This window comes from Scandinavium sp. M-37, assembly GCF_043558715.1.
Taxonomy (GTDB): Bacteria; Pseudomonadota; Gammaproteobacteria; order Enterobacterales; family Enterobacteriaceae; genus Scandinavium; species Scandinavium vulneris_A.
On the sequence record NZ_JBIGIN010000004.1, the window covers coordinates 1 to 56,790 of the forward strand.

At 55.9% G+C, this 56,790-nt stretch carries 55 protein-coding genes, 4 tRNA genes and 1 pseudogene (1 of these 60 only partly in view); 27 read left to right on the plus strand and 33 right to left on the minus strand.

Translation table 11 applies throughout. The annotated features are described in order from the left end of the window. Positions 1-236 precede the first annotated feature (236 nt). From ACG0Z5_RS04550 to mltB, 13 genes are all read right to left on the minus strand, one after another. Positions 237-313, minus strand: a tRNA-Arg gene (locus tag ACG0Z5_RS04550). A gap of 174 nt (positions 314-487) precedes the next feature. Continuing rightward, positions 488-564: transfer RNA gene (locus tag ACG0Z5_RS04555), tRNA-Arg, on the minus strand. Between the two features lie 196 nt (positions 565-760). Then, positions 761-837, minus strand: a tRNA-Arg gene (locus ACG0Z5_RS04560). Positions 838-840: 3 nt separating this feature from the next. Continuing rightward, a tRNA-Ser gene (locus ACG0Z5_RS04565) sits at positions 841-933 on the minus strand. Between the two features lie 325 nt (positions 934-1,258). Beyond that, positions 1,259-1,444 (minus strand): carbon storage regulator CsrA, encoded by a 186-nt coding sequence (gene csrA, locus ACG0Z5_RS04570; protein WP_000906486.1) that lies wholly within the window; start codon positions 1,442-1,444, stop codon positions 1,259-1,261. Between the two features lie 241 nt (positions 1,445-1,685). Then, complete coding sequence (alaS, locus tag ACG0Z5_RS04575) at positions 1,686-4,313, minus strand: alanine--tRNA ligase (protein WP_394445684.1); 2,628 nt, start codon at positions 4,311-4,313, stop codon at positions 1,686-1,688. A gap of 132 nt (positions 4,314-4,445) precedes the next feature. Then, positions 4,446-4,946, minus strand: a complete 501-nt coding sequence (gene recX / locus ACG0Z5_RS04580; protein WP_394445686.1) for a recombination regulator RecX — start codon at positions 4,944-4,946, stop codon at positions 4,446-4,448. 82 nt (positions 4,947-5,028) lie between these two features. Next, positions 5,029-6,087 carry a recombinase RecA gene (gene recA, locus ACG0Z5_RS04585; RefSeq protein ID WP_319629451.1) on the minus strand — a complete coding sequence of 353 codons (1,059 nt, stop codon included), beginning with the start codon at positions 6,085-6,087 and terminating at the stop codon, positions 5,029-5,031. 73 nt (positions 6,088-6,160) lie between these two features. Next, positions 6,161-6,658, minus strand: a complete 498-nt coding sequence (gene pncC, locus ACG0Z5_RS04590) for a nicotinamide-nucleotide amidase (protein WP_394445943.1) — start codon at positions 6,656-6,658, stop codon at positions 6,161-6,163. Between the two features lie 137 nt (positions 6,659-6,795). Then, complete coding sequence (locus tag ACG0Z5_RS04595; protein ID WP_394445689.1) at positions 6,796-7,674, minus strand: metal ABC transporter substrate-binding protein; 879 nt, start codon at positions 7,672-7,674, stop codon at positions 6,796-6,798. A gap of 14 nt (positions 7,675-7,688) precedes the next feature. Next, entirely contained in the window at positions 7,689-8,549 is an 861-nt protein-coding gene (locus ACG0Z5_RS04600) for a metal ABC transporter permease (RefSeq protein WP_394445691.1), read from the minus strand. Continuing rightward, on the minus strand, positions 8,546-9,256 hold the full coding sequence (locus ACG0Z5_RS04605) for a metal ABC transporter ATP-binding protein (RefSeq protein ID WP_394445693.1): 711 nt from the start codon (positions 9,254-9,256) through the stop codon (positions 8,546-8,548). The genes ACG0Z5_RS04600 and ACG0Z5_RS04605 overlap by 4 nt, the downstream gene beginning before the upstream one ends. 205 nt (positions 9,257-9,461) lie before the next feature. Further along, the gene (gene mltB / locus ACG0Z5_RS04610) at positions 9,462-10,541 is read right to left on the minus strand and encodes a lytic murein transglycosylase B (protein WP_394445695.1); all 1,080 of its coding nucleotides are present in this window, start codon (positions 10,539-10,541) and stop codon (positions 9,462-9,464) included. 234 nt (positions 10,542-10,775) lie between these two features. On the opposite strand from mltB, the gene srlA reads away from it, so the two are divergent. The 7 genes from srlA to gutQ all read left to right on the plus strand — a co-directional run bounded on the left by srlA (position 10,776) and on the right by gutQ (position 15,687). Next, positions 10,776-11,339: a PTS glucitol/sorbitol transporter subunit IIC gene (gene srlA / locus ACG0Z5_RS04615; RefSeq protein ID WP_394445697.1), complete on the plus strand. Its 564-nt coding sequence runs from the start codon at positions 10,776-10,778 to the stop codon at positions 11,337-11,339. Next, complete coding sequence (locus ACG0Z5_RS04620; RefSeq protein ID WP_394445699.1) at positions 11,336-12,292, plus strand: PTS glucitol/sorbitol transporter subunit IIB; 957 nt, start codon at positions 11,336-11,338, stop codon at positions 12,290-12,292. Before srlA ends, ACG0Z5_RS04620 begins: the two co-directional genes overlap by 4 nt. 12 nt (positions 12,293-12,304) lie before the next feature. Next, entirely contained in the window at positions 12,305-12,667 is a 363-nt protein-coding gene (srlB, locus tag ACG0Z5_RS04625; RefSeq protein ID WP_394445701.1) for a PTS glucitol/sorbitol transporter subunit IIA, read from the plus strand. 15 nt (positions 12,668-12,682) lie between these two features. Next, positions 12,683-13,462: a sorbitol-6-phosphate dehydrogenase gene (srlD, locus tag ACG0Z5_RS04630; protein ID WP_319629457.1), complete on the plus strand. Its 780-nt coding sequence runs from the start codon at positions 12,683-12,685 to the stop codon at positions 13,460-13,462. A gap of 70 nt (positions 13,463-13,532) precedes the next feature. Continuing rightward, positions 13,533-13,892, plus strand: coding sequence for a transcriptional regulator GutM (gutM, locus tag ACG0Z5_RS04635; RefSeq protein ID WP_394445703.1), 360 nt, complete (start codon positions 13,533-13,535; stop codon positions 13,890-13,892). 63 nt (positions 13,893-13,955) lie between these two features. Beyond that, positions 13,956-14,729 (plus strand): glucitol operon DNA-binding transcriptional repressor SrlR, encoded by a 774-nt coding sequence (srlR, locus tag ACG0Z5_RS04640; protein WP_394445705.1) that lies wholly within the window; start codon positions 13,956-13,958, stop codon positions 14,727-14,729. Continuing rightward, positions 14,722-15,687 (plus strand): arabinose-5-phosphate isomerase GutQ, encoded by a 966-nt coding sequence (gene gutQ, locus ACG0Z5_RS04645; RefSeq protein WP_394445707.1) that lies wholly within the window; start codon positions 14,722-14,724, stop codon positions 15,685-15,687. Before srlR ends, gutQ begins: the two co-directional genes overlap by 8 nt. Positions 15,688-15,726: 39 nt before the next feature. Here gutQ and ACG0Z5_RS04650 read toward each other — a convergent pair whose 3' ends face one another. From ACG0Z5_RS04650 to ACG0Z5_RS04665, 4 genes are all read right to left on the minus strand, one after another. After that, positions 15,727-16,743, minus strand: a complete 1,017-nt coding sequence (locus tag ACG0Z5_RS04650; protein WP_394445945.1) for a HoxN/HupN/NixA family nickel/cobalt transporter — start codon at positions 16,741-16,743, stop codon at positions 15,727-15,729. Further along, complete coding sequence (hypF, locus tag ACG0Z5_RS04655) at positions 16,743-18,965, minus strand: carbamoyltransferase HypF (RefSeq protein WP_394445947.1); 2,223 nt, start codon at positions 18,963-18,965, stop codon at positions 16,743-16,745. The genes ACG0Z5_RS04650 and hypF overlap by 1 nt, the downstream gene beginning before the upstream one ends. Before the next feature lie 7 nt (positions 18,966-18,972). Further along, positions 18,973-19,500, minus strand: coding sequence for an electron transport protein HydN (hydN, locus tag ACG0Z5_RS04660; protein WP_394445709.1), 528 nt, complete (start codon positions 19,498-19,500; stop codon positions 18,973-18,975). Positions 19,501-19,633: 133 nt separating this feature from the next. Next, a complete protein-coding gene (locus tag ACG0Z5_RS04665; protein WP_394445711.1) occupies positions 19,634-20,647 on the minus strand; it encodes a LacI family DNA-binding transcriptional regulator in 1,014 nt (337 codons plus the stop codon). Positions 20,648-20,973: 326 nt separating this feature from the next. Between ACG0Z5_RS04665 and ACG0Z5_RS04670 the strand changes: the two genes are divergently transcribed. From ACG0Z5_RS04670 to ACG0Z5_RS04700, 7 genes and pseudogenes are all read left to right on the plus strand, one after another. Continuing rightward, positions 20,974-21,453 carry an Hcp family type VI secretion system effector gene (locus ACG0Z5_RS04670; protein WP_394445713.1) on the plus strand — a complete coding sequence of 160 codons (480 nt, stop codon included), beginning with the start codon at positions 20,974-20,976 and terminating at the stop codon, positions 21,451-21,453. 29 nt (positions 21,454-21,482) lie between these two features. Further along, the gene (locus ACG0Z5_RS04675; RefSeq protein WP_394445715.1) at positions 21,483-22,364 is read left to right on the plus strand and encodes a hypothetical protein; all 882 of its coding nucleotides are present in this window, start codon (positions 21,483-21,485) and stop codon (positions 22,362-22,364) included. A 5-nt stretch (positions 22,365-22,369) separates the two neighbouring features. Next, a complete protein-coding gene (locus ACG0Z5_RS04680; protein ID WP_394445717.1) occupies positions 22,370-22,825 on the plus strand; it encodes a hypothetical protein in 456 nt (151 codons plus the stop codon). 528 nt (positions 22,826-23,353) lie between these two features. Continuing rightward, positions 23,354-23,452 (plus strand): annotated as a pseudogene (locus tag ACG0Z5_RS04685) (type VI secretion system tube protein Hcp); the annotation flags it as partial. 29 nt (positions 23,453-23,481) lie between these two features. Beyond that, positions 23,482-24,366 carry a hypothetical protein gene (locus tag ACG0Z5_RS04690; RefSeq protein ID WP_394445719.1) on the plus strand — a complete coding sequence of 295 codons (885 nt, stop codon included), beginning with the start codon at positions 23,482-23,484 and terminating at the stop codon, positions 24,364-24,366. Between the two features lie 685 nt (positions 24,367-25,051). Continuing rightward, a complete protein-coding gene (gene ascF / locus ACG0Z5_RS04695; RefSeq protein WP_394445721.1) occupies positions 25,052-26,521 on the plus strand; it encodes a PTS cellobiose/arbutin/salicin transporter subunit IIBC in 1,470 nt (489 codons plus the stop codon). Positions 26,522-26,524: 3 nt separating this feature from the next. Continuing rightward, entirely contained in the window at positions 26,525-27,943 is a 1,419-nt protein-coding gene (locus ACG0Z5_RS04700) for a 6-phospho-beta-glucosidase (protein ID WP_394445723.1), read from the plus strand. A gap of 55 nt (positions 27,944-27,998) precedes the next feature. Here ACG0Z5_RS04700 and hycI read toward each other — a convergent pair whose 3' ends face one another. After that, entirely contained in the window at positions 27,999-28,454 is a 456-nt protein-coding gene (hycI, locus tag ACG0Z5_RS04705; protein WP_394445725.1) for a hydrogenase maturation peptidase HycI, read from the minus strand. Between the two features lie 250 nt (positions 28,455-28,704). Between hycI and ACG0Z5_RS04710 the strand changes: the two genes are divergently transcribed. Further along, entirely contained in the window at positions 28,705-30,318 is a 1,614-nt protein-coding gene (locus ACG0Z5_RS04710; RefSeq protein WP_394445727.1) for a sigma 54-interacting transcriptional regulator, read from the plus strand. Positions 30,319-30,336: 18 nt separating this feature from the next. Here the strand turns inward: ACG0Z5_RS04710 and ACG0Z5_RS04715 are convergent, their stop codons facing one another. From ACG0Z5_RS04715 to ACG0Z5_RS04760, 10 genes are read right to left on the minus strand one after another with little or no spacing between them, the layout of a single operon-like run. After that, complete coding sequence (locus ACG0Z5_RS04715) at positions 30,337-30,750, minus strand: formate hydrogenlyase maturation HycH family protein (protein WP_394445729.1); 414 nt, start codon at positions 30,748-30,750, stop codon at positions 30,337-30,339. After that, on the minus strand, positions 30,747-31,514 hold the full coding sequence (locus tag ACG0Z5_RS04720; RefSeq protein ID WP_394445731.1) for an NADH-quinone oxidoreductase subunit B family protein: 768 nt from the start codon (positions 31,512-31,514) through the stop codon (positions 30,747-30,749). Before ACG0Z5_RS04720 ends, ACG0Z5_RS04715 begins: the two co-directional genes overlap by 4 nt. Next, complete coding sequence (gene hyfH / locus ACG0Z5_RS04725) at positions 31,501-32,061, minus strand: hydrogenase 4 subunit H (RefSeq protein ID WP_394445733.1); 561 nt, start codon at positions 32,059-32,061, stop codon at positions 31,501-31,503. The genes ACG0Z5_RS04720 and hyfH overlap by 14 nt, the downstream gene beginning before the upstream one ends. Positions 32,062-32,071: 10 nt before the next feature. Next, positions 32,072-33,787 (minus strand): NADH-quinone oxidoreductase subunit C, encoded by a 1,716-nt coding sequence (locus tag ACG0Z5_RS04730; RefSeq protein WP_394445949.1) that lies wholly within the window; start codon positions 33,785-33,787, stop codon positions 32,072-32,074. Positions 33,788-33,801: 14 nt separating this feature from the next. After that, the gene (locus tag ACG0Z5_RS04735) at positions 33,802-35,391 is read right to left on the minus strand and encodes a hydrogenase 4 subunit F (protein ID WP_394445735.1); all 1,590 of its coding nucleotides are present in this window, start codon (positions 35,389-35,391) and stop codon (positions 33,802-33,804) included. Positions 35,392-35,395: 4 nt separating this feature from the next. Further along, entirely contained in the window at positions 35,396-36,046 is a 651-nt protein-coding gene (gene hyfE / locus ACG0Z5_RS04740; RefSeq protein WP_394445737.1) for a hydrogenase 4 membrane subunit, read from the minus strand. A 10-nt stretch (positions 36,047-36,056) separates the two neighbouring features. Beyond that, positions 36,057-37,496 carry a hydrogenase 4 subunit D gene (locus ACG0Z5_RS04745; RefSeq protein ID WP_394445950.1) on the minus strand — a complete coding sequence of 480 codons (1,440 nt, stop codon included), beginning with the start codon at positions 37,494-37,496 and terminating at the stop codon, positions 36,057-36,059. A gap of 16 nt (positions 37,497-37,512) precedes the next feature. Next, positions 37,513-38,463: a respiratory chain complex I subunit 1 family protein gene (locus tag ACG0Z5_RS04750; RefSeq protein WP_394445739.1), complete on the minus strand. Its 951-nt coding sequence runs from the start codon at positions 38,461-38,463 to the stop codon at positions 37,513-37,515. 10 nt (positions 38,464-38,473) lie between these two features. Next, a complete protein-coding gene (gene hyfB, locus ACG0Z5_RS04755; protein ID WP_394445741.1) occupies positions 38,474-40,489 on the minus strand; it encodes a hydrogenase 4 subunit B in 2,016 nt (671 codons plus the stop codon). After that, positions 40,489-41,106 (minus strand): 4Fe-4S dicluster domain-containing protein, encoded by a 618-nt coding sequence (locus tag ACG0Z5_RS04760; RefSeq protein WP_394445743.1) that lies wholly within the window; start codon positions 41,104-41,106, stop codon positions 40,489-40,491. The genes hyfB and ACG0Z5_RS04760 overlap by 1 nt, the downstream gene beginning before the upstream one ends. A gap of 309 nt (positions 41,107-41,415) precedes the next feature. Here ACG0Z5_RS04760 and hypA point away from each other — a divergent pair, with 309 nt between their 5' ends. Genes hypA through flhA form a run of 6 tightly spaced genes read left to right on the plus strand, consistent with a single transcriptional unit; the run spans position 41,416 to position 47,135 of the window. After that, complete coding sequence (gene hypA / locus ACG0Z5_RS04765) at positions 41,416-41,766, plus strand: hydrogenase maturation nickel metallochaperone HypA (protein ID WP_394445745.1); 351 nt, start codon at positions 41,416-41,418, stop codon at positions 41,764-41,766. A 3-nt stretch (positions 41,767-41,769) separates the two neighbouring features. Next, positions 41,770-42,639, plus strand: a complete 870-nt coding sequence (hypB, locus tag ACG0Z5_RS04770) for a hydrogenase nickel incorporation protein HypB (RefSeq protein ID WP_394445747.1) — start codon at positions 41,770-41,772, stop codon at positions 42,637-42,639. Then, the gene (locus ACG0Z5_RS04775) at positions 42,630-42,902 is read left to right on the plus strand and encodes a HypC/HybG/HupF family hydrogenase formation chaperone (protein WP_394445749.1); all 273 of its coding nucleotides are present in this window, start codon (positions 42,630-42,632) and stop codon (positions 42,900-42,902) included. The genes hypB and ACG0Z5_RS04775 overlap by 10 nt, the downstream gene beginning before the upstream one ends. Beyond that, complete coding sequence (gene hypD, locus ACG0Z5_RS04780) at positions 42,902-44,023, plus strand: hydrogenase formation protein HypD (protein ID WP_394445751.1); 1,122 nt, start codon at positions 42,902-42,904, stop codon at positions 44,021-44,023. The genes ACG0Z5_RS04775 and hypD overlap by 1 nt, the downstream gene beginning before the upstream one ends. Further along, positions 44,020-45,030: a hydrogenase expression/formation protein HypE gene (gene hypE, locus ACG0Z5_RS04785; RefSeq protein ID WP_394445753.1), complete on the plus strand. Its 1,011-nt coding sequence runs from the start codon at positions 44,020-44,022 to the stop codon at positions 45,028-45,030. The genes hypD and hypE overlap by 4 nt, the downstream gene beginning before the upstream one ends. 38 nt (positions 45,031-45,068) lie before the next feature. Beyond that, positions 45,069-47,135, plus strand: coding sequence for a formate hydrogenlyase transcriptional activator FlhA (gene flhA / locus ACG0Z5_RS04790; protein WP_394445755.1), 2,067 nt, complete (start codon positions 45,069-45,071; stop codon positions 47,133-47,135). Between the two features lie 6 nt (positions 47,136-47,141). Here the strand turns inward: flhA and ACG0Z5_RS04795 are convergent, their stop codons facing one another. Then, positions 47,142-47,486, minus strand: coding sequence for a nitrous oxide-stimulated promoter family protein (locus ACG0Z5_RS04795; protein ID WP_394445757.1), 345 nt, complete (start codon positions 47,484-47,486; stop codon positions 47,142-47,144). Between the two features lie 204 nt (positions 47,487-47,690). Between ACG0Z5_RS04795 and ACG0Z5_RS04800 the strand changes: the two genes are divergently transcribed. The 3 genes from ACG0Z5_RS04800 to mutS all read left to right on the plus strand — a co-directional run bounded on the left by ACG0Z5_RS04800 (position 47,691) and on the right by mutS (position 51,391). Next, on the plus strand, positions 47,691-48,212 hold the full coding sequence (locus ACG0Z5_RS04800; RefSeq protein WP_394445758.1) for a C40 family peptidase: 522 nt from the start codon (positions 47,691-47,693) through the stop codon (positions 48,210-48,212). Positions 48,213-48,415: 203 nt separating this feature from the next. After that, positions 48,416-48,670 carry a SymE family type I addiction module toxin gene (locus ACG0Z5_RS04805; RefSeq protein WP_394445759.1) on the plus strand — a complete coding sequence of 85 codons (255 nt, stop codon included), beginning with the start codon at positions 48,416-48,418 and terminating at the stop codon, positions 48,668-48,670. Positions 48,671-48,829: 159 nt separating this feature from the next. Then, positions 48,830-51,391 (plus strand): DNA mismatch repair protein MutS, encoded by a 2,562-nt coding sequence (gene mutS / locus ACG0Z5_RS04810; protein ID WP_394445760.1) that lies wholly within the window; start codon positions 48,830-48,832, stop codon positions 51,389-51,391. Between the two features lie 45 nt (positions 51,392-51,436). On the opposite strand, the gene ACG0Z5_RS04815 is transcribed toward mutS, so the two are convergent. After that, positions 51,437-52,327, minus strand: coding sequence for a LysR family transcriptional regulator (locus tag ACG0Z5_RS04815; protein ID WP_394445762.1), 891 nt, complete (start codon positions 52,325-52,327; stop codon positions 51,437-51,439). A 107-nt stretch (positions 52,328-52,434) separates the two neighbouring features. Between ACG0Z5_RS04815 and ACG0Z5_RS04820 the strand changes: the two genes are divergently transcribed. Beyond that, positions 52,435-53,643, plus strand: coding sequence for an MFS transporter (locus tag ACG0Z5_RS04820; protein WP_394445763.1), 1,209 nt, complete (start codon positions 52,435-52,437; stop codon positions 53,641-53,643). Beyond that, positions 53,640-54,017: a DUF4440 domain-containing protein gene (locus tag ACG0Z5_RS04825; RefSeq protein WP_394445764.1), complete on the plus strand. Its 378-nt coding sequence runs from the start codon at positions 53,640-53,642 to the stop codon at positions 54,015-54,017. Before ACG0Z5_RS04820 ends, ACG0Z5_RS04825 begins: the two co-directional genes overlap by 4 nt. A 77-nt stretch (positions 54,018-54,094) precedes the next feature. On the opposite strand, the gene rpoS is transcribed toward ACG0Z5_RS04825, so the two are convergent. Together rpoS and nlpD are read right to left on the minus strand one after the other, a co-directional pair. Then, complete coding sequence (rpoS, locus tag ACG0Z5_RS04830; protein WP_394445766.1) at positions 54,095-55,087, minus strand: RNA polymerase sigma factor RpoS; 993 nt, start codon at positions 55,085-55,087, stop codon at positions 54,095-54,097. A gap of 58 nt (positions 55,088-55,145) precedes the next feature. Continuing rightward, a complete protein-coding gene (nlpD, locus tag ACG0Z5_RS04835) occupies positions 55,146-56,258 on the minus strand; it encodes a murein hydrolase activator NlpD (protein WP_394445951.1) in 1,113 nt (370 codons plus the stop codon). Here nlpD and ACG0Z5_RS04840 point away from each other — a divergent pair. Further along, complete coding sequence (locus ACG0Z5_RS04840; RefSeq protein ID WP_394445953.1) at positions 56,200-56,331, plus strand: peptidase; 132 nt, start codon at positions 56,200-56,202, stop codon at positions 56,329-56,331. The two genes, nlpD and ACG0Z5_RS04840, sit on opposite strands and share 59 nt — an antisense overlap. A 104-nt stretch (positions 56,332-56,435) precedes the next feature. On the opposite strand, the gene pcm is transcribed toward ACG0Z5_RS04840, so the two are convergent. Then, positions 56,436-56,790 carry the 3' portion of a protein-L-isoaspartate O-methyltransferase gene (gene pcm, locus ACG0Z5_RS04845; RefSeq protein ID WP_394445767.1) on the minus strand. It continues 272 nt past the right edge of the window, so the window shows 355 of its 627 coding nt (coding positions 273-627); its start codon lies off the right edge, out of view; its stop codon occupies positions 56,436-56,438.

Genomic DNA, 56,790 nt, shown 5'->3' on the forward strand with positions numbered 1-56,790 from the left:
GGATTCGAACCTCCGACCGCTCGGTTCGTAGCCGAGTACTCTATCCAGCTGAGCTACGGATGCATCGGGACTGCTGATTTACTGCTAATAACTCGGAGAAGATGGTGCATCCGGGAGGATGACTCGCCGAAGGCTCGCCCTAAAGGGCCGTTGCTGAAGCAACGTTATCTTCCCTTGTGCTTGCTGAGAGGATTTCTCTCTTTAGCACATTATCATCACTGATAACTCGGAGAAGATGGTGCATCCGGGAGGATTCGAACCTCCGACCGCTCGGTTCGTAGCCGAGTACTCTATCCAGCTGAGCTACGGATGCATCGGGACTGCTGATTTACTGCTAATAATTCGGAGAATATGGTGCATCCGGGAGGATGACTCGCCGAAGGCTCGCCCTAAAGGGCCGTTGCTGAAGCAACGTTATCCTCCCTTGTGCTTATGAGAGTATTTCTCTCTCTCTGGCACATTATCATCGCTGATAACTCGGAGAATATGGTGCATCCGGGAGGATTCGAACCTCCGACCGCTCGGTTCGTAGCCGAGTACTCTATCCAGCTGAGCTACGGATGCATCGGAATTACTAGGGTACTACTGACTCAATGTCACTCATCATGCCGCAACACTGATGAAGATGGTGCTTCCGGCAGAGTTACTCACCGAAGGCTTGCCCTAAAGGGCCGTTGCTTAAGCAACGTTATCTTCTCTGGCACTTACTGAGAATGAGAGTTTCTCAGGCGCTCTATCATTGCTGATAGCAAGGAGAAGATGGTGCATCCGGGAGGATTCGAACCTCCGACCGCTCGGTTCGTAGCCGAGTACTCTATCCAGCTGAGCTACGGATGCAAATGGCGGTGAGGCGGGGATTCGAACCCCGGATGCAGCTTTTGACCGCATACTCCCTTAGCAGGGGAGCGCCTTCAGCCTCTCGGCCACCTCACCATACGCCTCTTGCGAGTGCTTCGAATTACTCGTTAGAGCTCATCGTCGCTGCGTGGCGCACATATTACTTTCTGGGACTTATAAGTCAAACAATTTTTCCAGACCTTTTATCGTTTGCACACTTCACGCTCAATTAGCCTGTAAAAACGGCAAAAAGAGCGATTTATCAACACAAAGCGCCAGAGATAAATACGTAAACAGTGAGAGGTCAGAAAGGGAAACCAGCAATAAAGCACGAGATATTCAGAGCAGATATGACAACAGAAGGGGGAAAAACGTAGAAAGCGAGAGCTTGCGTCTCACCGGGCAGTGAGACGCAGGAAACTTAGTAACTGGACTGCTGGGATTTTTCAGCCTGGATACGCTGGTAGATCTCTTCACGATGGACAGAGACTTCTTTAGGGGCGTTTACGCCGATGCGTACCTGGTTGCCCTTCACCCCTAAAACTGTCACGGTGACCTCATCGCCAATCATGAGGGTTTCACCAACTCGACGAGTCAGAATCAGCATTCTTTGCTCCTTGAAAGATTAAAAGAGTCGGGTCTCTTGTATCCCGGCATTATCCATCATATAACGCCAAAAAGTAAGCGATGACAAACACGTAAACGTGTAAGCAGTCACGGCATTACATTCTGTTAAACGTAAGTTTAGCCGATTTACACAATTTCAACCTGACTTTATCGTTGTCAGTCTTGCTTATACAGGACGCCTCAACCCTATGGATAAAGGCGTCCCCTGCGTTTTATAGTTATTACAGTTTTGCGCTGACCCACGCTTTTACGCTAGCCAGTGCGGCCGGGAGAGCCGCTGCATCCGTACCACCGGCTTGCGCCATATCAGGACGACCGCCCCCTTTACCACCCACCTGCTGGGCGACCATACCAATCAATTCCCCTGCTTTAACACGGTCCGTCACATCCTTAGAGACGCCCGCAATCAGAGAAACCTTATCATCCGCGACCGTAGCCAACACCACAATCGTGGAACCCAACTGGTTCTTCAGATCGTCGACCATAGTACGCAGCATCTTCGGCTCAACGCCAGTGAGTTCGCTCACCAGCAGTTTTACGCCATTGATTTCTTCGGCTTTGCTGGAGAGATTCGCACTCTCCTGCGCGGCAGCCTGCTCTTTCAGCTGCTGTAGCTCTTTTTCCAGCTGACGAGTACGTTCCAGGACTGAACGGACTTTGTCTGTCAGGTTGTGACTATCGCCTTTCAGCAGATGCGCCACATCGCTCAGCACATCGCTCTGCGTATGCAGGCTGGCGATAGCCCCTTCACCGGTCACCGCTTCGATACGACGCACACCTGCCGCCGTTCCGGATTCGGACGTGATGCGGAACAGGCCGATATCACCGGTGCGAGAGGCGTGAGTACCGCCACACAGTTCGGTAGAGAAATCGCCCATGCTCAGAACGCGAACGCGGTCGTCATATTTCTCGCCAAACAGCGCCATGGCACCTTTAGCTTTCGCGTCTTCCAGTTCCATCACGTGGGTTTCGATTGGCAGGTTACGACGGATCTGAGCATTGACCAGATCTTCTACTGCACGAATCTCTTCCGGCTTCATCGCTTCATTATGGGAGAAGTCAAAGCGCAGCGCTTTGTCATTCACCAGGGATCCTTTCTGCGCAACGTGGGTGCCAAGCACCTGGCGCAGCGCCGCGTGCATCAAATGCGTCGCAGAGTGGTTCAGCAGAATACGGGCACGACGCGCTTCGTCGACGTCTGCCTGCACAGCGTCACCCACTTTAAGGGAACCGTTGCTCAGCGTACCGAGATGACCAATCGCCTGACCGTACTTCTGCGTGTCGTTGACGTCGAACGCAAAACCGGCACCTTTCAGCTGACCTTTATCGCCAACCTGGCCGCCAGATTCGGCATAGAACGGAGTCTGATCCAGCACAACCACGGCGCTTTGGCCTGCGGCAATGCTGTCAACGGCTTTACCTTCCACGAACAGTGCGGTGACTTTCGCGTTCAGTTCCAGATGGTCATAGCCTTTAAATTCGGAGGCGCTATCCACGCGGATCATCGCGTTGTAATCAGCACCAAAACCGCTGGATTCACGCGCACGACGACGCTGTTCTTCCATTGCGGCTTCGAAGCCAGCTTCGTCCACTTTAAGATTACGCTCACGGCAAACGTCCGCCGTCAGGTCAACCGGGAAGCCGTAGGTGTCATACAAACGGAAGGCTGTTTCGCCATCCAGCGTATCGCCTTTCAGCTTCGACAGTTCGTCATCCAGCAGCGCCAGACCACGCTCGAGCGTACGGGCAAACTGCTCTTCTTCGGTTTTCAGAACCTGCTCAACCTGCGCCTGCTGACGTTTCAGTTCGTCGCCAGCGGAACCCATCACTTCAATCAACGGGCCGACCAGTTTCCAGAAGAAACTCTCTTTCGCGCCGAGCATATTTCCATGACGAACGGCACGACGAATGATACGACGCAGCACGTAGCCGCGGTTTTCATTCGACGGAATAACGCCATCAGCAATCAGGAACGCACAGGAACGAATGTGGTCGGCGATCACCCGCAGCGATTTGTTGCTGAGATCGGTCGCACCGGTCTCTTTTGCCACGGCCTGAATCAGGGTACGGAACAGGTCGATGTCATAGTTCGAGTTCACGTGCTGCAATACAGCCGCGATACGCTCCAGGCCCATACCGGTATCCACGGACGGCTTCGGCAGCGGTTCCATGGTGCCGTCAGCCTGACGGTTGAACTGCATGAAGACGATGTTCCAGATCTCGATGTAACGGTCGCCGTCTTCTTCCGGGCTACCCGGAGGGCCACCCCAGATGTGATCGCCATGATCGAAGAAGATTTCGGTACACGGACCGCACGGACCGGTATCGCCCATCTGCCAGAAGTTATCAGACGCATACGGCGCGCCTTTGTTGTCGCCGATGCGGATTATGCGCTCACGTGGAACACCAACGTCGTTGGCCCAGATTTCAAACGCTTCGTCATCGGTTTCGTACACGGTGACCCACAGACGCTCTTTAGGCAGTGCAAACCAGTTTTCACCGGTCAGCAATTCCCATGCGTACTGGATAGCATCGTGTTTGAAGTAGTCGCCGAAGCTGAAGTTGCCCAGCATTTCGAAGAAAGTGTGGTGACGCGCGGTGTAACCGACGTTTTCCAGATCGTTGTGCTTACCGCCCGCACGCACGCAGCGCTGCGAGGTGGTCGCGCGGGAATAATTACGCTTGTCGAGACCAAGGAACACATCCTTGAACTGGTTCATCCCGGCGTTGGTAAACAGCAGAGTCGGGTCGTTGTTTGGCACCAGGGAGCTGCTGGCAACTACCTGATGTCCCTTACTATGGAAAAAGTCGAGAAACGCCTGACGGATCTCAGCGGTGCTCTTGCTCATAATTATCCTGGAATCACGCTAACGGATTGTTGCAGGCGGCAGCTGAACAGTTTTTAGACAGTCAGGCAACCTTGCGGAAAAAAGTGGGAATAAGATAAGTTTTCTTGGGAGGGAAGTAAAATACCGAGTGACTCAGTCGGCAAAATTTCGCCATATTTGCTGGATATCTTCCATCAAATAGCCACGGTTAAGGAGAAATCGCTGCACCTTTACTTTTTCGGCAAACGCGGTGGGAAGCGGTTCGCCGTATTTTCGCAGCGCCTGGTCGCGTGCCAGCGCCATCCAGTCAATGTCGCAGTCATACATCGCGTGCTCGATGTCAGTCCGGCTAATGCCTTTCTGATTCAGCTCCTGGCGAATGCGCGCCGGGCCATAACCTTTCCGGCTGCGGCTGGCGATAAACTGGCGGGTGAATCGGGCATCATCGAGATAGTTACTCTCCTGACACCAGGCCACGACCTTATCGACTTCTTCCGGCGGGGCATCAATCGGCTCGGGGCCGTTTTTCGTCAGAACCGGTGCCACCAGCTTACGACGCAGCTCTTTTTCGCTGTGATCGCGCATCGCCAGAATGCGGATGGCTCTGTCCAGCAAGCGAGCATAAGCAGAACGACGGGGTGAACTTTCAGTCATAGCGGTTCCTCTTTGCTGAAAAAAATGGGTAGTCTGAAATGCAAAAAGGGCCGCATCAGCGGCCCTTTGGCTTCAACAAGGATTAGAAATCTTCGTTGGTTTCTTCAACGCTGTTATCGTCAACGGTGAAGGCCGGTTTGTCGTCCTGATTGGTCAGCAGCAACTCACGGACTTTCTTCTCGATTTCTTTCGCCGCAGCCGGGTTCTCTTTCAGCCAGGAGATAGCGTTCGCTTTACCCTGACCGATTTTGTCGCCGTTATAGCTGTACCAGGCACCGGCTTTCTCGATCAGCTTCTCTTTCACGCCGAGATCGACCAGTTCACCGTAGAAGTTGATACCTTCGCCGTAGAGGATCTGGAATTCAGCCTGCTTGAACGGTGCCGCGATTTTGTTTTTCACGACCTTCACGCGGGTTTCGCTGCCCACCACGTTATCGCCCTCTTTCACCGCACCGATACGGCGGATGTCGAGACGCACGGAGGCGTAGAATTTCAGCGCGTTACCACCGGTGGTGGTTTCCGGGTTACCAAACATCACACCAATTTTCATACGGATCTGGTTGATGAAGATCAGCAGGGTATTGGACTGCTTCAGGTTACCGGCCAGCTTACGCATCGCCTGGCTCATCATACGTGCCGCGAGGCCCATGTGAGAATCGCCGATTTCGCCTTCGATTTCCGCTTTCGGCGTCAGCGCTGCAACGGAGTCGACAACGATAACGTCTACTGCACCAGAACGTGCCAGCGCGTCACAGATTTCCAGCGCCTGCTCACCGGTGTCCGGCTGGGAACACAGCAGGTTGTCGATATCAACGCCCAGCTTGCGAGCATAGACCGGGTCAAGCGCGTGTTCTGCGTCGATAAACGCACAGGTTTTACCTTCACGCTGTGCGGCGGCAACAACCTGCAGCGTCAGCGTGGTTTTACCGGAGGATTCCGGTCCGTAAATTTCAACGATACGGCCCATCGGCAGGCCGCCAGCGCCCAGCGCGATGTCCAGAGAAAGCGAGCCGGTGGAGATGGTTTCCACATCCATGGAACGGTCTTCACCCAGGCGCATGATGGAGCCTTTACCGAATTGCTTTTCGATCTGGCCCAGTGCTGCCGCCAACGCTTTCTGTTTGTTTTCGTCGATAGCCATTATTACTCCTGTCCGGGTGTTAACGCGTAAATTCTGTTTTGATGACGCAATTATACTGTATGGTCATACAGTATCAAGTGTTTTGTAGAAATTGTTGCCACAGCAGTTGCAGGGCATACGCGGTCGCCTGACGGCGCACGGCTTCGCGGTCGCCAGGGAAGCATTCCCGACGGGTAAAACCCTGCCCATTTACGCAGGCAAGCCCGAACCACACGGTGCCAACCGGCTTTTCTTCACTGCCGCCGTCCGGCCCGGCAATGCCGCTAACCGAGAGAGCATAGGTGGCACGCGCCGCTCGCAGCGCACCTATTGCCATTTCGACCACCACCGGTTCGCTGACCGCGCCGTGGCGCAGTAACGTCTCTTCGCTCACGCCAATCATCTGCGATTTAGCTTCGTTACTGTAGGTCACAAATCCGCGTTCAAACCAGGCGGAACTGCCTGAAATATCCGTCAGCACTTTGGCTATCCAGCCCCCGGTGCAGGATTCTGCGGTCGTGACGGTCGCGCCCTGGGCTTTCAATGCCAGCCCAACCTGTTCGCTGAACGCCATCAATTCACTGTCGGTCATCATGATTCCTTACAGCCTGAAAAACATGCTGCTCACGATACCACTTTCTGGGGGGAGAGGGAGATGGGGTAGCAATTTTACGAGCACGCTTCAGAAAAATCATGCAGCGCCCCATTCGTCCAGGGCGCATCTCAGAATTACTTCATACTATTGGCAAGCGTCTCTACGTTATGACGCAACATGCTGGCGTAGCTGTCGGCCACCCCGCCCGGTTTCGATAACGCTTCGGGATATAGCTCGCCACCCGGCTGCGCCCCCGTGGCAGACGCTATCTGTTTGACCAAACGCGGATCAAGCTGATTTTCCATAAACCAGGTATGTACCCCATCCGCCTTAATCTGTTGGATCAACGTCCCCACCTGCGCTGCGCTGGCCTCGCTTTCTGACGACAGTCCCTGCGGGGCCATAAAGGTCACGCCATACGCGCGGCCAAAATAGCCAAACGCATCGTGGCTGGTCAGCACTTTGCGTTTCGCCTGCGGGATGGCGTTAAAGCGCGCCTTCGCCCAGCCGTCGATTTGCTGTAGCTGAGCGATATATTTCTGCCCGCAGGCATTCAGCGCCGCTTCGTCCTGCGGGTCCGCTTTCACCAGCCCGGCCAGGATGTTCTGCGCATACAACGCCCCATTGGCCGCACTGTTCCAGGCATGCGGATCGGTCACGGTTTTCCCATCTTCATCCAGGGTATGCGTTTTCACCCCCTGGGAAGCCACCACCCGCTCGCCCTTAAACCCCGAGGCCTTCACCAGCCGGTCAATCCAGCCTTCCAGACCCAACCCGTTGACCACCACCACGTCGGCCTTGCTCAACAGCACACTGTCTTGCGGCGACGGTTCGAAGGTATGCGGATCGCCATCCGGCCCGACCAGCGTATCAACATGCACATGTTCCCCGCCTACCTGCTGCACCATATCGCCGAGCACCGAAAAACTGGTGACAACGTTCAGCGTTTTCGCCATCACGCCCTGCGACAGTGCGCTCAGCGTCAGCGCCAGAATAATCCCCGTACGTTTCATCTTTTCCCCTTGCGTTAAAATAGCGCTCGCAGGCTGAAAGCCAGCCGGCTGCGCGTGCCAAAAAACACCGAAATGAAAAACAGGACACTGGCGGTCAGTACGATCGACGGCCCGGCGGGCAAATTGGCTGTCCAGGAGAGGCTCAGCCCCAGCCAGGCGCAGAACGCACCGCTGACCGCCGCGAAGAGTAAAATGCACGGCAGCGTATGCGCCCAGCAGCGAGCGGCAATCGCCGGAAGCATCATGACGCCCACCGCCATCAGGGTACCGAGCACCTGGAAACCTGCCACCAGATTGATCACCAGCAGCGCCAGAAATAACCCATGCAGCAGCGACGGCAGACGGCGGGCATTCACCTCCAGCCATGCGCTGTCAAAGGCCTCACTGACCAGGCCGCGATACAGCAATGCCATCACCACCAGCGTCAGGCTGGACACGCCGGAAACAAACAGCGCGGCGTTGTTATCCACTGCCAGAATCGAACCAAACAGTAAATGCAGCAGATCGACGCTGGAACCACGCAGCGAGACCAGGGTCACGCCCAGCGCCAGCGAGCCCAGATAGAATCCGGCAAAGCTGGCATCCTCTTTAAGGGGCGTTCGACGACTGACCCAGCCCGCAATCAGCGCCACCGCAATCCCGGCGATAAAACCGCCCACGGTCATCGCCAGCAGCGACATGCCGCTCAACAGATACCCCACAGCGACACCCGGCAGAATCGCGTGCGAGAGCGCGTCGCCTATCAGACTCATCCTGCGCAGCAGCAGGAAAACCCCCAGCATAGTGGTACTGACCGACAGCGCCAGACACACCACCAGCGCCCGCCGCATAAAGCCAAATTCGATGAAAGGTTGGAAGAAGGTATGCCAGATCATGCACGCCTCGCGTGTTCAAAGGCCGTCAGAATGGAGGTTGTGACGCCCCACCGGGCGCGCTGTGATTCCAGTAACAGCGTTTCAGGAAAGTGCCGGGCCACGCGCTGATTGTCATGCAGTACCGCCAGTACCGTTTGCCCGCTGCGGTGCATCCCTACAATCAGCTCCATCAGTACCTGGCTGGTCGCTTCGTCAATGCCGGTGAACGGTTCATCCAGCATTACCAGCGGCGCCTGCTGCACCAGCACCCGGGCAAACAGCATGCGCTGAAACTGGCCGCCGGAAAGCGCTTCAATCGGCGAGGCGCTGAGTAGTGTCAGCCCGACCCGCTCCAGCGCCGAGTCAATTTTGCGGCGTATATCCCCTTTCAGCCCACGAAACAAAGAAACGCGCGGCCATGCGCCCTGACTCACCACATCATAAACGGTGAGCGGAAACTGCGATTCCAGGGCATGACGCTGCGCCAGCCAGCCGATCACCGGCCGCGGCCCACGCCAGTGAAGCTGCCCGCTCACCGGCGGAATAAACCCGGCCAGGGTTTTCAACAACGTGGATTTACCGCAGCCGTTAATGCCCACGATCGCCGTCAGCGATCCTTTTTCTATCGTGCCGGACAGCGTGGGGGTGATTGCCAGCCGATCATAGCCCGCGACAAGGTTATCCAGTTCGATCATGGCAGGGCCACCGCCCAGCAAGTTGCCAGCCATAGCAAAACCAACAGGATCAGGGCAAAAGCCAGCCGCAGCAGGCCGGATGCGTTAAACAGGGAGAAAGACGTCATGGCAAACCTCAATTACGTTATAACATAACAATAATGAGATTGATGAAACTTGTAAATCGAGGGCTTAGTGCAAGGCTGTATCGAAATGTTTCAGACTCCCCTCCCGCAAGACTCGCAGGAGGGGAAGAGAATTACTGCTGGACGCGCGCCATCGCCACAGCCTGGCCAAGCTGCCAGACCGCCATCGCATAGTGCGTGCTGTGGTTGTAACGGGTGATGGTGTAGAAGTTCGGCAAGCCATACCAGTACTGATACCCGGTGCCGATATCCAGGCGCAGCAGGCTCGCCTGCTGATGGTCGCCCAACGACTGCGTCGGGGATAATCCGGCTGCAGAAAGTTGCGAAATGCTGTAGTTGGTTTTGAAACCGTTATCCAGACCCGGGGCCTGACCTGCCGCCATGACAGCAACCTGATCGCCTTTCACCCAGCCATGCTGTTTGAAGTAGTTGGCGACGCTGCCAATGGCATCATCCGGATCCCACAGGTTGATATGCCCGTCACCGTTGAAGTCCACGGCGTATTGCTGATAGGACGACGGCATGAACTGACCGTAACCCATCGCGCCCGCGAATGACCCTTTCAGATCCAACGGATCGTCCTGTTCGTCACGAGCCATCAGCAGGAAGGTTTCCAGTTCGCTGGAGAAATACTTCGCGCGGCGCGGATAGTTGAACGACAGCGTCGCCAGCGCATCCAGAATTCGGGTTTTACCCATCACCCGGCCCCAGCGGGTTTCCACCCCAATAATGCCGACGATAATCTCCGGCGGCACGCCGTATACCTGCCAGGCGCGGTTAAGCGCATCCTGATGTTCATTCCAGAACACTACGCCGTTTTGCACATTATCCGGAGTAATAAACTGTTTGCGATAGCGCAGCCATGCCCCGTTCGGCCCGGTCGGGACCTGTGCGGTAGGAGCCTGCCTGTCCATCAGGCGCAGCACGTAATCCAGACGCTTGGCCTGGGAAAGAATTTCATGCAGCTGCTGACGGTCAAAACCGTGTTTGCTGACCATCGAATCAATGAACTGTTCCGCCGCCGGGTTGTTAGCGAAGTCACCGCCCATCATGGTCACGTTATGCTGCGGCTCCAGCAAGAATCCGCCAGAAGCAGTAGTGGTGGTCGGCGCTTCGGCCGTTTTCGGTTTGCTGCTACAGGCAGCGACCAGCACGCAGAGCGGGAGTAAGGTCAGGTAACGACGCATCAACATGTGACATCCATTTAGCTAATTCGGCAGAGATAAATATGGTAAAGCATCCCCGACCTCACAAGGAAGCGCTACCTGCGGTTAAAAAAAATCTTTGTTCACTTTCCGTCTCACCTCGCAATAACTTTCAAAATAATCGGTTTATCTTTCACTTTGAGATCTGGTTAACACTTAAAAACCTTTCAAAGTGATTATTATTGGCGCCAGTTAAACAATAAAAGCCCACAGGAGAGAAGAATGATAGAAATCATTACCCACGGTGCCGAATGGTTCATCGGGCTGTTTCAGAAAGGCGGAGAAGTTTTTACCGGGATGGTGACCGGTATTCTGCCGCTGCTGATCAGCCTGCTGGTTATCATGAATGCCCTCATTAACTTCATCGGCCAGCACCGCATTGAGCGATTCGCTCAGCGCTGCGCGGGCAATCCCGTCTCCCGCTACCTGGTCCTGCCCTGCATTGGCACCTTCGTTTTTTGTAATCCGATGACGTTAAGCCTGGGCCGCTTTATGCCCGAGAAATACAAGCCGAGCTACTACGCCGCCGCGTCCTACAGTTGCCATTCGATGAACGGCCTGTTTCCGCACATCAATCCAGGCGAACTGTTTGTGTACCTCGGGGTCGCTAACGGCCTGACCACGCTCGGCCTACCGCTGGGGCCTCTGGCGGTTAGCTATCTGCTGGTCGGTCTTTTCACCAATTTCTTCCGCGGCTGGATAACCGATCTGACCACCGCCATTTTCGAGAAAAAAATGGGCATTCAGCTTGAACAAAAAGTCCGACTTTCAGGAGCTATCGCATGACGCGCATTCGAATTGAAAAAGGCGAAGGTGGCTGGGGTGGCCCGCTGGAACTTGACGCCGTCGAAGGAAAAAAAATCGTCTACATCACCGCAGGCACTCGCCCGGCGATTGTCGACAAGCTGAGTGAGCTCACTGGCTGGGAAGCAGTAGACGGCTTTAAAGAGGGCGAACCACCCGAATCAGAAATCGGGGTCGCGGTGATCGACTGCGGAGGCACGCTGCGCTGCGGTCTCTATCCAAAACGTCGGATCCCCACCGTCAATATTCACTCAACGGGGAAATCCGGGCCGCTGTCACAGCACATTGTGGAAGATATTTATGTCTCTGGCGTCAGGGAGGACAACATCCGTCGGGTTGACGGCACTGCGCCCCAAAAAGCCGGTCCCCGCGAATATGACACCCGTAAAAAAATCACCGAACAAAGTGATGGCCTGCTGGCAAAAGTCGGGATGGGCATGGGCTCTGCCGTGGCGGTGCTGTTCCAGTCCGGGCGCGACACCATCGACACGGTGCTGAAAACTATCCTGCCGTTTATGGCGTTCGTCTCGGCGCTGATCGGCATCATCATGGCCTCCGGCCTGGGCGACTGGATTGCGCACGGCCTCGCCCCTCTCGCCAGCCATCCGTTAGGTCTGGTGACGCTGGCGCTGATTTGCTCCTTCCCGCTGCTGTCCCCGTTCCTCGGCCCAGGCGCGGTGATTGCGCAGGTGATTGGCGTCCTGATTGGGGTGCAAATCGGTCTGGGCAACATTCCTCCGCATCTCGCCCTGCCCGCTCTGTTCGCCATTAATGCGCAGGCGGCATGTGACTTTATTCCGGTGGGCCTCTCGCTTGCCGAAGCGCGGCAGGACACGGTTCGTGTGGGGGTGCCCTCAGTGCTGGTGAGCCGTTTCCTGACCGGCGCCCCGACGGTGCTGATCGCCTGGTTCGTTTCCGGATTTATTTATCAATAAGAGGTGTCCGTCATGACCGTGATTTATCAGACCACCATAACCCGCATCGGCCAGAGCGCCCCCGATGCGTTGTGCGACAAAATGCTGATCACCTTTCGCGAGGGCGCCCCGGCGGATATCGAAGAGTACTGTTTTATTCACTGCCACGGGGAGCTGAAAGGCGCTTTGCGCCCCGGCAGCCAGCTCGAGCTGGACGACATCTGCTACCCGGTCACCGCCGTGGGCGATGTGGCCGAGCAGAACCTGCGTGAGCTGGGGCATATCACCCTGCGTTTTGATGGTCAGACCGAAGCCGAGTTTCCCGGGACCGTGCACGTCACCGGGCCAGTACCCGAGGCGCTTCAGGCTGGCTGCACTGTAAAATTCGTTGCGTAATTTAAGGAGAGAACCATGAATCAGGTTGCCGTTGTCATTGGCGGAGGACAAACCTTAGGGGAGTTTCTTTGCCGTGGGCTTGCCACAGAAGGCTATCGTGTCGCAGTGGTGGATATTCAAAGTGAAAAAGCGGCGCGGGTCGCTGCGGTCATCAATCAGGAATTTGGTGAAGGAATGGCGTACGGCTTTGGCGCCGATGCCACCAGCGAACAGAGCGTGATGGCGCTGGCGCGCGGCGTGGATGAGATCTTTGGCCGCACCGATCTGCTGGTGTATAGCGCAGGCATTGCCAAAGCCGCGTTTATCAGCGACTTCGCATTAGGCGATTTTGATCGCTCCTTGCAGGTGAACCTGGTGGGCTATTTCCTCTGCGCCCGCGAGTTTTCACGGCTGATGATCCGCGACGGCATTCAGGGGCGCATCATTCAGATCAACTCCAAATCCGGCAAAGTGGGCAGCAAACACAATTCCGGCTACAGCGCGGCAAAATTTGGCGGCGTGGGGCTGACGCAGTCCCTGGCGCTGGATCTGGCGGAATACGGCATCACCGTGCATTCGCTGATGCTCGGCAATTTGCTGAAATCGCCAATGTTCCAGTCACTGTTGCCGCAGTACGCCACCAAGCTTGGCCTCAAAGCGGACGAAGTAGAGCAGTATTACATTGATAAAGTCCCGCTTAAGCGCGGCTGCGACTATCAGGATGTGCTCAACATGCTGCTGTTTTACGCCAGCCCGAAAGCGTCTTACTGCACGGGACAATCCATCAATGTCACCGGTGGACAGGTGATGTTCTAAGGCGTCATGCCCGGTGGCGCGTTGCTTACCGGGCCTACACGCCATCCGGCAATCACTCAAGGGAGTAAACATGATAACCACTCTCATCACCGTCGCCGCGATCGCCTGGCTGAGCCAGCTGGTTCTCGGCGGCTGGCAGCTCCATCAGTTCAACCGGGCATTTGATGCGCTGTGCCAAAAAGGGCGCGTCGGCATCGGGCGCTCCGGTGGGCGATTCAAACCCCGGGTGGTGGTTGCCATCGCCCTCGATGAACACAACCGGGTATGTGACTCATTAATGCTGCGTGGACTGACGATTTTCGCCAGGCCGGTGAAAATTCCGGCAATCAACGGCACGCCCCTACAACAATTACAGCCTGATGTGATCTTTCCCCATGATTCACGCTGTCAGAATGCACTATCATTAGCGCTTAAATTGAAACATGGATAATTTCGTTGTGAACGGTATAAGCTTGCGAAATTATCATTTCGCAACTTAAGGAACTCAACGCCAATGAAACCACGTCAGCGGCAGGCGGCCATTATTGAACATTTGCAAAAGCAGGGAAAATGTTCAGTAGAGGAACTCGCCCAATTCTTTGACACCACCGGCACGACGATACGCAAAGACCTGGTACACCTCGAAAACGCCGGGGCAGTGATCCGAACCTACGGCGGGGTGATGCTCAATAAAGACGAGGCCGATCCGCCTATCGATCATAAAACGCTGATCAATACCCATCAGAAAGCGTTGATAGCCGAAGCCGCGGTTAAATTTGTCCATGACGGCGACTCGATTATCCTCGACGCGGGCAGTACGGTGCTGCAGATGATCCCGATGCTCAGCCACTTTAATAACATCACGGTGATGACCAACAGCCTGCATATCGTTAATGCCCTGTCCGAAGTGGATAACGAACAAACCATCCTGATGCCTGGCGGCACGTTCCGCAAAAAATCCGCCTCCTTCCACGGGCAACTGGCCGAGAACGCCTTCGAGCATTTCAGCTTTGATAAACTGTTTATGGGCACCGACGGCATCGATCTTAATGCGGGCGTGACCACGTTTAACGAAGTGTTCAGCGTCAGTAAGGCAATGTGCAACGCCGCCCGGGAAGTGATTCTGATGGCGGATTCGTCAAAGTTTGGCCGCAAAAGCCCCAACATCGTCTGCAGCCTTGAAAGCGTCGATAAACTGATTACCGACGCGGGTATCGATCCGGCGTTTAAAAAAGCGCTGGAAGAGAAAGGAATCAACGTCATCGTAACGGGAGAAAAAGATGAGTGATTTTCTGCTTAACGCTGGCCGCCAGACGCTGATGCTGGAACTGCAGGAAGCAAGCCGCCTGCCGGACAGGCTTGGCGATGATTTCGTTCGTGCCGCCAACACCATTATTCAAAGCGAAGGCAAAGTGATTGTCTCCGGGATCGGCAAATCCGGGCATATCGGCAAAAAAATTGCCGCGACGCTGGCCAGCACCGGTACCCCGGCTTTCTTCGTCCATCCGGCAGAAGCCCTGCATGGCGATCTGGGGATGATCGAAAGCCGCGACGTGATGCTCTTTATCTCTTACTCCGGCGCTGCCAAAGAGCTTGATCTGATCATTCCGCGGCTGCAGGAAAAATCGGTCGCGCTGCTGGCAATGACCGGCAAAATCCGCTCACCGCTGGCGCTCGCGGCAACGGCCACGTTGGATATTTCTGTCGAACGCGAAGCCTGCCCAATGCACCTCGCCCCCACCTCCAGCACCGTCAACACCCTGATGATGGGCGACGCTCTGGCGATGGCGGTGATGCAGGCGCGCGGCTTCAACGAGGAGGACTTCGCCCGCTCCCATCCGGCGGGTGCATTAGGCGCGCGTTTGCTGAACAAAGTGCATCACCTGATGCGCACCGGAGATGCCATTCCGCAGGTTAAACTCACCACCAGCGTGATGGACGCGATGCTGGAACTGAGCCGTACCGGCCTGGGGCTGGTGGTGGTGTGTGACGAAAGCGGCCGGGTACAAGGCGTCTTTACCGATGGCGACCTGCGTCGCTGGCTGGTTGGCGGCGGTACGCTGGCGGCAGAAGTGGCAGAAGCCATGACCCAGGGCGGCATCACGCTGAATGCGGAAAGCCGCGCGGTTGAGGCGAAAGAAGTGCTGATGAAACGGAAAATCGCCGCCGCGCCGGTGGTGGATGATAACGGCCTGCTGTGCGGGGCAATCAACCTGCAGGATTTCTATCAGGCCGGTATTCTTTAATCGCGCTACACGAAGGCCGGGTCAACGGCCTTCGCCACATTACGCCACTGGCAGGGCGTCATACCCGCGCCAGCGATACACCACCCACGACACCACCCAACAGACGACGAACAGCCCGATAACCATAAATCCGGCATTGCCAAGGTTATCATTCAGGGCGCCGACCCAGTTCCACACCCCACCATTCAAGCCGAATTTATCCATCAGCAGACCCAGTGCCTCAAGGCCACCGATAAACAGCGCCACCACCACCGAGGTACCGGTAATGGTCATGTTGTAGTACAGCTTGCGCTGCGGTTTATTGAACGCCCAGCCATACGCGCCAACCATCAGCACATTATCAAGGGTATCCACCAGAGCCATACCGCTGGCAAACAGCGCCGGGAAAATCATGATGCTCCAGATAGACATTCCGCTGGAGGCACTGGCGGCGGTCAGGCCCAACACGCCGATTTCGGTGGCTGTATCAAAGCCGAGGCCGAACAGAAAACCGACCAGGTACATGTGCCAGCTTTTGTCGATCAGGCGAAAAGTTTTGCCAAACAGCCAGCTCATCATCCCACCGCTGGCGACCGGATCGCTGTTGAAGGATTTACCCTGTTTGAAGGCCCGGAAGCTGCGCCAGATGCCGCGCAGAATAATCAGGTTGACGAAGGCCATCGCCAGCAGGAAGAGTGAGGACACCGCGGTGCCAATCAGGCTGCCGGTTTCATGGAACCAGCTCATGTGCTGCTGGAACGCGGTCGCGGTCGCAGCGATCGCTGCCGAGGCCAGCACCACAATCGACGAATGCCCCAGAGAGAACCACGCCCCGACGCCGAACGGACGCTTGCCCTGCTGCATCATTTTACGCGTAACGGTATCAATGGCGGCGATATGGTCGGCATCGACCGCATGACGCAGGCCATATCCCCAGGCCAGCAGGCTGGCGGCCATTAGCGCCCCGCTCTGCCCAAATACCTGCCATGCCCAGCACCAGGCCAGCAAATTGGCGAGTAGCAACCCGATAACCAGCAGCGCCGCGCGCGGCTGTTGGCGTAAAAGCGTAATCAGCATCATCCGTTCTTTTCCTCCTGGAGGCGGGCAGCGGCAATCACCGCCTGCCCATATGAAATTCCGCCGTCGCCTGCGGGCAGACGCTGCGGGAACAAAAGTGTAAAACCAGACAGATAAAACGCCAGCCGGGCGCGCAGCAGCCGGTTATGCAGCACACCGCCGCCGAACACCAGGGTACTTATCCCGCGTGTTTGTGCGTGATAGCGCATCATCTGCGCCAGCCCGCAGGCCAGCGCATCATGAAAAGCCCAGGCTTTATCTGCGACAGCCGCTGGCCAGTTCAGCCATTGCTGCCAGAAAATCTGTAAATTCAGCGTGTTATTGTGAAAAGGCAGCGTCAGTGGATGCTCGGTTGCGGCACCATGTTGCGCTAACGTTTCCAGTAAACAAGCCGCCTGCCCTTCATAGCTCAGCGTATCCGGCGCGCAGTCCAGCGCACTCGCCACCGCATCAAACAAACGCCCGCACGACGATGCCATAGGGGCATTGATGCCGCGGGCCACCGCCCGCGCCAGCGCCTCGACGGGATGGCGTTGTAACGACACCAACGACGCCCCTTCCGGCATAAACGCCAGACGCTGCGCCAGCAAATTACGCCACGGCTGGCGCGCAGCAAGATCCCCACCGGGTAGCGCCACCGCCGGTAATCCACCAAGATGCTCGCATTCCCGGTAGTTCACCCGCAGGCATTCTCCGCCCCACAGTTCACCGTTTTCACCCATCCCAATCCCGTCAAGCGTCAGGGCAATCACGTCGCCACCGTCCCTCGGCCAGCCGTGTTCCGCCATGCACGCCGCGGCGTGTGCGTGATGATGTAGCACCACCTCACAGGGAAGGCCCAGCTGCTGGCCCCACTGCACGGAGCGATATCCTGGGTGCGCATCCACTACCACTTTTTCAGGCCTAAAGGCGTAAATCGACTGCATCAACGACAGCGCTTTACGCCACTGCGCCTCCACGCCCTCCTCCGACAGATCGCCCAAATGCTGGCTCAGCACCGCGTCCTGACCGCGCACCAGACAAAAGGTATTTTTCAAATCCGCCCCGCAGCACAACAACGGTGGTACATCGACAAAACCCGGCGGCAACGGCAACGCATCCGGCACAAAACCGCGGGCCCGACGCAACATGTCGCCATTTTGCCGCACGACCGAATCATCCATGCGCTGCACGATATCGCGGTTGTGAAGCAAGAAACCGTCGGCAATATCTGCCAGATCCGTCAGGGCATCATCATTGGTTATCGCCGGAGGTTTGCCGTTCAGGTTGCCCGAAGTCATCACCAGCGGACGTTTCAGCGCCTGCATTAGCAGATGCTGAAGTGGGTTGGACGCCAGCATCACGCCGACCTCATCCAGACCCGGGGCGATGCCTTCACACAGGCCCGCTACATGCTGACTATCGACCAGCACAATCGGCGACGCGGGAGTGTTAAGCAATTTTTGTGCCTGTTTCGGCAGGGAATTATCCTCCGCCAGCATCACTGCCAGCGGTTTGGCCGGACGTCGCTTGCGTTCGCGAAGCCTGGCAACCGCCGAGACGTTTCCGGCATCGCAGGCGAGGTGAAAACCGCCCAGCCCTTTCAGGGCCACAATGCCGCCGTTGGCCAGCCTATCCACGGCCGCCGCCAGCGCCGCGTCGCCAGTTTGATGCTGGGTTTGAGATTGCCAGCGTAGCTGCGGGCCGCATTCGGCACAGGCCACCGGCTGAGCGTGGAAACGCCGGTCGCGCGGGTCGCGATACTCTTTTTCACAGGCGGGGCACAGTGGAAACGCCGCCATCACCGTAAAGGGGCGGTCGTAGGGCATAGCATGGATTATCGTAAAGCGCGGACCACAGTGGGTGCAGTTGATAAACGGGTAGCGATAACGGCGATGGCGCGGATCAGTAAGCTCTGCCAGACACGCCGGACAGGTGGCGGCATCCGGTACAATCTGCGTGCTCATCTGCCCGGCACCGCTTTGAATTATGGTGAAGTCGTCGGGGATGTTAGCCCAGTGGTACGGTGTGATCTCAGTGGAATCGATGCGCGCCAAAACGGGGCAATGGGCTTCAAGTTGAGCAACAAAGCCCATTTCTGCACCAACGAGGTGCACCCGCACCCCTTCGGCATCATTACTCACATTGCCCACGCGGCCTAACCGCTGCGCTATCTGCCAGGCAAACGGGCGGAACCCGACGCCCTGCACTTTGCCGCGCACGCGAATAGCCACTCCGTTCATCACCATCTCAGAATGCCAGGGCTGTCCGGAGACGTTTCTCCGCATTGAGCTTGTCCAGCGCCGCACGATCGACACAGGTCAAAGCGAAGGTCGGGCACGAGGCCACGCAGGCCGGGCCGTCTGCGTGCGTGTGGCACAAATCGCACTTGTTGGCCTCAGCTTTTTCCATCTTTACCTGCATCCCAAACCCGTTGGTGCGCAGTATCGGGCGAACCACCACTTCCATCGCCCCATAAGGGCACGCCACCACGCAGGTTTTACACCCGATGCAGCGCTCCTGCATTACATGCACGAAACCATTTTCACGGGCAATCGCGCCGTTCGGACAAACGTTGGCGCAGGGGGCGTCCTCACATTGACGACAGGCGGTGGCCGTCGACAGATTGACGCCTTTGACAACGTGAATACGTGGTAAGAAGGTTTGCGGCGTCAGTGCCGCGCAATCCTGATCCGCCTGATGCGCGACCGCGCAGGCGATTTCGCACGTGCGACAGCCAATACATTTGCTCGCTTCCGCGATGATGAACCGGTTCATCCATTCCTCCAGCCTTTAGCATTAAGGCCGGGGTTATGCATTTTCCGCGCCATTATTAAAATGGCTATTTATCAACGAATTAGGATTTGCATTCCCTGTCGTCGTCATTAATGACGACGACAGTTGACGGACATCAGGCGAAAGGTCCGGCGGTGACGGAGTCGCGTAAGATAAGCTCCCCGGGGAAGGATTGCTGAAGATTAAATTCACCGCCATCGAGCATAAAAATCAAACGGTTGATGGTTTCTTCAATCATCGCCGTGACCGGGATTTTGACGCTGGAAAGAGCAGGCAGGGTATAGGGCGCGAGGGCGATATCATCGAAGCCGATAACCGACACCTGCTCCGGCACCTTCAGCCCCGCGGTTGTAAGCTGTTTGATGGCCCCGATGGCCATATCATCGTTACTGGCGACCAGCGCACTGAATGCCACCCCGCGGGCAAGCAAGATGGCAACAGCCGCCGCCCCGGTGGCGGGCGTCCATTTTCCTTCGACAATCCACTGGTCACGCAGCGCAATATCGTGACGTTCCAGCGCCGCTTTGTAACCTGCAAGACGTTCAATCCCGGTCGGGGAATCCAGCGACCCGGTGATAAAGGCAATGTCGCGATGGCCCTGGGCAATCAACTGCTCCACCGCCGCCTCGCTGGAGGCTTTTTGATCTGACCACACGCAGTGGCTGGCGTTGCGGCGCAATCGACGGTTGAGCACCATGATCGGCCGATCGTGACTGAGGATTATCTCGTCCATTTCATCCGGTGTCAGAAAGCGCGGATAGATGATGATCGCGTCACAGCGCAAATCGAGCAGATACTGGATCGCCGCCCGCTCCTCTTCCGCGCTGTGTTTCCCATCGGCGAGGATCAACTGGCGGCCCTGATCTTCCGTCAGACGTGCGGCATGAAACAACAGCTCACTAAAATAGACCCCGTGATACAGGGTGTTGGTCACTACCAGACCGAGCGTCTGGCTCTTTTTAGTCGCCAGGTTACGCGCCAATAGGTTTGGCCGATAACCGCTCTCGTCGATCGCTTTATACACCCGATCTTTCGTTTCCTGGCTGACGTAGCCATTGCCCGACAGCACGCGGGATACGGTAGCTTTCGACACGCCAGCGCGCTTCGCCACTTCCAGCATCGTTGCCATGTTGCTCATCCCCGATTTTTCGATGGCCGAAAGTTTACTTCAGCGCAGCAGAGTTTGCAGCGATTTGTCCGCGCCATACGGATTCCCTGACACCTGGTCGGGAACATCAGATCAGTAGTTGTATTCACCACTGTTATTTAGTGGAGTCATTAATAGACAACAGAACGTTTTTGTTTATTCGTGCGTATCGGTTAGTTCCACTCGCACTTTCCATTATTTTATATTGCCTGGTTATTGTTAACGGAGAATACTGCCAGACAATTCAGATAACGAACTGCCCCTCACTTATAATTTATACAAAGAACTGATGAATAAGGAATATTCATATGGCTGGCTTAACTTACTTATTGCTCAATGGTAAAAGACAAGGCTTAATATCAGAAGGTTGCCTCACTCAGAACTCAGTCGGCAATAAGGCACTGATTGCACACCAGAACCAAATCTTTGTCTTTTCTCTCTCGCATAACCTTTCGCGGGAACAAAATGTTAGCCATCACAATCTCACTATTATTAAACCTGCCGATAAATCATCGCCGTTACTGGCAAATGCCATCTCAGAGAATGAATCATTGACCTGTGAGTTCGATTTTTATCGCACGGCTACAGCCGGATGCATGGAACGTTACTATAAAATCAAACTGACCGAGGCGCGAATAGCGGACCTGCACCTGCATATCCCCCATAACATTCATCACACTGGCGAAGAACCGCAGGAAAGCGTTTCCTTTTCTTATCAGTCAATCAGCTGGGAACATTGCATTGCCGGAACCAGCGCCTACAGCATCTGGGAAGACAGGGTTTTTTAACGTTTATCCTTCTGTATGGAGAAGTGTGTATGCCTGTTTTTAAAGGAAAGAACGCAACATGGGCGGATTCGGTTGGCGGCGTTTTACGCGGTGAGCAGCGGATTAACCAGCTGGTACCTGACCATCCGTATATCAACACGCTTGCGTATATGGAAGAACTGCTGGCGAAAAATACCCAGCACTACATGCTACTGACGCTTGGGGAAGTCAGAGGCATTCTGAGTGACCTCACGGGCACGGCGGATGATTTTTTCTCTTACAAGCTGGGCGGCGGCAACATTAAGGATATCTGGGACGGCAAAAACACTCTCGGTAATTTAACCACCTATCTTAACGAAGCGGATCAGCTGAAATTTAACCTAAAAGGACTCGGCATCAAGGCGGTCGCCTGCAAATATGGTGCTGAAACGTATATCAAAATCACCGGCTATCCCAGCGTGCGGCGTATTCTGAATGGCACCCGTTATAAGGCAACGAATCCACAATTACTTGAACTGGGGATCGGCTGGCGAGGCGCGGCACATACCGTCGTTAAAGGAATAAAATTCTGTGTTTACTTTTCACTGGCCTTTCGTGCAATAGAGCTCATATTTAAAAAAGAGTACACCCTCGTGGACTTCTTTGGTGATGTTATTATGGATACGGCGAAGACGTTAGTTTCTGCTGTGGTAGCCGGAGTTTCCGCAGGCTTATTGATTGCAGTATTACCAGTTGTAGTAACAATGATATTAGTAATCGCTATTGGCGTTGCTACCAATATAGGATTGAATGTTCTTGATAATCAATATCAATGGTCTACATCTCTGAAATCTAAAATTCTCGAAGCACTCATAGAGCAAGACAGGGTTTATAAATGGAACACAACGCACTCCTTTAATAAATACAATCCACTACATAATATACACAATTAAAAACCATGAAAAAAAATTATGAAAAAATACTAAGACAACTGCTTCTGCGTTTTGGATTGCTAGCATTAACTGTAATAATAAGTGTTTTAGCATGGTTTGCGCTTCACTTACCTTACCAAGATATTTTTTTATATTTTTATGGAAACGATTTTTTTTGGTACGATGGGAAGCGTGTAGCGCTTTTATCGATAGTTCCATTTTTCATATATATAATTTTTGTAGTGCTTATTGCAATTTTTTCTAAAACACACCGACAACCAAGAGCCCTTGACAACTTCAGTGTTGCTCTCGCCATTTCATCTATTTCATGTCTTGTATTTATGAACGTATTATCACTATTTTTCTATCTGTACATTACCGTCTTCACCCCATACAAATCTTGTGAAGACCCTAAACTCAAACACTACTTTGTCACTGATTACGCCATCTGCAATACAATTGTAAATAATGAGTTAAATTAATGACATCAAGATAACCAGATTTTGACAACCCGTCTCTTCATGATTTTTATGGAACCGGTTCGTCACACAAATATTAATCACATTAAGATGAAATGGCCCGATGTCGAATGATTTTGCCGCGCTGGCCCAGGATAGGGTGGCTTTGGACACACCAACACGGGAACAGCGGGGATGTGTTTGTATTCACCATTGTTATTTAGCGGAGTCATTAATAGATAACAGAGCATTTTGTTTATTCGTGCGCATTGATTAACTACACCCGAACTTTTCGTTATTTTATATTGCCTGTTTATTGTTAACGGAGAATACTGCCAGACAATTCAGATAACGAACCGCCCTTCACTTATAATTTATACAAAGAACTGATGAATAAGGATCATTCATATGGCTGGCTTAACTTACTTATTGCTCAATGGTAAAAGACAAGGCTTGATATTAAAATCTTGCCTCACTCAGAACTCAGTCGGCCATAAGGCTCTGGCTGCACACCTGCATATCCCCCATAACATTCATCACACTGGCGAAGAACCGCAGGAAAGCGTTTCCTTTTCTTATCAGTCAATCAGCTGGGAACATTGCATTGCCGGAACCAGCGCCTACAGCATCTGGGAAGACAGAGTTTTTTAACGTTTATCCTTCTGTATGGAGAAGTGTGTATGCCTGTTTTTAAAGGAAAGAACGCAACATGGGCGGATTCGGTTGGCGGCGTTTTACGCGGTGAGCAGCAGATTAACCAGCTGGTACCTGACCATCCGTATATCAACACGCTTGCGCATATGGAAGAACTGCTGGCGAAAAATACCCAGCACTACATGTTACTGACGCTTGGGGAAGCCAGAGGCATTCTGAGTGACCTCACGGGCACGGCGGATGATTTTTTCTCTTACAAGCTGGGCGGCGGCAACATTAAGGATATCTGGGACGGCAAAAACACTCTCGGTAATTTAACCACCTATCTTAACGAAGCGGATCAGCTGAAATTTAACCTAAAAGGGCTCGGCATCAAGGCGGTCGCCTGCAAATATGGTGCTGAAACGTATATCAAAGTCACCGGCTATCCCAGCCTACGGCGTATTCTGAATGGCACCCGTTATAAGGCAACGAATCCACAATTACTTGAACTGGGGATCGGCTGGCGAGGCGCGGCACATACCGTCGTTAAAGGAATAAAATTCTGCGTTTACTTTTCACTGGCCTTTCGTGCAATAGAGCTCATATTTAAAAAAGAGTACACCCTCGTGGACTTCTTTGGTGATGTTATTATGGATACGGCGAAGACGTTAGTTTCTACCGTTGTCGCAGTCGCGGTTGGTGGGGTAATATCGTTGTTATGCCCATTTGTAGTCCTTACAACTTTATTTGTCGTTTTAATCGGGGTAGGATTAAATATAGAATTAAACCAGTTAGACTCACAATACTACTGGTCAATTAAAGTGAAAAAATGGCTACGCGAGGCTTTTGAGGAAGAACAAAAAATTCGCAAATGGAACAATCAGCATGGCGGCCCTAAAAACTCTTTGTTTTATAGCATTCATAATTAGAGATAAAAATGAACATTAAACCCCTTTCTTGTTTTCAAAAATCATTACTGCCTGCTGCCAGGATTTTTTGCATACTATTTTGCAGCGCATTCACCTTCTTTATTCTTTGGTTACCTTATGACGATCTTTTACTTGTATTCACTAATAGCGAATACTTCTGGTTTGATGGCAGAAGTATTGCATTAGCTTCTACCTTTCCTTTGTTTATTTTTTTAATTGCCTATATATTAATCACAATATTTCCAGAGACTAAAAAACCATCTAAAAAATCGCATCAAAGAGTCGGTATTTTTACAATGGTGATATTTTTATTATTTATTACAATAAATGCAACCTCCTTACTTTTTTATCTTTACCTTGCGATATTCACACCATACAAAAACTGTGAAGACCCTAAACTCAAACATTACTTTGTCACTGATTACGCCATCTGCAAGACAATAGTAAACAATGAATTCAATTAATGATCCTGAAAAAAACCAGATTCTGACTACCTGTTCTGCTTAAGCCCCCCATCAGGCAATCACCCTGTTATCCACAAAACCCCTGCTCACTAAAATCAGATCAAGCTCACGAAAACAAAATAGATCCTCTCATTCTCTTGTTTCACCACCACGATATCTTCATGATTTTGTGGAACCGGTTTCCTACACAAATTTTAATCACAATAAGATGGAATGATCCGATGTCGAAAAATTATGCCGCGCTGGCCCGGGATGTGGTGACAGCCCTGGGCGGTGCCGACAACATCACCGCCGCGACCCACTGCATGACGCGACTGCGTTTTGTGCTTAACGATCCGACGCTGGCCGATGCCGCTACGCTTAAATCCCTCAAAGGCGTGCTTGGCGTGGTACGCAGCGATAATCAGTGCCAGGTTATCATCGGCAACACCGTTTCGCAGGCCTACAAAGAGGTCGTCTGCTTGCTGCCGGACAACCTGCAGCCCGCGGTAGACACGGGTCCGCAGAAGCTGACGCTACGTCGGATCGGCGCGGGCATTCTGGATGCGCTGATCGGCACCATGTCCCCGCTGATCCCGGCGATCATTGGCGGTTCGATGGTGAAACTGCTGGCGATGGTGCTGGAGATGTCCGGCGTGCTGAGCAAAGGTGCGCCAACCCTGACCATTCTGACGGTTATTGGCGATGGCGCGTTCTTCTTCCTGCCGTTGATGGTTGCCGCCTCTGCGGCGGTGAAATTCAAAACCAATATGTCGCTAGCGATTGCGATTGCGGGCGTGCTGGTGCACCCGAGCTTTATCGAACTGATGGCCAAAGCCGCGCAGGGTGAACACGTTGAGTTCGCATTGATTCCGGTGACGGCGGTGAAATATACCTATACGGTTATCCCGGCGCTGGTGATGACCTGGTGTCTGTCATACATCGAGCGCTGGGTCGACAAAATCACCCCGGCGGTAACCAAAAACTTCCTTAAGCCGATGCTGATTGTGCTGATTGCCGCCCCGCTGGCTATTCTGTTGATTGGCCCGATTGGGATCTGGATTGGCAGCGGGATCTCCGCGCTGGTGTACACCGTCCACGGTTATCTGGGCTGGCTGTCGGTGGCGATTATGGGCGCACTGTGGCCGCTGCTGGTGATGACCGGGATGCACCGCGTGTTTACCCCGACCATTATTCAAACTATCGCCACGACCGGCAAAGAAGCGATGGTGATGCCGTCTGAAATTGGCGCCAACCTGTCGCTCGGCGGTTCGTCGCTGGCGGTAGCATGGAAAACTAAAAACCCGGAACTGCGCCAGACGGCGCTGGCTGCGGCAGCATCGGCCATTCTGGCGGGTATTTCTGAACCAGCGCTGTACGGGGTGGCGATTCGCCTGAAACGCCCACTGATTGCGAGCCTGATTAGCGGTTTTATCTGCGGCGCAATCGCCGGTATCGCCGGGCTGGCAAGCCATTCCATGGCCGCACCTGGGCTATTTACCAGCGTTCAGTTCTTTGACCCTGCCAATCCGATGACCATCGTCTGGGTATTTGGCGTGATGGCGCTGGCCGTGGTGCTCTCCTTCGTGCTGACGCTGCTGCTCGGCTTTGAAGATATTCCGGTGGAGGAGACCTCTGCTGTTGATGGCGCGGAACACGCCCGTAAAGCACAGGGCATCTCCGTCACTGAACAACCCTTACAAGCGAGGTAACGCATGTTTCCTAATGGATTTTTATGGGGCGGCGCACTGGCCGCTAACCAGTCTGAAGGCGCGTATCTGGAGGGCGGCAAGGGTCTGAGCACCGTCGACACCATCCCACACGGCACGAACCGGATGCCGGTTAAACTCGGCCAGGAAAAGCGTTTTACCCTGCGCGAGGATGAGTACTACCCCAGTCATCAGGCGATTGATTTCTATCATCGCTATAAAGAAGACATCGCGCTGATGGCTGAAATGGGCTTCACCGTGTTTCGGACCTCGATTGCCTGGGCGCGTCTGTACCCGAACGGCGATGAGCTAACGCCGAACGCGGAAGGCATCGCGTTTTATCGTGACCTGTTTGCCGAGTGCAAAAAGTACAATATCGAACCGCTGGTGACGCTATGTCATTTCGACGTGCCGATGCACCTGGTGGTGGAATACGGCTCGTGGCGCAACCGTAAAATGGTGGAGTTCTTCACCCGCTACGCCCGGACGTGTTTTGAAGCCTTTGATGGGCTGGTGAAATACTGGCTGACCTTCAATGAAATTAACATCATGCTGCACAGCCCGTATTCCGGGGCCGGGCTGGTGTTTGAAGAAGGTGAAAACCAGGAGCAGGTGAAGTATCAGGCCGCGCACCATGAGCTGATTGCCAGCGCCATGGCGACCCAAATCGCTCATGAGGTCAACCCGCAGAACCAGGTCGGATGTATGCTGGCGGGCGGCAACTTCTATCCTTATTCCTGCAAGCCGGAAGACGTGTGGATGGCGCTGGAAAAAGACCGTGAAAACCTGTTCTTCATCGACGTGCAGGCGCGTGGGGCTTATCCGGCCTACTCTGCCCGCGTGTTCCGCGAAAAAGGCGTAACCATCGAAAAAGCGCCTGGCGATGATGAGATCTTAAAGCATACCGTCGATTTCGTGTCGTTCAGCTACTACGCCTCCCGCTGCGCATCGGCGGATATGAACAGCAATAACACCAACGCGGCCAACATCGTCAAATCGCTGAAAAACCCGCACATCAAGGCCAGCGAATGGGGTTGGGGTATTGACCCGCTGGGGCTGCGCATCACCATGAACATGATGTATGACCGCTATCAGAAACCGCTGTTCCTCGTGGAAAACGGTCTCGGGGCGAAAGACGTGGTAGAAGCCAACGGCGAAATCAATGACGACTACCGCATCAGCTATTTGCGCGAGCATATCCAGGCGATGGGCGACGCCATTGACGACGGCATTCCAGTGATGGGTTACACCACCTGGGGCTGCATCGACCTGGTGGCAGCGTCCACCGGTGAGATGAGCAAACGCTACGGCTTTGTATACGTCGACCGCGACGACTCAGGCCACGGCACCCTGGCGCGTTCGCGCAAGAAATCGTTCTGGTGGTATAAAAAGGTGATTGCCAGCAACGGAGAAGATTTGGTGTAAGACTCTTGCCCGGTGGCGCTAACGCTTACCGGGCCTACGCCCATCGGGTATTTCCCTACAAGCGCTCAAACCCGCCGTCGCCCACCCAGCCTTCCAGCCGCTGATATACCGTCTCCGTCGCCGCTTTCACCTTCTCGGTCATCGGATAATAGAAGCCAACAATATCCGGCTGAATGCCAAGGAAAGTCACTTCACCCGCATCCTCTTTCAACTGATCGATCAGGTAGTTGAGCGGCATGTTGTGCGTGGTCATCAGGAACATTTCGGCAATATCATCGGGATCGACAATTCTGATATCGCCCGGCTCCAGCCCCATCTCAGTGGCATCGACAATCAGCAAACGCTGCGGATGCATCTCCCGGATGGCCGCGACTTCTCGTTCCGGTGCGCTGCCGCCGTCGAGCACCAGCCAATCCCCTTTCGGCGCTGCGGCGCACATTTCCGCCAGCAGCGGCCCCGCGCCGTCGTCGCCCATCATGCTGTTACCGACACACAGTAATACGTTGGACACGTTTTTCTCCCAATAAAGTTGGCCTGAATGAGCAAACTACCCATTGATATCAACGAATGATCCTAAGGGGGTATCTTATATTGCACGCAGCCCGCAAATACTGATCTCAAATAGCATTGCAGATGCAACCCGCCGCGCTGCAATTTCTCGAAAACAGGCTAACGCGATGAATGATGTAAAGAAGTTGAGTGGCAAGAAAATAAGAACCATTCCCATTACAAATACGGAGTGGAATAATCAATTGATAGCCATGATCAATTCTGGGGTCGAACCTGAATTACTCGAATTCTTTCATCAGTTAAAGGACGAACGTGATGAATACCGAATTTTGGTGGATATCACTAACTCGGTGCTGGCGCATCTCGACAGAGAGGGCCTGGTCAACGCCATCGCCCAGGACATCCATCGCTTCTTCGCCATTCCCTGCGTGTCGATAGCCTTTTTCGACAGCGAAACGTCTGAGGCCTTCCCGGTAACCGCCTGCGGCTGGCATGACGACAACTGCCACTATTGCCAACAAAAAACCTATCCTCTGGCACAAAGTGTGGTCAAAGGCGTGCTGGATAACGGGCAGCCTCAGGCCGTCGCGTTGCATGACAATCTGTGCGATCCGCTGTTGCAGGATTTATTTGCTGCCAACATGCAGGCCGCCCTGCTGTTGCCGTTAACCTTTAATGCGCACTCACCGGGAATATTAATTCTGGCCCATACCGATGCCAGCGCCTTTACCCCGGCGGTGTGCTCATTATTGGGGCAAATTGCGTCGCGCATCAGCATCGCGGTGGATAACGCTAACGCGTGGAATGAAATAACCCGGCTAAAAGATTCGTTAAAGCAGGAAAATATCTGGCTTAACGAGCAAATACAAAATGTCGAAAGCCTGAACGACATTATTTTCCAGAGCACGGCGATGAAGAACCTGCTGCGTCAGGTGGAAATGGTCGCCATGAGTGACAGCACGGTACTGCTGCTGGGGGAAACGGGGACCGGTAAGGAATTGATTGCTCGCGCTATTCACAAGCTGAGCCAGCGCGCCAGCCATTCGCTGGTCAAAATGAACTGCGCCGCTATTCCGGCGAGCCTGTTGGAAAGCGACCTGTTCGGCCATGAAAAGGGAGCGTTTACCGGGGCCACCAGCACCCACATCGGGCGCTTTGAAATGGCCGACGGTGGCACCCTGTTCCTCGACGAAATCGGCGATATGCCGCTGGAACTGCAGCCCAAACTGCTGCGCGTGTTGCAGGAGCGCGAAGTCGAGCGCCTCGGCGGCAGTAAGGTTATTCCGGTGAACGTCAGGATGATTGCCGCCACCAACCGCGATTTGCATCAGATGGTGCAGGACCGCGCCTTTCGTAGCGATCTGTTTTATCGCCTGAACGTGTTCCCGATTGTGATCCCGCCGCTACGCGAACGTCCGGAAGACATTCCGCTGCTCGCGACGTGGTTTACGCAGAAGCTGGCGGCGCGCATGAACAAAACCATCGACACCATTCCCACCGCCTCGTTGCAGGCGCTGTGTCAGTATCCGTGGCCGGGTAACGTACGTGAACTGCAAAACGTGATTGAACGCGCGGTGATCCTCACCCAGGGCAATACGCTGAATCTGCAACTTAACGATCTGAAAATACCTTCGTCGCCTAACCAGACGCCACGTGTGCAGCCCGCCGCAATGAAGCTGCCACCGATGTTCAATCCGCAGGTTCCGGAAAATGATGAAGGTGAACGGGAAAGGATCGTGCAGGCACTGCGGGAAACCAATGGGATTGTGGCGGGACCAAAAGGGGCGGCGCAAAAACTGGGTCTGAAAAGAACGACGCTGCTTTCGCGTATGCAGCGTCTGGGGATCAACACGCGGGATCTGTGACAGCCTCCCGCGCAAGGATTATGCCCGCTGGCGTTTGACGATCAGGTAGATAGCCGGTTCACGTTCGATCTCAGCCAGCAGTTCGATCAGCCGCAGACTCCAGCTTTTATAGGGCTCATCACCCTGACGGCTCAGCGCCGACAGGGCGTTCGCCAGCAGCGAGGTGTGGGTCGAATCAATGGTTATCTCCCCGAAGGTCAGCAACCCCCGCAGCTTGCGGCGGGCATCACCCGCCGGGAGCAATTTCAGCCATTCGGTATACCCCTCCAGCGGGCATTCCAGCTCGGTTTTCAGGCAGTCGATCATCCCGACGTGATGACCAATCGCCAGCGAGTAATACATCACCTGCTGGCTTTCCGCAGGCATGTCATCATCGCTGTCGACGAACTTTTGTCGTAGCGACCAGAAGGTCACTTTTCCGTTTTCGCTCACGCCGTCACCTCCCCGGCAATCACCGCCATCAGCGCATGAACAATCTCCGCCAGACGCGGATCGTTCTCTTTGCGCAGCCAGGCTTCAACGTCGTGCGCCGCCTGCGACGGCTGCTTGTGCTGAATCATCGACAGCAGATGTATACTGATATCCCCGCCCTGCCGATAACCCGCCATCCGGCGGGCTTCGCGTTCAACCGCCACCCGCAGCGTCAGCGGCACGTCAGGCAGAATCATTGCCGGTTTTTCGCCTTCACCCTGCACGTGCTCAATGCCTTTCAGTTTTTGATCGAGCAAACCCAGCGCCACGGCAAAACCGTGGATCGTCGCCGCAGGCGTTGGCGGACAGCCGGGGATCCATACGTCGACCGGCACGATGGTGTCGCTCCCGCCCCACACGCAGTAAAGATCATGGAAAATTCCCCCGCCCACGCCGCATGCGCCGTAGGAGATACAGATTTTCGGATCCGGGGCGGACTCATACGCCCGCAGCGCCGGGACGCGCATCGCACGCGTGACCGCTCCGGTAAACAACAAAATATCGGCGTGACGCGGTGAGGCAACGACTTTAATGCCGAAGCGCTCAGCATCAAACACCGGGGTAATGGCCGAGAAAATTTCGATTTCGCAGCCGTTGCAGCCCCCGCAATCCACCCGATACACATACGCCGAACGCTTAATGTCTTTCAACAGCGTTTGTTTCATACGCGCCGCGTCGTCTACCAGGGTTATCGGCTGGCTGGCGTGATGATTAAACTCGCTCATGGGGCTCCTCCGCGGCGGATAAACTGAAGATGCGTGCATCATGCTGGCCCAGCGTCTGCTGGCGTTTACACGCCGGACAGGTCGTAAACTGCGACGCCATCCCGGCCAGTGCTTCATCGCTGACGCCCGACTGACGCAGCAGCTCTACCGCGTACTGCACCGATTTTTCCGGGGTAAACGGCAGCTGGCACAGGTCACAGTGTTGCAGGCGGAACACCGCCTTAACGTAGAGATCGGCTTTGTTGGTCACCGCCAGCTCAAAATCATTGGTCAGGCGAATGGCCTTCGTCGGGCAAACCTCTTCGCAGCGGCCACAAAAAATGCAGCGCCCGATGAACAATTGCCAACGTCGCTCGTTGCTTTCCGGATGGGTTTCCATGGTCAGCGCGTTGGCCGGGCAAGCCATGGTGCACGCCGCACAGGCGATACACTGCTGCGGGTTAAGCTCCGGTCTGCCCCGAAAATCGGGGCTAATCTCCAGCGGTTGAAACGGGTATTTGACCGTCGGTTCGCCCGCTTTCAGGATAGTTTTAAACAGTTTTAGCATCGTTTAATCCTTACTTGAGCGGCGAGTGCTTACGCTCAATGCTATAGCGTTCAATCTCTTTGTACGGCACGGTGGTGGACTTGCGTTTGCGGACATCCACCAGCGTGACGCGGTCGGTGCAGGAGTAGCACGGATCGAGGCTACCGATAATCAGCGGTGCGTCGGAAATGGTGTTGCCACGCAGCATGTAGCGCAGCACTGGCCAGTTGGCGTAAGTCGCCGCGCGACAGCGCCAGCGGAACAGCTTCTGATTGTCGCCGAGCATGCTCCAGTGGACGTCTTCCCCGCGCGGGGCTTCAACGTAGCCGAGCGCAAATTTGTGGGGTTGATAGGTAAAGCCTTCGGTTAGCAGCGGGCCGTCGCCCATGGTATCGAGCGCATATTCAATCATCGCCAGCGAGTCGAAGGTTTCTTTCACACGCACCATCACGCGGGAGAACACGTCGCCGCCGTCATAGGCGAACAGGGTTTTTGGCAGGTTGCCGTAGTCCGAATACGGATGGTCGAAACGCATGTCGCGCTTGAAGCCGCTGCCGCGGATCAGCGGCCCAACCGGGCTGTAATCGCGGGCCACCTTGCGGTCGAGAATACCCACCCCCTGAGTACGCTGACCGATGTTCGGCGTAGACATCAGCATGTCCACCAGTTCGGTCACTTCCGCGCGCATTTCGCGCACCAGTTGGATCGTTTTAATCCGCTGCTCTTTGAGGATATCGCGGCGGATCCCGCCGATCAGGTTCAGGCCATACGTTTTACGCGAGCCGGTGAGCATTTCCGCCATCATCATCGATTTTTCACGCACCCGGAAAAACTGCATGAAGCCGGTATCGAAGCCGATAAAGTGGCTCGACAGCCCGATGTTGAGCAAATGGCTGTGCAGGCGTTCAACTTCCAGCAGCACCGAGCGGATGGTGTGCGCCCGCTGGGGCACCACGATACCCAGCGCGTTTTCCACCGAAGTGGTGTAGGCCACGCTATGCGCAAACCCGCAGATACCGCACACGCGGTCAGACAGGAAGGTCACTTCGTTATAACCCATGCGGGTTTCAGCCAGTTTCTCCATCCCGCGATGGACGTAGAACAGACGGTAATCGGCATCGACAATGGTCTCGCCGTCGACAAACAAACGGAAATGTCCCGGTTCATCAGAGGTGATGTGCATCGGGCCAATCGGCACCACGCGCGCCTTGCTGTCGCCGTCGTTGATGAACGGGTAAGTTTCCGTTTCGGTGGTCGGGGCCGGGCGCTGGCGATAGTCCATTGCGTCTTTGCGCAGTGGATACATGTCGTCCGGCCAGTCATCCGGCAGCACCAGACGACGTTCGTCCGGCAGGCCAATCGGCTTCAGACCGTACATGTCACGGATCTCACGCTCGCCCCATACCGCCGCCGGGACGCGCGGAGTCACGGACGGGAACTCAAGCGAGTGATCGACCAGGCCTTTCACCACCACCCAGCACTTCTCGCCCTCTTCCATCGACATCGCGTAGTAGACCGCGAAATGGCCGTTGAGCGAGCGCTCATCGTTACCAAACAGCACCGGTAACCAGCCGCCGCAGCCGTAATAGAGAAACTCAACAATCTCCGGCAGTTGGTTGATTTTGACGGTGATGGTCACCTGATCGTTGGTCTGACGCTCTTCATCCAGCACCGCGCCGGGGAATTTCTCCCGCAGCAACGCCAGATAGCCCAAACCGCGTACATCGCCCTGCGCGAGGCCGTTCATATATTGTTGATAACTCACTTCGTTTCTCCAGCGCACTCGCGGGTGCAAAGACTGTGGTTAGCGGCAGCGGCGGGTTTGTTCGCCCACGGCCACGCAAATTCCTGTTGGGGAGACTGATGCATCACAATCGACGCGGCATTTTCCAGCAGACGGCTCACCGGCTGTGGAATGTGGGTGCCCATCACCAGCATCAGGATCAGCAAAATCGCCATCGGCAGCGTGGTCAGCCAACCCAGCTCGCCCCGGCTGGTCGCCGGTGGCGCATCGCCAAACAGCAGGCACGCTACCATTCGCACCAGGCCGCCGAGCACCACGGTTAACAGCAGCAGCAGGCCGATAGTCAGCCAGAGGTGTCCGGCGGCGAGGCCCGCCGTCACCACCATAAATTCACTGAGGAACACGTTGAACGGCGGCATCCCGCCCAGCGCCAGCGCGCCTGCGGCCAGCAATACCGCGCTGAACGGCATCAGTTTGAGCATCCCTCGCACGACGCCGAGATCGCGGGTGCCGTACTTCAGCAACACGTTGCCAGAACCGCAGAACAGCAGTGTTTTCGCGAGGCTATGGTTGAGGGTGTGCAGCAGCGCGGCCAGCACCCCAAGCGGGCCGCCGATGCCCAGCGCCACGGCAATCAGCCCCATGTTTTCCACGGAGGAGTAGGCCAGCAGACGTTTAACATCCTGTTGAACCAGAATGAAGAACGCCGCCACCGCCACCGACAGCAGGCCGAACACCACCAGCAGCGTATTCGGGAATGACGAGCCAATGGTCTGGGTGATGATGATGTGGAAGCGGATAATCACCAGCAGCGCACAGTTAAGCAGCACCGCAGAGAGCAAGGCGCTGGTCGGGCTTGGCGCTTCACTGTGCGCATCCGGCAGCCAGGCGTGCATCGGGAACAGCCCGGTTTTGGTGCCGAAGCCAATCAGCACAAACACAAACGCCAGATGCATCAGGGTCGGATCGAGCTGATCTGCATGTTTGAGCACTTCGCTCCAGAAGATGGCGTTGTGCGCGTCAGGCATAAAGCTCGCAGCGTTGGCGTACACCAGAATGGTGCCGAACAGGCCGAACGCCACGCCGACGGTACAGATGATGATGTACTTCCACGCCGCTTCCAGGGACGAACGCTGACCGTAAATTCCCACCAGGAAGGCGGAACTGAGGGTGGTGGCTTCAATCGCCGCCCACATGACAATCAGGTTGTTGCTGGTCACCACCAGCATCATGGTGAACAGAAACAGGTGGAAGAAACCGTAGTAGTTACACAGCGTGGTAACGGAAATCTCGCCTTCGTCGACCTCATGGCGCATGTAGCCGATGGAGTAGAGTCCGGTAAGGAAACCGATAATGCCGAGGAGCGCCAAAAACAGCGCGCTCAGGCTGTCGAGATGCAGCCACAGATTGGTGGAGAACAGCTCGCCCTGAAGATAAACCTGACCGACGGCGTACAGCGTTACCGCCAGCAGAACAAGAATGCCGACGCCGTGCAGCAGCGTGACCGCCACGCGGGCCTGCGCACCCAAACGCTGACAGGCAAACGCCAGCAGCGCGAACAGCAGCGGCGTCACGAGTAACAGGGTGAAAATTGCAGAATGACTCATTGTGTTATCCCTTCAGCGCCGTCAGTTGATTGACATCGAGCGTGCCGAGCGTGCGCCAGATTTTTCTCACCATCAGCACCATGACAATCACCGCGAAAATGGCGTCGGTCGCGATGCCAATTTCCACCAGCTCCGGCGCTTTATTGGCTAACAGCGCCAGCACCAGATGCGATCCGTTTTCCATCAGGCAGTAGCCAAACACCTGCTTGAGAATGTTGCGCTGGGTGACGATGCACAGCAGACCCAACAGGAAGTGGCCGAGCGCCACCGCCAGGGCGGGTTTCAGTTCCTGCAATAGCGGAAGCTCTACCGGACGCACCACCAGCCAGCACAGCACCACAATCACCGCCGCGGCAATCATCAGCAGTACCGGGCTAATCAGGCTGACATCGGCGGCCGGATCGGCAAGCTTGCGCAGCGCAAAGCCCATAATCAGCGGCACCAGGATAACTTTGGTCAGCAACGCGCTGAAGGACCACATCAGCAGTTGTTCGGAATCGAGCGTGCGTGAGAGGGTGAAGAAAATCAGCACCAGTACCAGCGACTGTAACGCATAGCACCAGCAGGCCCCGCGCGGATGTTTCGCGCCAATCACCAGCAGCGACGTCACCATCATCAGCCCGGCGAGATTATTTACGAGTAAGGCTCCGGTCATCGTCGTCTCCTTAATTAAGCCACATCGCGGCAATCACGCTGGAACACAGCGACATCACCACCAGCACGACTAACACGGCCCGCATCGCCAACGGCAGCGGGGTCATTTGCGCCACTTCCGGGCTCGGCTCTCCAGGCACCACGCGCCCGAACCAGTAGATAAGCCAGGCGAAGCTGGCCACGGATTCCACCAGCGCCAGCACCATCACCGGGATAAGTTCCCAGTGTTCGGCTGAGAGGGTGAACCCGGCGGCAAACACGGGGAATTTGCTGAAGAAGCCGTTGAAAGGCGGCACCCCGGCAATCGCCAGCGCCGCTACGCAGAAGCCGATCCCAAGCAGTGGTGATTTGCTCATCACCCCGCGCAGTTTCGGCAACAGGCGAGTACCACAGCTGTAGCTGAACGCCCCCGCCACCAGGAAGAACAGACTCTTCGCGAAGGCATGGTTGAAGATGTAGGCAATCCCGCCGTCGAGCGCCTGCTTCGAGCCCAGCGCCGCCATCGACAGAGCGAGGAACATCCACGCCAGCTGCGTGATGGTCGACCACGCCAGCAGCCGCTTCATGTCTTTTTGCGGTAGATACATCATGAAACCGTAAATCATGGTGATGGTGGCCATCACGATACCCACCCAGCCAATGGCATGCGGCACGTTGCCGCCTTCCAGGATGGCGCGAGCGAAGATGTAGACGCCCACTTTCACCATCGAGGCAGCATGTAAGTAAGCGCTAACTGGGGTTGGGGCTTCCATCGCATCCGGCAGCCAGGCCTGCATGGGTAGCTGGGCAGATTTCCCCCAGGCCGCGAACAGGATGCCGCCATAAACGATATAGCTCGCCGTCCCCTGTAGCTGGCTCAACGCACTCAGCGCGAAGGTGCCGGTATTGAGGAACAGCGTCGCGGCCGCGAGGTATAACCCCAGCGAGGCGACGTGGGTAATCAGCAGCGCTTTCATGGCTGAACGCTGTGATTTTTGCGTCTGGTAATAGCCAATCAGCGCCCAGGAACAGCCCCCGGTAATTTCGAAGAACAGCAGTTGACCGAGCAAGGTTGAAGAGAGCACCAGCCCGGCCATTGCACCGATAAAAATCAGCAGAAAAGCGTAGTACCGGTTGCCGCCATCGTGCGGATGCTCTCGGTTGCCACGGGTCAGATAACCGGTGGAATAGAGGCTCACCAGCAGGCCGAGGAACACCACCGCAAAGGCAATCAGGGTGCTGATTCTGTCCACTGTGAAGCCGAACAGGGCGACACCGTGATAGCTCACCAGCGTGTAGGTCGCATCGACCTTGCCAGCGGCCAGAAACTGCCAGCCCAGAATCACCGTGCCGAGCGTCGCAATCAGGGCGAAGAAAGAACAAAGGTGTTTCGCCCGCGTCTTCGGTGCACAGGCCGTCAGCAGCGCGCCGATAAACGGCACCAGCAGGGTCGTCAGCGCTATTTTTTCCATCATTTCACGGCGCTCCTTACAGCCCAGTAAAATAGAAGACGAAGGCCAGCGCCGCGACGCCAAACCCGAGCCACGTGACATGATGCGTCAGCAGGAATCGCCCTCGCGCCAGCGAGTTCTCCACCAGCGACGCCAGCACAAACACCACCAGCAGCTTGATGAACATCACCGCCAACGCCAGCAGCAGTGCGCCTGGGGTGAGACTTGCCGCTTTGCCAAAGGGCAAAAACACCGCGAGGAACATTTCGGCCACCACCACCTGCTTGAGGCCAATCCCCCACTTCACCAGCGCAAAATCGGAACCGGAATATTCGGTCAGCGGGCCTTCCTGTAACTCCTGCTCGGCTTCGGCCACGTCGAACGGGATTTTGCCCATCTCAATAAACGAGGCGAAGCCACAGGCGAGGAACGCCATGAAGATAGCCAGCGGCGAACTCCAGCCCTGCGACAGCGCGGCGCTGATGGTGCCGATGTTGGTCGACCCCACGATCAGCGCCACCACCAGCAGGCCGAGGATCAGAATCGGCTCCACCAGAATGCCCAGCGTCAGTTCGCGGCTGGCCCCAATGCCCGCAAACGAACTGCTGCTGTCGAGCCCGGAAAGGGCGAAGAAGAAACGGAACAGCGCGAACAGGTACAGCAGGGTTATCAAATCCCCTGCCCCGCCGAACGGCGAGGTCTGGGTAAAGACCGGCAACGCCATCGCCACCAGCAGCATGCTGCTGAGCAGGATCCACGGCATCACGCGGAACATCGCCCCGGACTGATCCGGCCCCACCGGCTGGCGTTTCAACAGCTTGTTGAGGTCACGATAGTCCTGCAAAATGCCGGGTCCACGGCGGGAATGCATACGCGCCCGGATCTGGCGGGAAATGCCGGTCATCAGCGGCGTCAGGGCCAGCAATATGACGGCCTGGCATACTGCGAACAGCCCCATGCCCCACTCTGGCGTTTGTTGGATTAACATCTCACTCTCCTCACAGGGCCACGGTCAGTAACAGAACCACCAGCGCCACCACCACATACAGGCAGTAAAGGCGGAAGTCCCCGCTCTGCATCCGCTGGATGCCCAAACCGGCGCGCTGAACAAGCCGCACCAGCGGCCAGATAATGCGCTCGTCCCAGAAAGGTTCGACCGCCGCTGCACCGTCAGTCACTTTGGTCAGGCTGCGGCCCAGTGCTTGCGAAGGATCGAGCTGTTTACGCATCCGGTACAGCGGGCCGAACATCACGCGCAGCGGCTGGGTAAAGCTACCTGCGGAGGCGGACATTGCGTCTTCCCAGGCATAGCCACAGGCCCACGGCTCGCCGCGACGGCGGAACGGCCCACGCTCGCCGCGCAGAACCCACCACACCACCAGCGGCAGTAGCGGCAAGCCCAACAGCAGCAGGAAAGAGACCGCCGGGGAGAACATCGCCTGGGCGCTGTCGCCCGGTTGCAGGAGAGTATTGTGGGCGACAATCAACGCCGGGGTGTGCGCCAGCGAGGTGGCGACCTGCGCCAGCACCGGTGCCACAACCGACGCCCCAACGCCGAGCGCCACACACAACAGCGCCATGACGATCATCGCTGCGGTCATCGGCCAGGGCACTTCACGGGCGTGTTCAGCCTGCTCGCTGCGCGCACCGCCACAGAAGCTGATGCCATAGACTTTGACGAAGCACATCGCCGCCAGGGCGCCGGTGATCGCCAGCATCACAATCGCAATTGGCCCGGCCAGACGCTGGGCAAAGTCGCCATCGTGGCTCATGGTGAACAGGGATTGATAGGTGAACCACTCGCTGACGAAACCGTTCAGCGGCGGCAGCGCAGAAATGGACATGCAGCCAATCAGGAACGCGGTGCCGGTGAGCGGCATCAGCTTCGCCAGACCACCCATTTTTTCCATATCCCGGGTGTGGACGCGGAAAATCACCGCCCCTGCGCCGAGGAACAGCAGCCCTTTGAATAGCGCATGGTTGAGCAGGTGGAACAGCGCTCCCAGCAGGCCGACGGTCGCCAGCAGCGGATGATGGGTCGCGATGCCGACCATGCCGACCCCCACACCCATCAGGATGATGCCGATGTTCTCGACGGTGTGCCACGCCAGCAGACGCTTGATATCGTGCTCCGCCAGCGCATACAACACGCCGAGCACCGACGAGACGGCACCGAATGCCAGAACCACGATGCCCCACCAGCTTTCGGTCGCCCCCAGTAGGTCAATTCCGACCTTGATGATGCCGAAGATACCGATTTTGACCATCACCCCGGACATTAACGCCGAGGCATGAGACGGTGCCGCCGGGTGCGCGCGCGGCAGCCAGCTGTGCAGCGGCAACATCCCCGCTTTCGCCCCAAAGCCGAGGAACGCCAGAATGAACACCACCGATGCCAGGCCAGCAGACAGATGCAGTTGACGGAATGACTCAAACTCCAGACTGCCGCTTTCGCGCCACATCAGGAAGAAAGCCACCATGATCAGCACCGATCCGGCGTGGGCGATGAAGAAGTACAGCAGCCCGGCTTTGATTGACTCCTCACTCTGATCGGCAATGACCAGGAACCACGAGGCCAGCGACATCATTTCGAACAGAATGATGAACCAGAAACCGTTATCCATCACCACCAGGCCAACCATCGAGGCGATAAACAGGTTCATAAAGAACCCCATCGACGCCGCGCCTTTGCCGAGATATTCCTGCATATAAGAGAGGGAATAGAGGGCGCAGAGCGTGACCAGCAGAGAAATGACCGTCACCATAAATGCCGCCAGGCTATCAAAGCGCACGCTGAAGGCGGCGAACGGGAATGGCCCCGCGGCGCTCCAGTGCAGAACCTCCCCGCTGAACAACAGCGGCAGCGCGCTGCATAACCCCAACAGCCCGCCGAGGATGGCGCTTAAACCCGCCACCCGAATAGCCAGCGCTTCGTTTTTTTGCAACAGCAGAGAAACCACGCCCCCAACGACGTACAGTGCCAGCGACCACATCAGTAATTGCAGTGAATCCATTAGCGTTGCTCCCCTGCAAGGTTCAGACCCGGTAAGGTCTCCGGCATCGATAGCGCCGTTTGCGTCCGGCGTGCTTTCATCTGCGCGTTGACGGCCTGCGGTTCAATCAGATGCAGCGCTTTGGTCGGACAGGCGCTCACACAGGCCGGACCTTCCGGTAAGAAATGGCACAGGTCGCATTTCACGGCGATGGCACGCACGCCCGCGTTCCAGCTCAGGAACGGGTTCATGCCGTCCGGGCTCACCGGCACGTCGCTGAGCATGGCGGCCGGAACGAAGTGTTCAAACTGCGCAGGTACGTTCAACGGCGTGCTGCCCGCAGGCGTAATCGCCCCGAACGGGCATACCAGGCCGCACAGCTTGCAGCCGATGCACAGGCTCTCATTGATTTGCACGCTATCGTCCTCAACGGCGATGGCGTTCACCGGACACACCCGTTTGCAGGGGGCGTCTTCGCAATGACGGCACAGCACCGGCGCCGTATTCTCGCCGGTGCGCGCCATCACAAGCCTCGGGTGCTGCTGGAGCCCCTGCGTTTTATGGACATCTGAGCAAGCTGCGAGGCAGGTATTGCATCCGATGCACCATTGAGGATCCGCAATGACAAAGCGGTTCATGGTTATTCCTCTGAAGCGGAAGAAAATTATCCGGCTTGTGTAGCAATTTGCGTGCCATCAAATCATTTAAAGTTAAATCAAAGAGATAACCTGATTTCCCACTGACAAACCACTGTCATCGTCAGCGTGACGACGATTGTGACGATCGTCGTCGCTCCCGCGGTTTTTTCTCACCGTCATTTGTGGCGATGCGCCGTCACAAATGTCATTAAGAGAATGTCGATTCGTGACTTACCTTTAAAAATCAAAGCCATAAATAATGGCCTGTTTTTTGCTTTAACCGGAGAAGTTGAACAGACGAGAGACGTTATGCACGAAATCACCCTGTGCCAGCGGGCGCTGGAAATTGTTGAGCAACAGGCGCTCGCTAACCACGCCACCCGCGTGAGTGCCGTCTGGCTGAAAATCGGGGCGTTTTCCTGCGTGGAACCCGCCTCGGTCAGTTTCTGTTTTGAGCTGGTGTGCCGCGGCACGATAGCCGAAGGCTGCCAACTGCACATTGAAGAACAGCTGGCGGAATGCTGGTGCCCGGCGTGTCAGAAATATGTGCAGCTGCTGTCACAGCACGTTCGTCGTTGCCCCGATTGCGGCAGCGATCGGTTACGCATTGTCGCTGACGACGGTTTTCAGATTCAGCGTATCGAAGTCATTGAGGAATAAGGTATGTGTACAACCTGCGGCTGCGCGGATGGCAATCGCTACATCGAAGGTGATGAGCACAATCCGCACTCGGCCTTTCGCGGAGCGCCGTTTGCGCCCGCTTCCCTCCCGGCGCTTTCCATCACCGGGATTACATCCGATTTCAGCCCGCAGCGCTCGGCGCAGGGCGATTTGCACTATGGTCACGGTGAAGCCGGGACACACGCGCCGGGTATCAGTCAGCGCAAAATGCTGGAAGTCGAAATCGACGTGCTGGACAAAAACAATCAGTTGGCCGCCCGCAACCGGGCACGGTTTGCCGCTCGAGAGTTGCTGGTGCTGAATCTGGTTTCCAGCCCCGGCTCCGGGAAAACCACGCTGCTGACCGAAACGCTAACGCGCCTCAACGGCCGCGTGCCCTGTGCGGTGATTGAAGGCGATCAGCAAACGGTGAACGATGCGGCGCGCATTCGCGCCACCGGCACACCCGCGATTCAGGTCAATACCGGCAAAGGCTGCCATCTGGATGCGCAGATGATTGCGGACGCCGCACCGCGCCTGCCGCTGGAGGACAACGGCATTCTGTTTATCGAGAACGTTGGCAACCTGGTATGCCCGGCCAGTTTCGACCTCGGCGAGCGGCACAAAGTCGCGGTGCTGTCGGTCACCGAAGGTGAAGACAAGCCGCTGAAATACCCGCAGATGTTTGCCGCCGCCTCGCTGCTGTTGCTCAACAAAATCGATCTGCTGCCGTACCTGCAATTCGACGTCGAGCGCTGCCTGGCGTATGCCCGCCAGGTGAATCCCACGATTGAGGCAATCCTCATTTCCGCCACCAGCGGCGAAGGAATGGATCAGTGGCTGACCTGGCTGGAGATGCAACGATGTGCATAGGCGTTCCCGGGCAGATTTGTGCCATCAGCGGTCAGCAGGCCAGGGTTGACGTGTGCGGTATCCAACGCGATGTCGACCTGACGCTGGTCGGCGTTACCGATGAACAGGGTCAATCGCGCATCGGCCAGTGGGTGCTGGTTCATGTCGGGTTCGTAATGAGCGTGATTGATGAAGCCGAAGCCCGCGACACGCTGGCGGCGCTGCAAAACATGTTCGACGTTGAACCCGATGTCGGGGCGTTGATGTGGGGCGAGGATCGCTAATGCGTTTTGTTGATGAATACCGCGCCCCCGAGCAGGTGATGCAGCTCATTGCCCATCTGAAAAACCGGGCGCTGTTGCTCTCCTCCACCCGCGAGCGACCGCTGCGAATAATGGAAGTGTGCGGCGGTCACACGCACGCCATTTTCCGTTTTGGCCTCGACCAACTCCTGCCCGACAACATCGAGTTTATCCACGGTCCGGGCTGTCCGGTTTGCGTGCTGCCGATGGGCCGGATCGACAGCTGTATTGATATTGCCAGCCATCCCGACGTGATTTTCTGCACCTTTGGCGATGCGATGCGCGTCCCCGGTAAAAATGGCTCGTTAATGCAGGCCAAAGCGCGCGGGGCCGATATTCGTATCATTTATTCGCCGATGGATGCCCTGCGGCTGGCGGCGGAAAATCCCCAGCGCAAGGTGGTGTTTTTCGGCCTGGGGTTTGAAACCACCATGCCCGCCACCGCCATCACACTGCAACAGGCGAAAGCCAAAAACCTCAGTAACTTTTTCTTTTTTTGCCAGCACATTACGCTGATCCCTACCCTGCGCAGCCTGCTCGAACAGCCGGATAACAGCATTGATGCATTCCTTGCCCCCGGCCATGTCAGCATGGTGATTGGCACCGCCCGCTACAACTTTATCGCCGCTGATTTTCAGCGCCCGCTGGTGGTTGCCGGTTTTGAGCCGCTGGATTTACTGCAGGGCGTCAGCATGCTGGTTGAACAGAAAATCGCAGGCGTCAGCCGGGTTGAAAATCAGTATCGCCGCGTGGTGCCCGATGCCGGTAACTCGCTGGCTCAACAGGCGATTGCCGAGGTGTTTACCGTCAACGGTGACAGCGAATGGCGCGGCCTGGGCGTGATTGCCGAATCCGGGGTGAAACTCGCCGCCGACTATCAGCGTTTCGATGCCGAAGCGCATTTCCAGCCGCCACAACGCGAGGTGTGTGACGATCCCCGTGCCCGCTGTGGCGAAGTGCTCACCGGGCGCTGTAAGCCTCATCAGTGCCCGCTGTTTGGCAACACCTGCAACCCGCAAAGCGCGTTCGGCGCGCTGATGGTCTCCTCCGAAGGGGCCTGCGCGGCGTGGTATCAGTATCGTAGTCAGGAAGGTCAACAATGAAAACCGTACAAATAGCCCATGGCAGCGGCGGCCAGGCGATGCAGCAGCTGATCAACGATTTGTTTATGCGTGCGTTTGCTAACCCGTGGCTGGCCGAACAGGAAGATCAGGCGCGGATCGCCCTCTCCTTACTCACCGCCAGCGGCGACCGGCTGGCCTTTTCCACCGACAGCTACGTTATCGACCCGTTATTTTTCCCCGGCGGGGATATTGGCAAACTGGCGGTGTGCGGTACCGCCAACGACGTCGCCGTCAGCGGGGCCATCCCACGTTATCTGTCGTGCGGATTTATCCTCGAAGAGGGGCTGGAGATGGCGGCCCTGGAACAGGTCGTCGCCAGCATGGCGGCAACGGCAAAAGCCGCCGGGATCGCTATTGTCACCGGCGACACTAAAGTGGTGCCACGCGGCGCGGCGGATAAGCTGTTTATCAACACCGCCGGGCTGGGCGCGATCCCCGCGGAGATCCACTGGGGCGCACAGCAGTTACAGCCGGGCGATGTCCTGCTGGTGAGCGGCACCCTGGGCGATCACGGGGCGGCGATCCTTAATCTGCGTGAACAGCTTGGGCTGGACGGCAGCCTGCGCAGCGACTGCGCGGTATTAACCCCAATAATCCAGACGCTGCGCGACATTCCGGGCGTCAAAGCGCTGCGTGATGCCACCCGGGGCGGAGTGAACGCCGTGGCGCATGAGTTCGCCGCCGCCAGCGGCTGTGGGGTGATGCTGTACGAAGCGAAGCTGCCCGTTAACAGCGCGGTGCGTGGCGTGTGTGAACTACTGGGGCTGGACGCGCTGAACTTTGCCAACGAAGGCAAGCTGGTTATCGGCGTGGCAGCCGCTGCCGCAGAGCGGGTACTCGCCCAACTTCAGGCCCATCCTTTGGGACGCGATGCCGCCATTATCGGCGAAATCAGCGAACGCCGGGGGGTGCATCTGACGGGACTGTACGGCGTACGACGAACGCTGGATTTACCTCATGCTGAACCGCTACCGCGGATCTGTTAATGCTTTTTCGCGCCAGCGGCGCACGGTGGATGAACCCTATGTCAACGACTGCGATGAGCGACCTCGGCCAGCAAGGATTGCTCGATATCACCCGATCTTTACTGCAACAACCTGACCTCAACGGCCTGGCTGACACCCTCACGCAGCGGGTGAAACAGGCGGGACTCGCCGAACGCGTGGCTGTCCTGCTGTGGCAGCCGGGTAATCAGCGGGTGAGTTATGTCACAAGCCCGGCTGTCGGCTCCTGCCGCAGCGGAGAGGAAAAGCTGCTGGCGCAGGGCCCTATCCACCGCCTGCTGTCACGACCCGACACGCTGCAGTGCGACTATCCTGAGTTTTGCGCCAGCTGGCCGGCACTTTCGCAGAGTCCTCTTTATGGCCCTTTTGGCCGCTATGCCTTACTGCCGCTGGCGCAGGAAGGCCATATTTTCGGCGGCTGTGAATTTATTCGCGCCAATCAGACGCCGTGGAGCGATAAAGAGCTCCAGCGTCTACAAACGCTGGCCCAACTGGTGGCTATTGTCGTCGAGCAGTTGCAGACCCGCCTCAGCCGCAGCGCGGATCGCCAGCAGCTTCGCGTTGAGCGCGATAATTTCCGCATCCTGGTCGATATCACCAATGCCGTGCTGTCGCGCCTGGATATTGACGAGCTGGTCGGTGAGGTCGCGAAATCGCTGCATCATCACTTCCACCTTGATGCCATCAGCGTGGTGCTGCGTAGCGCGCAGCCGGGCAAACTTGATGTGTATACCAGTCATTATCTGGATGGCGATACGCCGCTGCATGACGTAGCCGAAGTGGACGAATCCGGCTCGCTTAGCGAACAGGTGTTCAAAAATCACCAGATGATGCTGCTGACGCTGGCCGATATGAACCAGCTGGCACAGGGCGACCGCCAGCTGTTTTCCCTGTGGGGCAACGAGTTGCAAAGCATTTGCCTGCTGCCGCTGATGTCCGGCGAGACCATGCTGGGCGTGCTGAAACTGGCACAGCGTAACGAGCAGGTGTTCAATGCCAGTAATTTGCGGCTGCTGCGACAAATTGCCGGACGGGTATCGATTGCGGTGGATAACGCGCTGGCGTATCAGGAAATTCAACGCTTAAAAGAGCGGCTGGCGGATGAAAATAAGGTGCTGACCGAACAGTTGAATACTCTGGATAACGAGTTCGGCGATATTATCGGGCGCAGCGATGCGATGCTTGAGGTGCTTCGCCAGGTGGAAATGGTGGCGCAGAGCGACAGCACAGTGCTAATTCTCGGTGAAACCGGCACCGGCAAGGAGCTTATTGCCCGCGCCATTCATCATCTCAGCCAGCGCAGAGAAAAGCGGATGATTAAGATGAACTGCGCCGCCATGCCCGCCGGGCTGCTGGAAAGTGACCTGTTCGGCCATTCGCGCGGGGCATTTACCGGGGCCAGCGCACCGCGCACCGGCCGTTTCGAACTGGCGGACAAAAGCTCGCTGTTTCTGGATGAAGTCGGCGACATGCCGCTGGAGTTGCAGCCTAAACTGCTGCGCGTGTTGCAGGAGCAGGAATTTGAACGCCTCGGCAGCAACACGCTTATCCGTACCGACGTGCGCCTGATTGCCGCCACTAACCGCGATTTACGTCAGATGGTGGAAGACCGGGAATTTCGCAGCGATCTGTACTATCGCCTGAACGTTTTCCCTATCCAGCTGCCACCGCTTCGCGAACGCCCGGACGACATTCCCCTGCTGGCGAAGGCCTTTACCAGCAAGATTGCCCGTCGCCTTGGCCGCCAGATTGACAGCATCCCGACCCACGCCCTGCGCACCCTGTGCGACATGCCGTGGCCGGGCAACGTGCGTGAACTGGAGAACGTCATTGAGCGCGCGGTGTTGCTCACGCCGGGCAACGTGCTGCAGCTTTCTCTGCCGGAATGGAGCTATTCTCCCGTCTCACTCCCGGCAGAACCGCTGCTCGAAGGGGAAAATGAGGCACAGCAAATCATCCGCATTCTGAAGGAGACCAACGGCGTGGTTGCCGGGCCAAAAGGTGCCGCACAAAGGCTGGGGCTGAAACGAACCACTCTGCTATCAAGAATGAAACGGCTGGGAATTGATAAGGAGACGCTGGCGTGATGGAGGCTATTTCTTTGGCCGGTATTTTTCCGGTAATTCAGGCACCGGACGCCGGTCGTCAATTAAATGCAGGACGGTCAGGACCGGATGACGCCAGAGCATACGCGGCCCTGCCCAACGCATAATCAGCTTCATCTCTTCTCTTTTGGCAGGCTGATAGCAGTGCACCGGGCACTGTTTACACGCCGGTTTTTGTTCGCCAAACACACATTTATCCAGCCGTTTTTCAGCGTAGGCATTCAGCGCCTGATAATGCCCCGGCGTTGAAATGGCCTGCGGACACTGCTGCTCATAGAGCGCGATCATCCGAGCGATGGTGCGTTTTTCTCTGCGGATACGGCTGCTCATCATCCTGCGCCCTCAATCATAAGTTGCATCAATAATACCCTTTAAAAATCAGGGATTCCAGCCACCCTGTCCGTCTCAGTCCAAAAAGAGACCGATCAAGGCATGGACAAAAAATGAGCACTGTATATTATTTGCACACCTTCCGGGAGGAGTCCGGTCACTTATTCGTAAGGATTTTTTCGCTCTTTATTGAAGAATTTTTCATATATGCATTTATCTACATTATTCCCCGCGATGGTACTGTGTGCCACCACCGTCATTGCAGGTCACGCCTGTGCTTTTAATTTACCGTCAAGTTTTACCTCACTAGAGAATCATAGCCAGACCACTCACGTTTCAGCCCCGCAGCAAGACAATATAAAATCAAAAATCCTGGCTGAATATTCACAATGGAAGGGTACACGTTATCACTGGGGCGGTAGCTCACATCGTGGTATCGACTGCTCAGCACTGATGCAGGCCATTATGCACGGTTCTATGAACATGAATCTGCCGCGCACTACCGGTCAGCAAATTCATAATGGTTATCATATTTCTCAGGATGAACTGAAACCCGGCGACCTGGTGTTCTTCAAAACCTCAAAATCGACCCGCCATGTCGGTGTTTATGTGGGAAATAATGAATTTATCCACGCGTCGAAAATAAAAGGGGTCACCGTTTCAAGCCTAGCTAATAATTACTGGCAGGCACACTACGAAACCGCCCGGCGTATTACCGATAACGCCTAAAGAGAACCCCGGTGATGTCAGCGCATCACCGGGGTTTTTTATTGATTTTCCGAGCAGTTATCCAGTAATTCATGAAACAACCCAGCTGTTACATTTTCTCCTGAAAGCCCTGCGCAATCCTGATTTTTAACGCAGAGAATTCGCTGTTATTACACCCACTCCTTTTTATACTTCTCCCGCGGACCACAAAGGAGTGACGGAGAATGAATCTACATATCAAGGCAGTAGCGGACATCGCGAAAAGCGCACGACAGATTAAGGTCAGCTATGTCAGGAAGCGCCATGAGGATCCGAAAACCGGACGGACGCGCCATTACAGCCGCCATCCAAGCCTTATCCTCAGCGGTAACTGGCTTGAAGAGGCAGGCTTTCCCACCGGCACCAGCGTCAATATTGTCGTAAAGCACGGCCAACTCATTCTTCAGCCACAGGCAGAAGACGCTGATGCCAGCGACTGAAGCCGGATAGTGTGTCATTTTTTGTTGAAGTTTCAGGCCAGAAGCGGGCGTAGTTTTTGCTGCGAGAACGCCGTCGTTCATGCGACAATGTCTGAAATGAACGCGCATGAAAAGCGCCTGAATACACTTGTTTTTCAACGAAATGGACATCATAACTCCATGACCACACTTGAGAATTTCGACGCTCACACGCCAATGATGCAGCAGTACCTGAAGCTGAAAGCCCAGCATCCGGACATCCTGCTGTTTTACCGTATGGGTGACTTTTACGAGCTGTTTTATGACGATGCCAAGCGTGCGTCGCAACTGCTCGATATTTCGTTGACCAAACGCGGCGCATCAGCGGGTGAGCCAATCCCGATGGCAGGCGTGCCGCATCACGCGGTCGAAAACTACCTCGCTAAGCTGGTTAATCTGGGTGAATCGGCAGCCATTTGCGAGCAGGTCGGTGACCCGGCGACCAGCAAAGGGCCGGTCGAGCGTAAGGTCGTGCGCATTGTGACCCCTGGTACCATCAGCGATGAAGCGCTTTTGCAGGAGCGCCAGGATAACCTGCTGGCGGCCATCTGGCAGGACAGCAAAGGCTACGGTTTTGCCACTCTGGATATCAGCTCCGGACGTTTTCGCCTGAGCGAACCGGCGGACCGTGAAACCATGGCCGCCGAGCTGCAACGCACCAATCCGGCTGAATTGCTCTATGCCGAAGATTTTGCCGAAACGGCGCTGATTGAAGGCCGTCGCGGCCTGCGCCGTCGCCCGCTGTGGGAGTTCGAGATTGATACCGCACGCCAGCAGCTGAATCTTCAGTTTGGCACCCGCGATCTGGTCGGTTTTGGTGTTGAAAATGCCCCACGTGGGCTGTGTGCTGCGGGCTGCCTGTTGCAGTACGTAAAAGACACCCAGCGCACTTCCCTGCCGCATATTCGTTCCATCACCATGGAACGCCAGCAGGACAGCATCATCATGGATGCAGCGACCCGCCGTAACCTGGAGATTACGCAAAACCTGGCAGGCGGTGTCGAAAACACCCTGGCCGCAGTGCTGGATCGCACCGTTACGCCGATGGGCAGCCGTATGCTCAAGCGCTGGCTGCACATGCCGGTACGCGATACCAAAATCCTGACCGAACGCCAGCAAACGATCGGCGCATTGCAGGACCGCTGTGATGAACTCCAGCCGGTGCTGCGGCAGGTAGGCGATCTGGAACGTATCCTCGCCCGCCTGGCATTGCGTACCGCGCGTCCGCGTGACCTGGCCCGAATGCGCCATGCTTTCCAACAGTTACCTGCGTTACGGGAACAGCTGGTCAGCGTCGACAGCGCGCCGGTACAGAAGCTTCGCGAAACAATGGGCGAATTCACCGAGCTTCGTGAACTGCTCGAACGCGCCGTTGTTGAAGCGCCACCGGTACTGGTACGCGACGGCGGGGTAATTGCTCCGGGTTATAACCCAGAGCTCGACGAGTGGCGGGCGTTAGCCGATGGCGCAACGGACTATCTCGATCGTCTGGAAATTCGCGAACGTGAACGTCTGGGGCTGGATACGCTGAAAGTCGGTTACAACGCTGTGCATGGCTACTACATCCAGATCAGCCGCGGTCAGAGCCATATGGCACCGATCCACTACGTTCGCCGCCAGACGCTGAAAAACGCCGAGCGTTACATCATCCCGGAACTGAAAGAGTACGAAGACAAGGTTCTGACATCGAAAGGTAAAGCGCTGGCGCTGGAAAAACAGCTGTATGACGAGCTGTTCGATATGCTGATGCCACACCTGGCAGACCTGCAACAAAGCGCTGCCGCGTTGGCTGAACTGGATGTGCTGGTAAACCTGGCGGAACGTGCGTACACGCTGAACTACAGCTGCCCGACCTTCAGCGATAAACCTGGAATTCGAATTACGGAAGGCCGTCATCCGGTGGTTGAGCAGGTGCTGAATGAGCCGTTTATCGCCAACCCACTGAATCTGACGCCACAGCGTCGGATGCTGATCATCACCGGGCCGAACATGGGCGGTAAAAGTACCTATATGCGCCAGACCGCGCTGATTGCGTTGCTGGCTTATATCGGGAGCTATGTTCCGGCGCAAAAAGTCGAGATAGGTCCTATCGACCGAATCTTCACTCGCGTCGGCGCGGCGGATGATTTGGCCAGCGGCCGCTCAACCTTTATGGTCGAGATGACAGAAACCGCTAACATCCTGCACAACGCCACCGAGCAAAGCCTGGTATTGATGGATGAAATTGGTCGCGGCACCTCAACCTACGACGGGCTGTCGCTGGCATGGGCCTGTGCCGAAAGTCTGGCGAATCGCATCAAAGCCCTGACGCTGTTTGCTACCCACTATTTCGAGCTAACCCAGTTGCCGGAAAAAATGGAAGGCGTGGCCAACGTCCATCTCGATGCCCTGGAGCATGGCGACACCATCGCCTTTATGCACAGCGTGCAGGACGGCGCAGCCAGCAAAAGTTATGGCCTGGCCGTTGCCGCCCTCGCGGGTGTGCCGAAAGACGTTATCAAGCGCGCGCGCCAGAAACTGCGCGAGCTGGAAAGCCTGTCGCCGAGCGCGGGAGCCACGCAGGTGGATGGGACGCAGATGTCGCTGCTGTCAGCCCCGGAAGACACCTCTCCGGCCGTTGAAGCACTGGAAAATCTTGATCCGGATTCCCTGAGCCCACGTCAGGCGCTGGAGTGGATTTATCGTCTGAAAAGCCTGGTGTAACTCCTCGCTGGAACAACAGCCGAAAGCGTAATGCTTTCGGCTTTTTTATTCCCCCACGCTTTGGCGCAGAAAATCTATAAAGGCACGCACTTTCGCCGAGACATGGCGGGCATCCGGGTAGACCGCATAAATTCCCTGCAGGGGAAAACGATACTCCGGCAACACCTGCACCAGTCGCTTTTCCGCCAGCTCTGTTTCCACCAGCCATTCCGGCAACAACGCCACGCCGCATCCGGCAAGCGCAAACGCCAGCAATGCCTGGGCACTGTCGGCTGAGAGTCGGGCACTCTTTGTTATTTCCAGCGACACATTTTCACCCTGGGCATCCGTCAGCGGCCATGAAAGTGCATTCTGTAAACGCTCATGAATAATCCAGTCAGCCTGTGCAAGCGCCTCCAGAGAACCCTGCGGATGCTTCGCCAGCCACGCCGGGGCCGCGACGGGCACTATCGCAAATCGGGAAATCAATGCCGCGTGATAACGCGAATCTGCCAGGGCGCCCAGGCGAATTGCGACATCAAAACGCTCTGATATTAAATCAGCATGATAGGACGACGCCACGTGACGCACCCGCAGAGCCGGATGCAACTGGCTGAACTTCGCCAGCACCGGGATAACCACCCGCGCACCATATTCCGGGGTGCTGGTGATGCGTAATTCCCCGCTTAATCCCAGATGGCTGCCCCGGACATCGTCCTGCAAGTTTTCCGCTGCTTTCAGCAGCTCAACGCCACGCTGATAAAAGACGCTCCCCGCCTCCGTGAGCGTCAGACGCCGGGTTGAGCGTAAAAGAAGTGTAACGCCAAGCTCGTTTTCCAGTTGGCGAACATTGAAGCTGACCACCGCTTTGGTCAGCCCCAGCGCGGCGGCGGCAGCGGTAAAACTTCCGGTATCGACCACCGCAGCAAACAGCGTGACGCGTTGTAAATTGAGCATAAAAACCTGCAGGACTGTCAAAATTATTTTGACAGTGTATCGCTATTTACGTCGTTTATCCGCCTGTTGGCGGAAGATACAGTAGCGCTCCTTCTGGAGGATCTCGAATGACGTATCGCAACAAAGTAGCCACAGTGTACCTGCTGGGCTTTTTTCTCGACCTCATCAACATGTTTATTGCCAGCGTCGCCTTCCCGGCGATGGCGATAACCTTACACACCTCAGCATCGGCGCTGGCATGGGTCAGCAATGGCTACATCGTCGGGCTTACGCTGGTTATCCCATTCAGCGCCAGGCTGACCCGGGCGCTCGGCGCTCGCCGGTTATTCATTTTGTCACTGGTCATTTTCGCCTTTGCCGCAACGGCGGCGGGCTTTTCGCAGTCGCTCCCCGGGTTGATAGCCTGGCGAGTGGTTCAGGGCTTGGGCGGAGGTCTGTTGATTCCTGTCGGCCAGGCGCTGACCTGGCAGCAGTTTAAGCCTCATGAGCGGGCCAAAATTTCTGCCGCCGTGATGCTCGTGGCGCTGCTGGCCCCGGCATTTTCCCCGGCGGTGGGCGGGATGCTGGTGCAGTCGCTCAGCTGGCGCTGGATATTCTTCGCGACGCTGCCCGTGGCAATGGTGACGCTGGTGCTCGCCTGGTTGTGGTTGAAAGACGAACCGGCTCCGGCGCAATCAGGCCGCTTTCTGCATCTCTCGTTACTGCGCGATCCGTTGTTACGCTTTGCGATGGGGGTCTATCTATGTGTGCCGGGCATGTTTATCGGGGTCAGCATCATCGGCATGTTTTATTTGCAGACCGTCGCCCATATGACGCCTGCCGCAGCAGGCGGGTTGATGCTACCGTGGTCAATAGCATCGTTTCTGGCGATCTCCTTTACCGGAAAATACTTCAACCGCCTCGGGCCGCGATCGCTGATTATGGTCGGCGGCGTGCTGCAGGCGATGGGGATATTCTGTCTGACCGTCGTTACACCCGCTACGCCACACGCCATGCTGATCGCTATTTTTGCCTTGATGGGTGCAGGCGGCAGCCTGTGCAGCAGCACCGCGCAAAGCAGTGCCTTTCTGAATATCACCCGGCACGATATGCCGGATGCCAGCGCGCTGTGGAATATCAATCGGCAGATGAGTTTCTTGCTGGGTGCGACCCTGCTGTCCGGGCTATTGAGTGCGTTACAGGCTGTACTTCCGTCAGTGGACGCCTGGCGATGGACCTTTATTGTCGCCGCCGCCATTACCCTGCTGCCGTTATTCAGTGCGCTACGGCTCGATAATCAAACCGTTATTTTTAACCTGCAAAAGGAAAAACCATGAATCGCTGGACGACCGAAATCATTGACGCCCATATCGCTATCGAAAACTGGCTGGGCCGCGGCGAGGGTAATATCGATGCCCTGCTGGCCCGTTTTAGCCCCGACTTCACGATGGTCACCCCCGGCGGGGTCAGTCTCGATCATGCCGCACTGTGTCAGTTCTTTCGCGCCCAGGGCGGGACGCGTGGCGGATTGAAGATTACGGTCGACAATATTGCGCTGCTGGCTGAGTGGCCAGGCGGTGCCGCGCTGCGTTATTGCGAAAGACAAAACCTGCCTCAGCAACCGGCCTCATTGCGTTGGTCGACGGTTATCTTTCAGTTGGCGGGAGATAACATTCAGTGGCGTCACCTGCACGAAACCACGCAGGCATAGTTGTCTGAAGACACAAAAGAAAAAGGCCTGTCGCAATGACAGGCCTTTCTGATGGGAAACTATTTTACTCGCGGAAATTATTCGCGGAACAGCGCTTCGATACTCAGTCCTTGACCCTGCAGTATTTCACGCAGGCGACGCAGACCTTCAACCTGAATCTGACGAACGCGTTCACGAGTCAGGCCAATTTCACGGCCAACATCTTCCAGCGTTGCAGCTTCATACCCCAGTAAACCGAAACGACGTGCCAGCACTTCACGCTGTTTGGCGTTCAGTTCGAACAGCCATTTGACGATGCTTTGCTTCATATCATCGTCCTGCGTGGTATCTTCCGGGCCGTTGTCTTTTTCATCGGCCAGGATGTCCAGCAGCGCTTTTTCAGAATCGCCACCCAGCGGGGTGTCGACTGAGGTAATGCGCTCGTTGAGACGAAGCATACGGCTTACATCATCAACCGGTTTGTCCAGCTGCTCAGCAATCTCTTCTGCACTCGGCTCGTGATCCAGCTTGTGGGATAACTCACGTGCGGTACGCAGATAAACGTTGAGCTCTTTGACAATGTGGATTGGCAGGCGAATCGTACGGGTTTGGTTCATAATTGCCCGTTCGATAGTCTGACGAATCCACCAGGTAGCATAAGTCGAGAAACGGAATCCGCGTTCCGGGTCGAATTTCTCGACCGCGCGAATCAGCCCCAGATTGCCCTCTTCAATCAGGTCCAGCAGAGCCAGACCACGATTGCTGTACCGACGAGCAATTTTCACCACCAGACGCAGGTTACTTTCAATCATCCGGCGGCGGGAAGCAACGTCACCACGCAACGCACGTCGTGCGAAATAAACTTCTTCTTCGGCCGTTAGCAGTGGGGAATAACCAATCTCCCCAAGGTAAAGCTGAGTCGCATCCAGCACACGCTGTGTGGCGCCCTGAGATAACAGTTCTTCCTCAGCAAGATCGTTATCACTGGGTTCCTCTTCTACTAAGGTTTTCTCGTCGAAAACCTCTGCTCCATTCTCATCAAATTCCGCGTCTTCATTTAGATCATGAACTTTCAGCGTATTCTGACTCATAAGGTGGCTCCTACCCGTGATCCCTGGACGAAACACACCTCACGGTTGTTTCGCCAAATTATCGCTGCGGCAAATACTGCAGCGGGTTGACGGATTTCCCCTTGTAACGAATTTCAAAATGCAAGCGTGTTGAACTGGTTCCGGTGCTACCCATGGTAGCTATCTTCTGCCCCGCCTTCACTTCTTGTTGTTCCCGGACCAGCATCGTATCGTTATGGGCGTAGGCGCTCAGGTAATCATCGTTGTGTTTGATGATAATAAGATTACCGTAACCGCGCAGTGCGTTACCGGCATAGACGACGCGTCCATCTGCGGTCGCGACGATAGCCTGTCCTTTACTGCCTGCAATATCGATACCTTTGTTGCCGCCGTCGCCGCCACTAAAGTTTTCGATGATTTTGCCGTCAGTCGGCCAGCGCCAGGAAGAGATCGGCGAACTGGTAGACGTACTGCTTGCAGTCGGTTGGGTTGTGCTGACAGCTGGGGCCGTAACAGGCGCTGTGACCGTAGTCGCAGGCTGATTGTTAGGCAACATTTTGTTAGCACTTTGTTCACCTGAATCCTCAGAATACGTAATTGTTGGTTGCGACGCAACCACTGCGGAGGAATTTTGTGCAGGTTTTGAGACTAATCCGCTCGAGGCGGTGCTGGCCTGCTCGCTAGCCTGTGCTACGGCGTTATTTCCGGTGATCGGCTGGCCTGAAGCGTTGCCCACTTGCAGCACCTGACCCACGTTCAGCGCGTAAGGTGCGGCTACGTTGTTGCGCTGCGCCAGATCGCGGAAATCGTTGCCGGTAACCCAGGCAATATAGAACAGGGTATCGCCGCGCTTGACGGTATAGGTGCTGCCGCCCGCATAGCTGCCTTTTGGAATATCACCGTATTTACGGTTATAGACCGCATGACCATTCACTATCTGAACGGTTGGCTCGGCGGCGGTTGGCTGTGCGGTCGCAACCGGCTGCGTGGCCTGGACCTGTGGCTGAGCAGACTGGATCTGCGGCTGAGCTGGCGCGGTTTGTACCGGCTGCGACTGCGGCGCGGTGCCCATATTTGATGGCGGCGTAATCAACATTCCGGAGTCGGTGCTGGACGAAGAGCCGCCCACAGAACTGACCGGAGCAGGCGCATTGTTGGACGAGGTACATCCTGCCAGCCAAAGTGAAACCAGTGATAAAGCCGCAATGCGACTAACGGTGAATTTTGGGCTTCCCGTGCTCATTTATCCCCCAGGAATGTGTTAACTATCAGTGTCGTATAAATCGTAAAAAGTGACGGTGATCACACAAAAAAAGTGCGCTCACCCTACGCCAAAATGCGTATCGAAAGAAACAAGAAAACTCCTGTATTACGCCAGCTCGCCTTTCACTAATGGCACAAAGCGAACCGCTTCCACGGTATCGATGATAAATTCGTCACCCCGTCGTACAACACGTTTAAGAACCTGATGTTCCTCTCCGACGGGTAAAACGAGAATGCCGCCCTCATCCAGCTGCGACATCAACGCGGCCGGAATTTCCAGCGGCGCCGCGGTGACAATAATGGCATCAAATGGCGCTCTGGCGTGCCATCCCTGCCATCCATCGCCGTGGCGAGTTGAAACATTATGTAAATCAAGCTGCTTGAGACGACGCCGGGCGTGCCATTGCAGACTTTTAATCCGCTCAACGGAGCACACATGGTGCACCAGATGCGCCAGAATC

Bases quoted from the DNA above. Each gene is read 5' to 3' on its own strand.
- hyfB (WP_394445741.1), bottom strand. From the start codon at position 40,489: ATGGATTCACTGCAATTACTGATGTGGTCGCTGGCACTGTACGTCGTT.
- ACG0Z5_RS04665 (WP_394445711.1), bottom strand. From the start codon at position 20,647: ATGGCAACGATGCTGGAAGTGGCGAAGCGCGCTGGCGTGTCGAAAGCT.
- hyfH (WP_394445733.1), bottom strand. From the start codon at position 32,061: ATGCTAAAACTGTTTAAAACTATCCTGAAAGCGGGCGAACCGACGGTC.
- ACG0Z5_RS04700 (WP_394445723.1), top strand. From the start codon at position 26,525: ATGTTTCCTAATGGATTTTTATGGGGCGGCGCACTGGCCGCTAACCAG.
- ACG0Z5_RS04605 (WP_394445693.1), bottom strand. From the start codon at position 9,256: ATGGCTGGCAACTTGCTGGGCGGTGGCCCTGCCATGATCGAACTGGAT.
- mutS (WP_394445760.1), top strand. From the start codon at position 48,830: ATGACCACACTTGAGAATTTCGACGCTCACACGCCAATGATGCAGCAG.
- csrA (WP_000906486.1), bottom strand. From the start codon at position 1,444: ATGCTGATTCTGACTCGTCGAGTTGGTGAAACCCTCATGATTGGCGAT.
- hypB (WP_394445747.1), top strand. From the start codon at position 41,770: ATGTGTACAACCTGCGGCTGCGCGGATGGCAATCGCTACATCGAAGGT.
- ACG0Z5_RS04735 (WP_394445735.1), bottom strand. From the start codon at position 35,391: ATGAGTCATTCTGCAATTTTCACCCTGTTACTCGTGACGCCGCTGCTG.
- ACG0Z5_RS04820 (WP_394445763.1), top strand. From the start codon at position 52,435: ATGACGTATCGCAACAAAGTAGCCACAGTGTACCTGCTGGGCTTTTTT.
- srlR (WP_394445705.1), top strand. From the start codon at position 13,956: ATGAAACCACGTCAGCGGCAGGCGGCCATTATTGAACATTTGCAAAAG.
- srlD (WP_319629457.1), top strand. From the start codon at position 12,683: ATGAATCAGGTTGCCGTTGTCATTGGCGGAGGACAAACCTTAGGGGAG.
- ACG0Z5_RS04750 (WP_394445739.1), bottom strand. From the start codon at position 38,463: ATGTTAATCCAACAAACGCCAGAGTGGGGCATGGGGCTGTTCGCAGTA.
- ACG0Z5_RS04710 (WP_394445727.1), top strand. From the start codon at position 28,705: ATGATCAATTCTGGGGTCGAACCTGAATTACTCGAATTCTTTCATCAG.
- ACG0Z5_RS04775 (WP_394445749.1), top strand. From the start codon at position 42,630: ATGTGCATAGGCGTTCCCGGGCAGATTTGTGCCATCAGCGGTCAGCAG.
- ACG0Z5_RS04815 (WP_394445762.1), bottom strand. From the start codon at position 52,327: ATGCTCAATTTACAACGCGTCACGCTGTTTGCTGCGGTGGTCGATACC.
- ACG0Z5_RS04800 (WP_394445758.1), top strand. From the start codon at position 47,691: ATGCATTTATCTACATTATTCCCCGCGATGGTACTGTGTGCCACCACC.
- ACG0Z5_RS04600 (WP_394445691.1), bottom strand. From the start codon at position 8,549: ATGATCTGGCATACCTTCTTCCAACCTTTCATCGAATTTGGCTTTATG.
- recA (WP_319629451.1), bottom strand. From the start codon at position 6,087: ATGGCTATCGACGAAAACAAACAGAAAGCGTTGGCGGCAGCACTGGGC.
- ACG0Z5_RS04620 (WP_394445699.1), top strand. From the start codon at position 11,336: ATGACGCGCATTCGAATTGAAAAAGGCGAAGGTGGCTGGGGTGGCCCG.
- pncC (WP_394445943.1), bottom strand. From the start codon at position 6,658: ATGACCGACAGTGAATTGATGGCGTTCAGCGAACAGGTTGGGCTGGCA.
- ACG0Z5_RS04650 (WP_394445945.1), bottom strand. From the start codon at position 16,743: ATGCTGATTACGCTTTTACGCCAACAGCCGCGCGCGGCGCTGCTGGTT.
- hyfE (WP_394445737.1), bottom strand. From the start codon at position 36,046: ATGACCGGAGCCTTACTCGTAAATAATCTCGCCGGGCTGATGATGGTG.
- ACG0Z5_RS04745 (WP_394445950.1), bottom strand. From the start codon at position 37,496: ATGGAAAAAATAGCGCTGACGACCCTGCTGGTGCCGTTTATCGGCGCG.
- srlA (WP_394445697.1), top strand. From the start codon at position 10,776: ATGATAGAAATCATTACCCACGGTGCCGAATGGTTCATCGGGCTGTTT.
- hypE (WP_394445753.1), top strand. From the start codon at position 44,020: ATGAAAACCGTACAAATAGCCCATGGCAGCGGCGGCCAGGCGATGCAG.
- recX (WP_394445686.1), bottom strand. From the start codon at position 4,946: ATGACTGAAAGTTCACCCCGTCGTTCTGCTTATGCTCGCTTGCTGGAC.
- rpoS (WP_394445766.1), bottom strand. From the start codon at position 55,087: ATGAGTCAGAATACGCTGAAAGTTCATGATCTAAATGAAGACGCGGAA.
- srlB (WP_394445701.1), top strand. From the start codon at position 12,305: ATGACCGTGATTTATCAGACCACCATAACCCGCATCGGCCAGAGCGCC.
- ACG0Z5_RS04795 (WP_394445757.1), bottom strand. From the start codon at position 47,486: ATGATGAGCAGCCGTATCCGCAGAGAAAAACGCACCATCGCTCGGATG.
- ACG0Z5_RS04760 (WP_394445743.1), bottom strand. From the start codon at position 41,106: ATGAACCGCTTTGTCATTGCGGATCCTCAATGGTGCATCGGATGCAAT.
- ACG0Z5_RS04720 (WP_394445731.1), bottom strand. From the start codon at position 31,514: ATGAGCGAGTTTAATCATCACGCCAGCCAGCCGATAACCCTGGTAGAC.
- alaS (WP_394445684.1), bottom strand. From the start codon at position 4,313: ATGAGCAAGAGCACCGCTGAGATCCGTCAGGCGTTTCTCGACTTTTTC.
- mltB (WP_394445695.1), bottom strand. From the start codon at position 10,541: ATGTTGATGCGTCGTTACCTGACCTTACTCCCGCTCTGCGTGCTGGTC.
- hypF (WP_394445947.1), bottom strand. From the start codon at position 18,965: ATGAACGGAGTGGCTATTCGCGTGCGCGGCAAAGTGCAGGGCGTCGGG.
- flhA (WP_394445755.1), top strand. From the start codon at position 45,069: ATGTCAACGACTGCGATGAGCGACCTCGGCCAGCAAGGATTGCTCGAT.
- ACG0Z5_RS04675 (WP_394445715.1), top strand. From the start codon at position 21,483: ATGCCTGTTTTTAAAGGAAAGAACGCAACATGGGCGGATTCGGTTGGC.
- gutM (WP_394445703.1), top strand. From the start codon at position 13,533: ATGATAACCACTCTCATCACCGTCGCCGCGATCGCCTGGCTGAGCCAG.
- hydN (WP_394445709.1), bottom strand. From the start codon at position 19,500: ATGAACCGGTTCATCATCGCGGAAGCGAGCAAATGTATTGGCTGTCGC.
- ACG0Z5_RS04825 (WP_394445764.1), top strand. From the start codon at position 53,640: ATGAATCGCTGGACGACCGAAATCATTGACGCCCATATCGCTATCGAA.
- ascF (WP_394445721.1), top strand. From the start codon at position 25,052: ATGTCGAAAAATTATGCCGCGCTGGCCCGGGATGTGGTGACAGCCCTG.
- ACG0Z5_RS04805 (WP_394445759.1), top strand. From the start codon at position 48,416: ATGAATCTACATATCAAGGCAGTAGCGGACATCGCGAAAAGCGCACGA.
- ACG0Z5_RS04730 (WP_394445949.1), bottom strand. From the start codon at position 33,787: ATGAACGGCCTCGCGCAGGGCGATGTACGCGGTTTGGGCTATCTGGCG.
- hypD (WP_394445751.1), top strand. From the start codon at position 42,902: ATGCGTTTTGTTGATGAATACCGCGCCCCCGAGCAGGTGATGCAGCTC.
- ACG0Z5_RS04680 (WP_394445717.1), top strand. From the start codon at position 22,370: ATGAAAAAAAATTATGAAAAAATACTAAGACAACTGCTTCTGCGTTTT.
- ACG0Z5_RS04670 (WP_394445713.1), top strand. From the start codon at position 20,974: ATGGCTGGCTTAACTTACTTATTGCTCAATGGTAAAAGACAAGGCTTA.
- ACG0Z5_RS04595 (WP_394445689.1), bottom strand. From the start codon at position 7,674: ATGAAACGTACGGGGATTATTCTGGCGCTGACGCTGAGCGCACTGTCG.
- ACG0Z5_RS04690 (WP_394445719.1), top strand. From the start codon at position 23,482: ATGCCTGTTTTTAAAGGAAAGAACGCAACATGGGCGGATTCGGTTGGC.
- gutQ (WP_394445707.1), top strand. From the start codon at position 14,722: ATGAGTGATTTTCTGCTTAACGCTGGCCGCCAGACGCTGATGCTGGAA.
- hypA (WP_394445745.1), top strand. From the start codon at position 41,416: ATGCACGAAATCACCCTGTGCCAGCGGGCGCTGGAAATTGTTGAGCAA.